The organism is Telluria aromaticivorans (assembly GCF_013003915.1).
Classification (GTDB): domain Bacteria; phylum Pseudomonadota; class Gammaproteobacteria; order Burkholderiales; family Burkholderiaceae_D; genus Telluria; species Telluria aromaticivorans.
Genome location: NZ_JABAIV010000012.1, coordinates 1 through 57671, shown reverse-complemented (window position 1 = coordinate 57671; position 57671 = coordinate 1). Strand labels below are relative to the sequence as shown.

Here is a 57671-nt window from a genome sequence, read left to right as displayed (position 1 = left end):
GGCTGAAGGCAGTGCTGGAGGCTTGACGTCGGGTCAAGCCATCATCGCTTCCAGCTCCGCCGCCACCTGCTGCGCCAGCTGGTGGATGTGGAAGCCGTCGACGAAGCCGTGGTGGGCCTGCACCGAGAACGGCAGCTCCAGGCGCCCGCCGCCGGCATCCCGGAACTTACCCCATGCGAACGAGGGGATATCCGGATGCGCCAGCGATATGCTCGGATGCTGGATCGAGGTGAACGCGAGCCAGGGGATGCAGGTGACAAAGACCTGCTCCTTTGCCTCGCGCGCCGACATGGTGCGGTAGGTGGCGTTCAGTTCCGTCATGGCGCCCGCTTCCTCGCGCGCCGCGATGCCGCGCGTGACGAATTCGCGCAGGTCGTCGGTCCAGGCGAACTGGGCGAAATTCAGGTCATTGTGGTGGTTCACCACCGTGAACGAGGGCCGCAGGCGGTCGATGCGGAATACTTCGCCGTCGAGCAGGCGCCAGCGGAAATTCTCGATCTTCAGCACCGAGCGCAGCACCGCGCACAGCAGCACGTGGAAAGGGGCCAGGCCCTGCTGCTTGCACCAGGGCCGGAAGTCCGGCAGCTCGAGCGGGAAGCACAGGTTGACCGCCGCGCTGTCCATGCCGTCGAACAGGTTGAAGCGGTCGCGCCGCCGCTCGAAACTCTCCAACTTAGGACGCCTTGTTCAGGCGGCTATGGCGCACGCTGTACAGGAAATAGGTGGCCACCGCCACCGCCATCCAGATGAAGAACATCCGGAAGGTGGTCGCCGACAAATCCTTCATGATGTACAGGCAGGCGAGCACCGACAGGCCCGGGATCACATAGGGACCGAAAGGCACGCGGAAGCTGCCCGGCTCGCCGGCGCCCTGCTTGGCGCGGATCACCGGGACCGCGATCGAGACCACGATGAAGGCGGTCAGCGTGCCCATGCTCACCATGTCCCACAAGAAGGTCGCATCGACCAGGCCGGCCACCAGGCCTACCGCCACGCAGACGATCACGGTGTTGGCGGTCGGGGCCAGGGTGCGCTTGTTCACCTTCTGGAAGGTCTTCGGGATCAGGCCGTCGCGGCTGATCGCATACAGGATGCGGGTCTGGCCGTAGATCGTCACCAGGGTCACCGAGGACACCGATACCACCGCGCCGGCCGATAGCACCAGCGCCGGCCAGGCCTGGCCGGTCACGTTCTGCAGGATCACCGACAGGCCGGCTTCCTGGCCCGCGAACATCGCGGCAGGCTGCGCACCGACTGCGGCGACGGCCACCAGCAGGTAGAACACGGTCACGATCAGGAGAGCCGCCAGGATCCCGATCGGCACGTTGCGGCGCGGGTTGTTCACCTCTTCGCCGGCGGTGGCGATGGTGTCCAGGCCGATGAAGGAGAAGAACACGGTGGCCGCGGCCGCGGTCACGCCGGCGGTGCCGACGAAGCCGGTGCCCGGGTCCGGGTTGAAGAAGGGCGTGAAGTTGGCGGCATTGAAACCGGTCAGGGCGATCACCGAGAAGAAGATCAGGATTGCCAGCTTGATCAGCACCATGACGGCATTGGTGGTGGCCGATTCCTTGGTGCCGCGCACCAGCAGGATGCAGCACATGATCACCAGCAGCACCGGCGGCAGGTTGAAATTCCCTGGGGTGAAATGGACGTTATGGTGTTCGGACACGAACATCGGGGACCGCAAATGGGCCGGGATCTCCCACCCGAAGGCGTTGACCAGGAAGTTGTTCAGGTAATCGGACCAGCCGATCGCGACAGCACTGCCGGCCAGGCCGTATTCGAGCAGCAGGCAGGCCGCCACGATGAAGGCGGCAAACTCGCCGACGGTCGCATAGGCGAACGAGTAAGACGAACCGGCGGCAGGCACGCGCCCGGCCAGCTCGGCATAGCACAGCGCGGTCAGGCCGGCGGTCAGGGCCGCCAGCAAAAAGGAGAGAATCACCGCCGGGCCGGCCTTGGGCACCGCTTCGGCCATCGTGAAGAAAATGCCGGTGCCGATGGTGGCGCCGACGCCGATCATCGTCAGCGGGAACAGGCCGAGCGACCGCTGCAGGCCGCCGTCGCTCGTGCCGTCGCTGTCGTCATGATGACGTCCAGCGGGTTTCGTGCGGATCAGCTTTTGGCCCAGGGTCAGATTCACGGCAAGTCCTTTGGTGCGGTTGGCAAGGTCGACGGCGCAAGAGCAAGCGCCAATCAAAGCCTGCGATTATAGGGGTTGTTTTGTTATCACCGAAAAATAGTTTAATCAAAGATGCATATTTTCTGCATCTTTGATAAAATGGCTGTGTCCGCACGAATTACCCACCGCCCGGACCCTTTTTTTAGCTTTAAACATGCATAAATAATGCATCAATAAGGAAAACATCATGATCTCGACCGCTTCCCGCCCCTATATCGACGCCTCCGTTCCGGTGCTGCGCGAGCATGGCCTGGCCATCACCACCGAGTTCTACCGCAGCATGTTCGCGGCGCACCCGGAGCTGACCCGGCTGTTCAACATGGGCAACCAGGCGAATGGCGCGCAGCAGCAGTCGCTGGCCTCGGCCGTGTTCGCGTATGCCGCCAACATCGGCAACGCAGGGGCGCTCGGTCCGGTCGTGAGCCGCATCGTGCACAAGCACGCCTCGGTGGGCATCCGCGCCGAGCACTACCCGATCGTCGGCCACCACCTGCTCGGCGCGATCAAGTCGATCCTGGGCGATGCCGCCACCGAGCCGCTGCTCAAGGCATGGGAAGAAGCCTATACCTCGCTGGCGACCCTGTTGGTCGATGCGGAAGCGAAGATGTATGCCGACGCCGGCGTGCAGCCGGGCGAGACGCGCCCGATGCGCGTGCTGGACGTCGTACGCGAAAGCGATAACGTCGCTTCGATCCGCTTTGCGCCGGTCGATGGGGCCTTGCCGCCGTTCCGGGCCGGTCAGTACGTCAGCGTGGCCGTCGACTTCAACGATGGCCGCCGCCAGCTGCGCCAGTACAGTTTGTCGGATGCCCCTGGCAAGGACAGCCTGCGGATTTCGGTCAAGCGCGAGGATGGCGACAGTGCCCTGCCCGCCGGCGAGGTATCGACCTGGCTGCACGATAATGTGAACGTCGACGACCTGCTGCACGTGACCCACCCGTTCGGCGACTTCCTGCCCGATACCGAATCGGACGAGCCGGTGGTGCTGCTCTCGGCCGGCGTCGGCATCACGCCGATGATCGCGGCCCTGAACCGCATCGCCATGGTCAACCCGGAACGCCGCGTGATCTTCGCCCACGCCGCGCGCAATGCGGCGAATCACCCGCACCAGCGTGACGTCGCCGCAGCACGGGCGCGCATGCCGCACCTGGTGGTGGTGAGCTTCCATGAAGAAGGCGACGGCGCCCTGCCCGGGAAGATGGACCTCGCCCGCCTTCCATCGTGGCCACGCACCGAGACCAATGTCTATATGTGCGGCCCCCTGCCCTTCATGCAGGCGCAGTGGCATGCGCTCCTGGCAGCCGGCGCCCCGGCAGCGCGTTTGCACCGCGAAGTGTTCGGGCCGGATCTGCTGGATAACCTGCTGTAACTCAGACGCGACCCGTAGGGTGGGCAGGTCCCCTGCCCACCCTGCAAAATCCCCACTTGCATCGCTCCGCCGCGACGCATGCAGGATGTGAACGCGCGGCCGGCGAAGCCGGCCACCCTACATCAGCGCTGCCCCAGCCTGGTCGTTCCAAACAGATGTTTGTGCTCGCGCGGCTGCGAACGCCAATACTGCGGGGGCGCGAACACCTGCTCCCCCAGCTCCGCCGCCGCATGCCACGCCCAGCGCGGGTCGTACAGCATCGCGCGCGCCAGCCCGATCACGTCGGCCTGCCCCTGCTGAAGGATGTCCTCGGCCTGCTGCGCCTCGGTAATCAGCCCCACGCCAATCGTCGGCACCCCCGTCTCGCGCTTGATGCGCTCCGCAAAAGCCACCTGGTAGCCCGGCCCAAGCGGAATTTCCTGGCGCGGCGACAGCCCGCCGCTGGACACGTGCATGAAGTCGCAGCCGCGCGCCTGCAGCTCGCCTGCAAAGCGCAGGCTCTGTTCGATCTCCCAGCCTCCTTCGACCCAATCGGTGGCCGAGATGCGCATGCCCACCGCCATGTCCTTCGGCACGGCGGCGCGCACGGCCTCGAATACCTCGAGCGGGAAGCGCATGCGGTTTTCCAGCGAGCCACCATAGGCATCCTGGCGCTGGTTCGCCAGCGGCGACAGGAACTGGTGCAGCAGGTAGCCGTGGGCGCCGTGCAGCTCGATGGCGTCGAGGTCCAGCGCATGGGCGCGGTGCGCCGCAGCCACGAAGCCTTCCTTCACACGCGCCAGCCCTGCTTCATCCAGCGCCAGCGGCACGGTTTCGCCGTCGGCATGCGGCAGGTTCGAAGGCGCGACGGTCTGCCAGCCGCGCTCCTGGTGCGGCGGGATATTCGCGCCGCCTTCCCACGGCACCTCGCTGGACGCCTTGCGCCCGGCATGGGCGAGCTGGATGGCGATTTTGATGGGCGAGTGGCTGCGCATGGCGCGGATCACCGGCGCCAGCGCTTCGGCATGGGCGTCGGACCACAGGCCCAGGTCGTCGGGTGAAATGCGTCCTTCCGGCGTGACGGCGGTGGCTTCGATGATCAGGAGGCCGGCGCCGGAAAGTGCCAGGCCGCCGAGGTGGATCATGTGCCAGTCGGTGGCGAGGCCGCCAACTGCCGAGTACTGGCACATCGGGGCGATGGCGATGCGGTTGGACAGTTGCAGGGGTCCCAGGGTGACTGGGGAGAAGAGCATGCTCATGGAGCCTCCGCGCGGGGCAAAGGCTTTAGTCTAGAGCAGAGGGGGATTTGATGTTGCGACGTTGGTGAGGAAATTGGAGGGAATAATGCCAGTGGCATTGTTCCCGCCTTCGCCGGGATCACGTGCTTATTGTGTTGGCCATAAGACCGTCGTCCCGGCGCAGGCCGGGACCCAAGTTTGTTGATCAGCCGATCCGCGTCACCATCAGCCCCGCGCGCAATCCAACCCGCACATCCGGATTCGGAAACACCACCAGCTCCTCGTCATGCTCCACGGTATACACCGTGTCGCCATCGGTCGCGATGACCTCGCCCTTTTTCATGGGCGTGAAGTTCCAGGTATCGCGCCCCACCGACATGGAGAAGGCATCCGACAGCTTGATCACCTGCCGCGCCGTGGCAAACACATGCGGCGCGACCTTGGCTGCCGCACCGGCTTGCCCGCGCAGCAGCTGGTCCAGCGCTTGGGAGGCATCGGCAAACTGCGACAAATCGTTCTGCCCCAGCGTCCCGACCCGCCCCAGCTCCACGGTGGTGCCCGCGGCGCCATGGTGCTCGCTCGAATAATAGCTGTAGGTACCCACCGACTTCGGATTCATGATGACGGCGCCAATCGCCGCCTGTCCCAGCCAGTCGATCAAGGCCTTGCGCCGTTCCTCCGCGATCAGCTCCGGCACGATCGCGAACATCGGGTAGTGCGAGGGACGGATGGCCGTGTGCAGGTCCAGGTGCCAGCGCGCCGGCCCCGCCCCTGCAAAGAAGTCCACCGTCGCCGCGATGATCGTGTCGGCACGCGCCGCCTCGAAGGTGCCGGCCAGCGCACCACGTTCGCTACGGAACATGCGGTTCAGGTCCGCATCGATGAACCGCTTGCCCACCGCGATCGCGTCGATGCTGCCGACGCAGAGCATCAGGTCCACCGCCAGCGCGCGCGGTGTGTGCGACAGGGCTTCGATGAGCCAGGCGACCATTTCGATCGGCCCGGTCTCGTCGCCATGCACGCCCACCGACACCAGCACGGCCGGGCGGGCGGCATCCGCTACCGCCGCCTTGACCGTGAGGATGCCGGCCGCCGGCAGGCCGACCGCAAAGCCAGCCTCCGTGAAGCGCTGCGCCACCGTGCTGAAGTCACCTCCGGCAAGGAGCCGCACCGCTTCCGGCAGCGCACCCGATTCGGCTGCGCTCCTTGGGTCGGCGTTCATCTTTCAGGCTGCCAGGCGATCCGGGCTCGAGCCTTCCGACAGCGCCCAGACGTCCAGCATGGCTTGCTCGAGCTCGACCGGCTGGGCAAAGCCCGTCAGGCCGCGCGCCTTGGTGACCTCGGCGACAGCCGCCAGCGCATCGCCGCCATGGCCGGCACGCTCGATCACCTGCAGCAGCAGGCGCTGCTGGGTGCGGCGCAATGCCTGCATCGCGTAGTTGCGCAGCTGTTCCTGGGCCTTGCCCTGGGCCGGCAGCTTCAGGCCGCGTTCCAGGGTGTCGATGCCGGCCTGCTGGCGCAGCGCCATGCCGACCTGCAGGAACTGGGCCAGGCTCATGCCGCTTGGACGCTGCACCGATACCGCCGCGAACAGGAAGGTCGCCAGCGACTCGATGGTCTCGACGGCTTTCCAGGCTGCGGTGAACGATGCCGGCATGCCGCTGTGGCCATCGGCTTCCGAACGGGCCGGGGTCAGGCTGCGCAGCTGGTCGGCCTGGCCGAACAGCGAGGACAGTTCCGCCATGCCGTCGGTACCGGCTGGCAGCGACAGCACGCCTTCGATCACGGCGCGCAGCAGCGCACGGGTACGGGCATCGACCGCCATCGACACGTCACGCGGCACGGTCAATGCATCGGCGTCGAGCGCGTCGAATACCGGCGCCAGGTGCAGCGCCGACCAGGCCCTGGCCCAGGCCTTGACCACTTCGGTTTCATCGACGCGGTGCTCGGCTGCCAGGTCGCGCAGCATCAGCGGGCCGCAGCGGTTGACCGCTTCGTTGGCCAGTACGGTGGCCAGGATGGTATTGGCCAGCGGGTGGTTCAGCGGATTGCGGGTGGCCACCAGCTGGGCAGGGAAGTAAGGGCGCAGCAGCGAGTCGGCCCACGATTCGCTGGTGAGGTCGAGTGCCGACAGGGTCCGCTTGAAGCGGTTCTTGACGTTGGCGACAACGACCGCCAGTTCCGGTGCCGACAGGCCCAGGCCCAGTGCCTTGCGGCGCTGCAATTCGGCGTCGCTCGGCAGCTGTTCCAGTTCGCGCGACACGGCGCCTTCCGATTCCAGGTTGGTGATCAGGGCGGCATAGCCGTCCACGGTCGAACCGGTTGCCTGCGCCTGCGCTTCGCGGGTCAGCAGGTGGGTCTGCTGCGTGTTGTCGCGCAGGACCAGGCGTTCGACGTCGCCGGTCATCTCGTTCAGGATGCGGTTACGGTCGCCTTCCGGCAGCTCGCCGGCATTGACTTCGGTGTCGAGCCAGATCTTGATGTTGACTTCATGGTCGGAGCAATCCACGCCGGCCGAGTTGTCGATCGCATCGGTGAAGATACGGCCGCCATTCAGGGCGAACTCGATACGGCCGGCCTGGGTCGCGCCCAGGTTGCCGCCTTCGGACACGACCTTGCAGCGCAGTTCGCTGCCATTGACGCGGATACGGTCATTGGCGCGGTCTTTCACCTGCGCATGGCTTTCGCTTGATGCCTTGATGTAGGTACCGATGCCGCCGTTGTAGAACAGGTCGACCGGGGCCAGCAGGATGCGGTGCATCAGTTCTTCAGGTGCCAGCGAGGTTTCCTGGATGTCCAGCGCAGCGCGCACTTCCGGGGTCAGCTCGATCGAGCGCGCCGAGCGTGGGTACACGCCGCCGCCCTGCGAGATCAGGCTCTTGTCATAGTCTTCCCACGACGAACGCGGCAGCGCGAACATGCGCTGGCGCTCGTTGAAGGAGACTTCGACGTCCGGGGTAGGGTCCAGGAAGATATGGCGGTGGTCGAAGGCAGCCAGCACCTTCAGCTGGCGCGACAGCAGCACGCCGTTGCCGAACACGTCGCCCGACATGTCGCCCACGCCGACCATGGTGATCGGGGTGGTCATCATGTCGTGGCCCAGTTCATAGAAGTGGCGCTTGACGGCTTCGAACGCGCCCTTGGCGGTGATGCCCATCTTCTTGTGGTCGTAGCCGTTCGAGCCGCCCGACGCAAAAGCGTCGCCCAGCCAGAAGCCGCGCTTGACGGCGATGCTGTTGGCGATGTCCGAGAAGGTCGCGGTGCCCTTGTCGGCGGCTACCACCAGGTACGGGTCGTCCTGGTCGTAGCGCACGGTGTTTTCCGGCGGGACGATGGCGCCACGCACGCGGTTGTCGGTCACTTCCAGCAGGCTGGCGATGAACAGGCGGTAGACCGATTCGCCCTCAAGCGCGACGGCTTCACGTGGGGCATTGGTCGGCATCTGCTTGCACACGAAGCCGCCCTTCGAGCCGGCCGGCACGATGACGGCGTTCTTCACCATCTGCGCCTTCACCAGGCCCAGCACTTCGGTGCGGTAGTCTTCCATGCGGTCCGACCAGCGCAGGCCGCCGCGGGCGACCGGGCCGCCGCGCAGGTGCACGCCTTCGAAGCGGCGCGAAAACACGTAGATTTCGCGGTAAGGGCGCGGCTCCGGGGCCAGCACCAGGTTGCTGGTGTCGACCTTGAAGATCAGCTTTTCGCCCTCGTTCTGGAAGTAGTTGGTGCGCACGGTGGCCAGCGCCAGGTCGACCAGTGCGGCCATGATTTCTTCGGTGTCGGCGTGGTTCACGCTCGACAGGCCGGCCTTGAGCGCGGCCAGCTTGGCGGTGCCGGCGGCATGCTCGGACTCGCCCAGTTTCGGATCGAAACGCAGCAGGAAGGCGGTGACGAATTCCTTCACCAGGGCCGGCTGGGTGCGCAGGGTCTCGGCCATGTAGCGCACCGAGAACTTCGAGCCGAGCTGGCGCCAGTAGCTGATGTAGGCGCGTACCAGCTGCACTTCGCGCATGGCCAGGCCGCCTTCGATGGTCAGGCCGTTCATGCGGCCGTCTTCGGCTTCGCCATTGAACAGCGCGGTGAACAGTTCTTCGGCCACCGGAATGATGCCCTGCTTGACCAGCTTGGCGCCGCTCTCGTCGTCCACCGCCAGGGCGGTGACGTGGTGGCGCGCGCCGTCGGCGGTCTTGATGGTCCAGGTCTGCTCGCGGTCGACTGCGATGCCGGCGTTCTGCAGTGCCGGCAGGATGCGCGACAGCGAAGGCACGACTTCGCCCGAGTACAGGCGGATCGAGGCGCCTGCGGCGGCATTGCCGGCGCCGCTGCCAGGTTCGACGCGCACGGCGACGCGTTGCTGCTGGCCGTTCTGGAGCAGGGCCTGCAGGTCGCTGAACGCGGTTTCCGGTGCCGTGGCGGTGACGAAGCTCACCGGCAGGTTGGCGCCGAGCTTGCGCAGGCTGCTGCGCTGGGTGTGCTCGTCGACGCCGTTGGTCAGCACGGCGAACCGGTCATGCCAGCCGTCCAGCACCGACAGCAGCGGCTGCTGGATGTCGGTTTCCAGGTCGAGCGGGTTGCGTGCGGCGTGCGCGATCAGGTAGACGCGGGCCAGCGGACCATCGGCCACCAGGGTCTGCGAACGCACCTCGCTGGCGCCCGAGCTTTCCTTGAGGGCTGCGGCCAGGCCGGCGGCGACCTGGGCGCTGTAGCGCTCGCGCGGCAGGTAGACCAGTACGTTCAGGTGGCGCGCATAGACGTCGCGGCGTGCGAAGACTTTCGGGCGCGGTTGCTTGTACAGCGACACGACCGAGCTGCACACCTGGGCCAGCCATTCCGGATCGGCTTCCAGCGCTTCGGTGCGCGGCAGCGATTCGAGGATCTCGACGAATTTCTCGGCGCGGAAGCCTTCCTGGCGCACACCGGCGATCGACAGCACCTTGGCGACGCGGCCGCGCGCGAACGGCAGGCGCGCCAGCGGGGTCGAGGTGGCGGCGCGGGTAAACAGGCCCACAAAACAGTGCTCGCCCAGGATGCGCCCTTGCGCGTCGGTGTTGCGCACGCCGATGAAGTCCAGCGGCTGGTCGCGGTGCAGGGTGCCCTCGACGTCGGCTTTCACGATTGACAGGGTGTCGGCACGGCGCGACAGGGTTTCGAAGTCGCCCGGGATGTTGGCCAGGCAGGTGCCGTAGACCGGGTGTGCAGTATCTTGCAGCACGCCGACGCGGCTCGGGACGTCGCGTTCGAGTTCGCGCACGCCTTCCTTGACCATGTAATAGGCGTAGCCGAAGGGTTCGAAGCCTTCGTTCTTGGCCCATTCGAGGAAGGCCGCGACTTCCTGGCCTTCGGCGCTGCCTGCCTGGGCAGCGGCGGCTGCGACGGCGGTCATGCGGTCGGCCATCTTGACGGCGTCGCGGTGCACCACGGCGGCATCGTTGGCCACCATGCGGATGCGCGCGGTCAGCGCGTCGAGTTCGGCGAATTCGAGTTCGTCGTTGAGCAGCACCAGCACGATCGATTCGAGCGGGGCGCCGGCTTCGCCGACCGAGGTGGCGGCGCCTGCGGCATCGCGGCGCACGGCCAGCACGGCGTTCATCACGCCGGTGGCGATCTGGCGCTCCTTGCGCAGGGCCATGACGAAGGAGTCGACCAGGTAAGGCATGTCGGCGTTCAGGATCAGCAATGCGGTAGCCATGCCGCCACGTCCGTCGGAATACTGCATCTGCGCGATCTGGCAACCAGGGCCGGTGCGCTGGGCCAGCTGCGAGAAACCTTCCCACAGCACCGGCGCCAGGCTCTCCGGCGAGGTGCCAGCCAGGTCTTCGTCGTCGAGCGATCCGAGCCACGCGCTGATCAGCGCGCCCACCTGCTTGGCGTCGCCGGCGGCGGCGTGGTTTGCATTCACCAGAGCGAGCGTCTGGTTACGCAGATCTTGTGACATGTCTTTCATTTGCTTCTCCAAAGTTTGTGTGCCCGGCGCGCTTGTCAGCTTGTGGCTTAGCGCTGCCCTGGCTCTATATTGGACGGGGGTGTCCCGTCCGAATTCCGTGTGCGCCGCAGCATTCCCGGGTGCGCCAATCCGTTATTAGAACATGCCATGCGGGCTGGGTCACGCCCGTTCCGCTTGGCCCCACGCAGGCTCAAGACAGGTCGTAAAGACCCGGCAGGCCAAGGATGCGTTCGAGTTCCTCAAGGGCAGCCAGGCATTCGTTCGCCAGCTGCGGGTCGGCCAGGTCTTTCGGCTCGATGCGGTCGCGGTAATACTGTTCGACCCAGGGCACCAGCTTCGCATACAGGGCTTCGGTCATGACCACACCCTGGTGCATGGCGCGCGCTTCGTCGTCGCTCAAGGCCACGCGCAGGCGCAGGCAGGCAGGGCCGCCGCCATTGCGCATGCTCTGGCGCAGGTCGAACTCGAGCAGCTCGTCGATCGGCCCGCCGCCGGCCACCAGGCCGTCCAGGTAACGTGCCACCGCCTCGTTCTCGCGGCATTCGTGCGGCACCAGCAGCGCCATGCCGCCATCCGGCTTGCTCAGGAGCTGGCTGTTGAACAGGTAGCTGGCCACCGCGTCGGCCACCGGCACCTGCCCGGTTGCCACCCGTACCGGCAGCAGCTCGGTGTCCACCACGGCCAGCGCGCGGCGCAATGCCTCGAGGGTGCCGGCTTCATCGAGGAAGGCCTGGTCGTGATAGAACAGCACGTTGCCGTTGCCGACTGCAATCACGTCGTTATGGAACACGCCCTGGTCGATCACCTCCGGGTTCTGCGACGCGAACACGGTGCGCGCCGGATCCAGTCCGTGCAGGCGTGCGACTGCCTGCGAAGCTTCGAGGGTCTGGCGCGCCGGGTATTTCTTCGGGCTCGGCGCGGACGGGTCGAACTCCACCCGGCCGTAGACAAAGAACTCGACGCCGGCCGCGCCGTGCGAGCCGGCAAAACGGGTGTGGTTGGCCGCGCCCTCGTCGCCGAAGGCCGGCACCGGCGGCAGTGCGTCATGCACCATGAAGTGGTCGCTGTCGCCAAAGATCGCGCGCAGCGTGCGCGTCGCCTGCACGTGCTCTTCCGAGCGGTGCAGCTTGTTGTTCAGGTTCGCCGCCGTGAAATGCACGCGGCCATCCTGCGTATCGCTCGAGGGGCTGACGGTGGCCGCGTTGGCGGTCCACATCGGCGCGGCCGAGTAAGCACAGGCCAGGATCACCGGCGCTTCACGGTAAGCACGTGCCAGCACGTCGGCGTCGGTGCCCGAGAAGCCGATACGGCGCAGCAGGCGGAAGTTCGGACGCGCCTGCGGCGGCATCACTGCCTGGGCAAAGCCGCGTGCGGCCAGTGCGCGCATCTTGGCCAGGCCCTGCAGGGCAGCCTGGCGCGGGTTCGAGCTGCTGCGCACATTGCTGAACGAGGCGACGTTGCCGAACGAGAGGCCGGCGTAGTTGTGGGACGGCCCAACCAGGCCATCGAAGTTATATTCGCGAGCGGTACGCATAATCAGAAGCTCAGTCCCGGCGACAGCTTGGCCGGCAGTTCAAGTTCGGACGTCTCGATCGAGGCGACCGGATAGGCGCAGTAATCGGCCGCGTAATAGGCGCTCGGGCGGTGGTTGCCCGACTTGCCGACGCCGCCGAACGGCGCCGAGCTGGCAGCGCCCGTGGTCGGGCGGTTCCAGTTGACGATACCGGCGCGGGCGCGCACGGCGAAGCGCTTCCACAGTTCTTCCGACGGCGACAACAGCGCTGCGGCCAGGCCGAATTCGGTGGCATTTGCAGCGCGCAACGCGGCGTCGAAGTCCTTCACGCGGATCACCTGCAGCAGCGGGCCGAACCACTCTTCGTCCGGGATGTCCTGGGCGTCGGTGGTGTCGACGATGCCGGCAGTGACGAAACCGGTGTTCGGATCGGGCTGCTTCATCTGCAGCAGCACCTTGCCGCCCTTGGCAGCCATGCCGGCCTGCGCTTCGACCAGGCGCGCAGCGACCGTGCTTGATACCACCGGACCCATGAAGGGCTGTGGCTCGGCGTTCGAGGCGCCAACCTGCAGGGTCGAGGCGATTTTTACCAAACGGTCAAGAAATGCCTGTCCTGCGGGCGTGTCCTGGATGACCAGGCGGCGCGCACAGGTGCAGCGCTGGCCGGCCGAAATGAAGGCCGACATCACGGTATGGTGCACGGCGGCGTCGAATTCCTTGCTATCGACCGGAATATCCCAGACCACCAGCGGGTTGTTGCCGCCCATTTCCAGTGCCAGCATCTTGCCCGGCTGGCCGCCGAATTGCTTGTGCAGGGCGGCGCCGGTCTGGCTGCTGCCGGTGAACAGGATGCCGTCGATGTCAAGGGCCTGGCCGAGCGCCACGCCGGTATCGCGGCCGCCGTTGACCAGGTTCAGCACGCCCTTCGGCAGGCCGGCCTGCTCCCACAGCTGCACGGTTTTTACAGCGGTACGCGGCGCATATTCGCTCGGCTTGAAGACAACGGTGTTCCCGGCGATCAGGGCCGGCACGATGTGGCCATTCGGCAGGTGGCCGGGGAAGTTGTACGGGCCGTAGACCGCGAACACGCCGTGCGGGCGGTGGCGCAGCACGGCATTGCCGTCGGCGACCTTGCCGGCCACTTCGCCGGTACGCGCGCCGTAGGACTGCACCGAGATGTCGATCTTGTTGGCCATGGTGGCCACTTCGGTACGCGCTTCCCACAATGGTTTACCGACTTCTTCGGCGATGATGCCGGCCAGTTCTTCGGCATGTTCCTTCAGCAGGTCGCGGAAACGCGTGGCCACAAGGATGCGCTCTTCCAGGGGCGCCAGCGCCCAGGATTCGAACTGCGCACGGGCGGCGGTCACTGCCTGCTGCACGTCTTCCGTGGTGGACTGCTTGCTGGTCCAGGTCTGGCGGCCGGTCGACGGGTCGATGGTGGCGAGTTCCGTGCCGCTGCCGGCGAGCCATTCGCCATTGATGTAGTTCGACAGATTAGCCATGCGCGTTCTTCCTTGCGTTGAGGGTCAGCGTCCGCACTTCGTCGCCGGCCTGCACGTGCAGCTGCGAGAGTTCCTGGGCGGTCAATGCGACGCGGTTGGCGCCGGGGACGGCGCGGGTGAGGATCATGCGGAAATCGGCCAGCTTGGTGTTCGAGACCAGCACGTGCTCGGTCTCGCCGTCCGGCACGCCTTCTGCGGCGGTGGCCAGCACGCTGTCGCGCACCGCGCGCAGCTCGGACACGCGTCCCTGCAGCACCGGGCCGGCGTCAAAAATGTCGACATAACCTTCGTAATGCATGCCTTCGTTTTCCAGCAGCTTGCGCGCCGGCAGGGTCGAGGTGTGCACCTGGCCGATGACTTCGCGCGCCGATTCCGGCAGGTAGTCGACGTAGAGCGGCTGGCGCGGCATCAGTTCGGCGATGAAGGATTTCTTGCCGATCGCGGTGAGGCCGTCCACATGGTTGAAGTCCATCTTGAAGAAATGCCGGCCCAGGCCTTCGTAAAAGGGCGAGACGCCCTGTTCGTCCTGGTAGCCGCGCATCTCGGCGATGATCTTCTCGGTGAACATGTGCTTGAACTGGGCGATGAACAGGAAGCGGCTTTTCGACAGCCACTTGCCGTTGAAGCCGGCGCGGTATTGCGGCAGCAGGAACAGCGAGCACAGTTCGGTCGAGCCGGTCAGGTCGTTCGACAGGTACAGGGTTTCCATGCGCGTGAACACGTTCAGTTCGCGGCTGCAGTGCACCAGGGTGCCGATACGGTAGTTGTAGAACGGCTCGGTGAGGCCCACCGCGCCCTTGATCGCGCAAACGCCGGCGATGCGGGCAGGCTCGCCAGCATGCGCCGTGTGCTCGAGCACGAACATGTAGTCGCGCTCTTCGGGCGGGATGGTTTCGTTGAACGATTCCACCGCGGTGGCGATGCGGTCGCCCAGCATCTTGAGGTCGGGCTTGAGGGTGGTCATGCCGCTTCCGGCCTGGCGCGCCATTTCCATCAGGGCGTCCAGGTCGGAAGTTTGAATTGCACGGATTACGAGCATGGAGTCCTCTTTCAGATACGCACGCAGGTGACGCTGTCGCCCGCGGATACACCCAGCGCCTGCTGGGCCTCGCGCGACAGGCAAATGGCCTGGGCGGTGTCGACCGGCGGGCAGGCGGTGATGACGGCGCGGAAGTTCTGTTCGGTGCTGGCCACCGCATAGGTCACCAGCGATTCGAGCGGCGCGTCAATCCGGGCATTCTCGACCTGGCGCTGGTGCGAGCCGCAGAACGAGCGCAGCGAATTGCGGTGCGCCTGCAGGATCGGGCCGCCGTCGAAGATATCGATGTATTCGTCGGCTTCGAAGCCTTCCTGGGCCAGCAGGTCGAAGGCGAGTTCGCCGCTCGGGTGGATCTGGCCCAGCGCGGCCTGGGCGTCACCCGGCAGCAGCGGCACGTAGACCGGATAGTGCGGCATCAGCTCGACGATCAGGGTGCGGTTGCGGGCGCCGTCGATGACGCGTTCGGCCTCGAGGAAGTCCATCTTGAAGAACTTGCGGCCCAGCGCGTTCCAGAAGGCCGACTGGCCATCGGAGTCGGTGACGCCGGCCAGCGGCACGAAGAAACGGTCGCCAAAGCGGTGCGGCGCCAGCACGGCATACAGCAGGCGCGCGCGCGACAGCAGCGCAGCTTCGCTGCCTGCGCTGTCGCGGTTGCGGATATAAAAGCCCGACAAATGCGAATAGGCCGTCAGTTCCGAGCACAGGGTCAGCGCGTGCACGCTGTGGCTGATGTTCAGGTCGCGCGAGACCTGCTGGATCACGTCGTTGCGGAACGCAAAATAGGTACCGTTCGAGCCGGCCGACGCATGGATCGACGAGGTGCCGATCACTTCATGCGTGCGCAGGTCTTCCAGCACGAACTGGTAGGACTCCTCGCTCGGGATATCGACCTGGGCGGCGAAGGAAGCGATCGAACGCTCGACCGACGCGACGATCGCTTCGCGCGTGCGCGGCAGCGTGTGCACGCCGGGAATCGAGACCGCCCCCAATACCTCGAGGGCGCCGATATCACCGCGTTCTACCGGACGGACTACATACATGCGAACTCCTGAAAGAGATCAATCGATCTGGTCAAACGGCGCGGCCGGCCGCGCTGCTGACAGCGGGCCGGCCGGGACACGGCGTGGATCAGGCGGCGACGAAGGCGTCGACGGCTTGGCGCATCAGGCGATCCGCTTCCGCGATCTGCTCGTCCGACACCACCAGCGCCGGCGCCAGGCGCACCACGTCGGGGCCGGCGATGAGCAGCATCAGGCCGAGTTTCTCGGCCAGCTTGGTGTAGTCCTTGGAACGGCCCTTGTAGGCTTCGGCCATCGGCAGGCCGATGAGCAGGCCCATGCCGCGCGGCTTGCCGAATACCTGCGGGTAGTCGGCCGAGAGCTTATTCAGGTTGGCGAAGATCTTGTCGCTGGCTTCAACCACGCGCGCCAGGAAGCCTGGGTTGCTGATGGTCTCGACGACCTTCAGGCCGACGGTCGCCGCCAGCGGATTGCCGCCATAAGTGGTGCCGTGCGAACCGACGCCGAAGTGCTGCGCAATCTCTTCGGTGGTCAGCATGGCGCCGATCGGATAGCCGTTGCCGAGTGCCTTGGCCGAGGTCAGGATGTCCGGGGTGACTTCCATCTGCTGATAGGCGTAGAAGCTGCCGGTACGGCCCACACCCGACTGCACTTCGTCGAACACCAGCAGCGCGCCAGTCGCGTCGCAGAACTCGCGCAGCGCCTTGAGGTATGCCTTGTCGCCCGGGATGACGCCGCCCTCGCCCTGGATCGGCTCGACGATCACGGCGGCGACATCATCAAGGATCGCGGCGCGCGCCGCTTCGATGTCGTTGTATGGGATGTGGCTCAGTTCCTGCGGCAGCGGCTCGAATCCTTCGGTGTACTTCGGCTGGCCGCCCACCGACACGGTGAACAGCGTACGGCCGTGGAAGGACGACAGGCAGGACACGATGCGCGACTTGTGCGGGCCGAATTTCGTGTGTGCGTACTTGCGCGCGAGCTTGAGGGCCGCTTCGTTGGCTTCGGCGCCCGAATTGCAGAAGAAGGCGCGGTCGGCGAAGGTGGCTTCGGTCAGGGCCGAACCAAGACGCAGCACCGGCTCGTTGGTGTAGCCATTACCCAGGTGCCAGAGGGTGTTGACCTGCTTGGTCACTGCTTCGACCAGGGCCGGGTTGCAGTGGCCGAGGCTCGAGACGGCGATGCCCGAGGTGAAGTCGAGGTAACGCTTGCCTTCCTGGTCCCACACTTCCAGGCCCGCCGCGCGCACCGGCACCATGGCAGCCGGGGCATAGGTCGGGACGAGGACTTCGTCGAAGGTCTGCCGAGTGACAGGCCGCGTGGTGACACCCGAATCAAGCTTTGCGTTCATGGCTTCTTCCTCATCTTTCACGAAGGTTGCGCGCGGCTTGAAGCGCCGCGCAGGTTGAAGCCATTATAGAAACCCACCCCCACAAGTTCTTGCAGAACTGCGACAGGGATTTTCGTTTTTAGTCGGAGAAAGATTGTGGGAATGGCAAGGGGTCTTTGGTACGTCCCGTCGGCATACCCGTAAAGGACCTCTTGAGGCACCGCCAGCACGTCGTACCGGCGAAGGCCGGTACAGTGCCACTGGCACTGTACCGCCTAAGTTCGGCGCGTTTCGGTATCGCTTGCGTTCGCACTGTTCATAGGAATTGGATCCCGGCCTTCGCCGGGATGACGATGCTGAGGGAGCGGGTGAAAGGATGCGATTACGGTTTGCGAGCCCACGCCGGTGGCGCCACTATGTGCCGAGTGCGACTTCTGCATTAACAGGCATCCTACTGCCCCAGCTTCCTCTGCCGTTCCTCCCGCGGCGTATTCCCGAACAGCGCCCCAAACGCCGTCGAAAAGTGCGAGCCCGACGAGAACCCGCACATCAGCCCCACCTGCACGATCGAATTATTCGTTTCGATGAGCAGCTTGCGGGCCCGCTGCAGGCGCAGCTCGAGGTAGTAGCGCGAAGGCAGGCTGCCGAGGTATTGCTTGAACAGGCGCTCGAGCTGGCGCCGCGAGACGCCCGACAGCTGGGCGATTTCGTCGGTCGACAGCGGCTCTTCGATATTCGCTTCCATCAGCGCCACCGCCTCGGTGAGCTTGGGCTGCAGGGTGCCGAAGCGGGCCTGCAGCGCCACCCGCTGGCGCTCGTCCTTGCCGCGCACCCGGTCCACGCACAGGATTTCCTTGACCTGGGCCTGCACCGCGCCGCCGAACAGCATCTCGACCAGGGTCAGGGCGAAATCGATGCTGGCGGCGCCGCCGCAGCAGGTCAGGCGGTTGCCGTCGACTTCGAACAGGTTCGGTGTGAACAGGGCCTGCTCGGCCAGCGCATTGGTGTCGGGGTACAAGGCCCAGGGCAGCGCGGTGCGGATGCCATGCAGGGCGCCGGCGTCGGCCAGCCACAGCACGCCGGCGCCGACCCCGCCCCAGAACGGCGCGGCGCGGCAGCGCTCGACCAGGGCGCGGCAGTTGGCGGGCCGCAGCGCGGCTTCCGCTTCGTCGGCCACCAGCAGCACCAGGTGCCAGTAGCGCTGGGCGTCGGCCATGAATTTGTCGGGGCTGCGCACGTCCACGTGCAGCAGTTCGGGCCCCAGCAGCTTGGCTGCAAGGCGCAGCGGCTGGACCAGGCCGGACCAGGTCAGCATGTCCGGCTCGCCCGCGTTCACCAGCAGCACGCGCAGCGGGCGTTCCTGTGCCAGCAGGGACAGGTCAGCAGGCTGCATCGGTTCGGTTCGGCGGTGTCATACGGGGAAAGGGGCATGGCGCCCGGTGGTACGCATGGCCCGCTATCATACAGAACAATGCGCAAGGCAATCAGGGCGCCCGTCCCGGCCGGTATTCGGATAAAGCTTTGCAGGCGGCTATAATCCTGCCCCATGGGGGAACGATATTTAAAGAGTGTCCGGCTGCTGGCCGAGTGCATGCAAGGCTTCGAGCGTTTTTCCGGCGAATCGGTGCGCCAGCACGGGCTGACGCACGCGCAGTTCGATATCATCGCCACGCTGGGTAACACCCCTGGCATGAGCTATAAGGAACTGGGCGAGCGCACCCTGATCACCAAGGGCACGCTGACCGGGGTGATCGAGCGGCTGGAGCAGAAAGGCCTCGTCGTGCGCGAACGCAGCAACGACGACAAGCGTTCGTTCTTCGTGCGCCTCACGCCGGGCGGCGAGGCGGTATTCTGCGACGTGTTCCCCAAGGTCGTCGCGCATGGCAAACAGCTGTTCGCCGGCTATGGCACGACCGATTTCGATGCCCTCGACGCCGCACTGCGCAAGCTGCGCGACCGGATCGCCGCCGGCGGCGTCTCCCACCCTTCTGACAAATAAAGGAATCGCCTTGAAAACCTCCCTGATCGACGGCAAGAAGCCTGCCCATTTCGACAAGCACATCATCGGCAACATCCTGCTGGACGTCGCCCCCCTCGACGAAGTGCAGCAGGAAAGCATGCTGATCGGCGTGCGCAACGACTCCGGCGAGATCTATCGCCTGATCGGTGCGACCAAACTCAACAGCTTCATGAACGCCGTCGAGGAATTGATCGACCTGGGCCTGACCGACGAGCTGCAGGACACCGAAGAACAGAAGGAAGGCTGCGACGCCATCTTCAGCGAGCTGTGATCGAAAAGCGGCAGCGCCAGGCGACGGCGTAATGCTGCAAGGCAATATTTGTCAGCCCGGCAGTGCAATGGGGGTATAATTTTTCGATGGACCGACTCTCTGCCCTCAAGAGCATCGCCGCCCAGGCCAGCCGCGGCGACCTCAGTTTCCCCACGAACGTCGATGCGACGCTCAAGCTCCAGCGCGCCCTGAACGAGCCCGACTGCCATACCGACATGGCGGCGCGGCTGGTGCAGGCCGAGCCCTTGCTGGCGGCGCGCACCGTCGCGATTGCCAATTCGGTGGCCTATAACCGCGCCGGGCACGACGTCACCAACGTCCGTGCCGCGGTGGCGCGGGTAGGCTTTCGCACGCTCGGGGCGCTCGCCGCCGCCGTCATCGTGCGCCAGCTGGCGAGCGAAATCACCGATCCCGGCCTGCGCGCCAAGGCCGACCAGCTGTGGATCCATTCGGCCCACGTGGCCGCGCTGGCCCAGGTGATCGCGCGCCGCGTCTCCTTCGTCGATCCGGAAACCGCGATGTTCGCCGGTGTCGTGCACGAAGTGGGCGGCTTCTACCTGCTCTCGCGCGCCGAGGAATTCCCCGGCCTGCTCGACGGCGGCCCGGAAGACTGGCTCGAACATGGCGAAGTGGCGATCGGCCGCGGCGTGCTGCTCAAGCTGGGCGTGCCGGTACCCGTGATGGGTGCGATCGAGGCGCTCTGGAACGGCATGCGCGCACTGCCCCCGGAAACCCTGGGCGACACCCTGCTGCTGGCCAAGGACCTGGCGCCCTTCCCTTCCCCGCTGCACCAGCGTCCCGGCGCTACCACGCCGGAAAGTGCGGCTACCATCGACTTCACCATCGGCGAAGGCACGCTGGCCCAGGTGCTGGCCGAATCGGCTGAAGAAGTGAAGAGCCTGGCCGCTGCGCTGCTTTAGCAGACAAAAAAATGCCCACTCGATGAGCGGGCAAAGTCCAAAACTAGGGATGTCCTGAAAGAGACAGTTCCACTATAGTTCCCGCCCGGGGCCGCTTCCGTGCGCTGATTCACACAGCGCTGGCTTTGTGGCGAAAACAGCACCGGCAAAAAAAAACCCGCTCACTGAGCGGGTGAAGTCCAAAACTAGGGATGTCCTGAAAGAGACAGTTCCACTATAGGGGGCCGAGGTAGGGCACTCGGTGCGCTGATTCACACAAGCTGGAAATTTCATATTCGTTGCTACCGCAGCGACGTAGAAAAAATACACTTTCTATGGATCAGCCGGCCAATATCCGACAATCGTCCTTACCCACCTCCCCCAGTTGCTCCATGGAGGGGCCGCGCCGCCGCTTCCTGGTCCGGGCGATGGCCGGCGCCGGTCTCCTGTCCCTGCTCCCGGCCCCCGCCCTGGCTGCGCCCGGCATTACCATTGCCAACGTTACCGGGCTGTACCCGGTGCAGGTATCCCGGGTGGCAGCGCCCCTGTCCACCGCAGAAGTCGCGGCGGCGATCCGCAACTGGCCGGGAAAGATCGCGGTCGGCGGTGGACGCTACAGCATGGGCGGCCAGGCCGCGATCACCGGTGGCCTGCACCTCGACATGCGCGGCATGAAAGGGCTGGTCCGGCTCGACGCCGACGCGCGGGTGGCGCGGGTGCAGGCCGGGATGCGCTGGCGCGACCTGCAGGACCTGCTCGACCCGCTCGGGCTGGCAGTGCACACGATGCAGAGCTTTTCCAATTTCACGGTGGGCGGCGCAGTGTCGGTGAGCGCCCACGGCCGCTATGTCGGCCACGGTCCGGTGGTCAATTCGGTCCGGGCCCTGCAGCTGGTGCTGGCCGACGGTTCCATCGTGGAAGCGACGCGCACCCGTAACCGCGAGCTGTTCCGCGCCGCGGCGGGCGGCTATGGCGCGGTAGGCGTCATCACCGAGGTCGAACTCGACCTGGCCCTGAACACCCGCATCGAGCGCGTCGTCGAAGCGGTGGCGCTGGAAGACTACCCGCGCTACTTCCGGCGCGAAGTGCACGGCAGCGGCTGCATCTTCCATAACGCCGACCTGCTGCCGCCCCTGTTCAACGCCCCGGTCGCCGTGTCGTGGCGCACGACCGCCAGGCCCGTGACCGAACCGGCCAGGCTGGTGGCGCGCGGGCAGTCGTATGGGCTGAACCAGAACGTGCTGTTCGCCATGACCGAGCTGCCGCGCGGCGAGCTGTTGCGCACCCACCTGGTCCACCCCCTGCTGCTGGCGCAGCCTGCCGTGAAGTGGCGCAACCACGAGGCCAGCCTCGACGTGGCGGAGCTGGAGCCGCACACCCGCGCGATGTCGACCTATGTGCTGCAGGAGTACTTCATCCCGGTGCGGCATTTCACCGGCTTTGCCCGCGCGATGGCCCTGGTCATCCGCAAGCACGAGGCCCAGGTCGTCAACGTCTCGGTGCGCCACTCGCCGGCGGACCCGGTATCCCTGCTGCCCTGGGCCAAAGAAGAAGTGTTTTCCTTCGTCGTCTACTACAAGCAACGCACCGGCCAGGGCGCCCAGCGCCACGCCGGCGTGTGGACCCGCGCCATGATCGAAACGGCGCTCGGCTTCGGCGGGCGCTATTACCTGCCCTACCAGCTCCATGCGACGCGGGACCAATTCAACCGGGCCTATCCGGAGGCGGCGCAGCTGCGCGCGCTCAAGCGGCAAGTCGATCCGGCGGGCCGGTTTTCCAACGAGTTATGGGCGCGCTATTTGTGAGCCGGCCCCGCCGGCAAAAAAAAACCCGCTCCGGTTGAGGGAGCGGGTGAAGTCCAAAACTAGGGATGTCCTGAAAGAGACAGTTCCACTATAGGGTTGGGTTGGGCCCGGCTCTGTGCGTCAACACACACAAATGCCGAAGTTGTCACATTCCTTGCGCCAAATGTAAAAAATGCCGCCCGTTACTTGGGCGGCATTTTTTTTCGACAGACGGGATTACACGACTGCGCCGTCGGTTTCGTCTTTTTCTTTCACTGGCTTGATCAGGTCTTCGCGCTTCACGCCCAGCCACATGGCCAGCGCGGCGGCGACGAACACCGACGAATAGATACCGAAGCAGATGCCGATGGTCAGCGCGATGGCGAAGTAGTGCAGCGCGTGGCCGCCGAAGAACAGCATCGACAGCACCATCAGCTGGGTCGAACCGTGGGTGATGATGGTGCGCGAGATGGTGCTGGTGATCGCGTGGTCGATCACTTCCGGCACGCTCATCTTGCGCTGCTTGCGGAACATCTCGCGGATCCGGTCGAAGATGACGACCGATTCGTTGACCGAATAGCCCAGCACCGCCAGGATCGCCGCCAGCACCGTGAGCGAGAACTCCCACTGGAAGAAGGCGAAGAAGCCGAGGATGATGATCACGTCGTGCAGGTTGGCGATGATGGCCGAGACGGCGAACTTCCACTCGAAGCGGATCGCCAGGTAGGCGACCACGCCGACGATCACCATCAACAGCGCGTTCAGGCCGTTCTGGGCCAGCTCTTCGCCGACTGCCGGACCGACGTATTCGACGCGCTGCAGGCTCACCTGCTCCTGGCCGCTTGCTGTAACGCAGCTGGTGCGGCTGACCTGCTCGCCCTTCTCGGTCGTGACCTGGGTGACCTTCGGCGTGCCCTGCTCGGACGCGCAGATGGCCTGGAACACGGTGGCCGAGGTCCCCGCCTGCGGGGCGCCCTGCACGATCGGCAGGCGCAACAGGACGGCCTGCGCGGTGCCGAAGCTGGCCACTTCAGGCGCTTCGTAGCCGATGCCGCGCAGCGTGCCGCGGATCTTTTCCTGGTCGGCGGCATGCGGGTAGCGCAGCTCCATCACGGTGCCGCCGGTGAACTCGACCGAATAATGCAGGCCCTTGGTCACCAGGAAGAACACCGCTGCCAGGAAGGTCACGGCCGAAATCACGTTGAGGATCAACGCGTGGCGCATGAACGGGATGTCCCGTTTGATCTTGAAAAATTCCATCGTTATTCCTGAGTAGCGTTTTGCTTGTTAGGCGTGAAACCGTCTTTCCAGACCGTACCGATCGAGATGTGGGTCAGTTTCTTCTTGCGGCCATACCAGAGGTTGATGAGGCCACGGGCCACGAACACGGCCGAGAACATCGAGGTCAGGATGCCCAGGCAGTGCACCACCGCGAAGCCGCGAATCGCGCCCGAACCGAACACCAGCAGCGCCAGGCCGACGATCAGCGTGGTGACGTTGGAGTCGAAAATCGTGTCCCAGGCATGCTTGAAGCCGGCGGTGATCGCTGCCTGCGGCGCGGCGCCGCCGCGCAGCTCCTCGCGGATACGTTCGTTGATCAGCACGTTGGCGTCAATTGCCATACCCAGCGCCAGCGCGATTGCCGCGATACCCGGCAGGGTCAGGGTGATCTGCATCATCGACAGCAAGGCCAGCAGGAACAGCACGTTGGCCGCCAGCGCCAGTGCGCTGAAGAAGCCCACCAGGTGGTAGTACAGGATCATGAAGATGGCGATCGCCACGAAGCCCCAGACGGTCGAATACAGGCCGCGCTCGATGTTCTCGGCGCCCAGCTGCGGGCCGATCACGCGTTCTTCGATGAATTCCATCGGCGCCGACAGTGCGCCCGAGCGCAGCAGCAGCGCCAGTTCGTTCGCGTCTTCCGAGGTGCCCATGTTGGTGATCTGGAAGGTTGAACCGAATTCGCTCTGGATGACCGGGGCCGACAGCACGCTGTACTTGCCCTTTTCCTTCAGCAGGATCGCCATGCGCTTGCCGATGTTGTCGCGGCTGGTCTGGCGCATGCGGCGGCCGCCGTCGCCGTTCAGGTCGAGCGAGACGGCCGGCTGCTGATTCGAGTCGAAGCTGGCGACGGCGCTCGAGATCGATTCGCCCGACAGCACGATGTCTTTCGACACCACGACCGGCGCGCCGCGGCCCTCGAGGAACAGCTCCGAGTTCAGCGGAATGGCGGCGGTCTGTTCGGTGCCCGGGGTGACGCTGTTGTCGACCATGCGCAGTTCGAGGGTGGCGGTGCGGCCGATGATGTCCTTGGCGCGCGCCACGTCCTGCACGCCCGGCAGCTGGACGATGATGCGGTCCGCGCCCTGCTGCTGGATCAGTGGTTCGGTGGTGCCCAGTTCATTGATACGCTTGGACAGGGTCGCGATGTTCTGCTTCACGCCGTCTTCGACGGTGCGCTTGAGCGCGTCCGGCTTCAGGGTCACGATCAGCTTCAGGTCGGTGCCGTCGGCGGTCTCGGTGAAGGCCAGGTCGGGCATGCCCGTGGCCAGTGCATTGCGGGCGGCTGTGCGGGTGGCGGCGTCGCGGAAGCGCACTTCCACGGTATTGCCGGCGCGGTCGATGCCGGCGTGGCGGATGTTCTTGTCGCGCAGCTGGCTGCGCACGCTGGCCTGGATGCCCTTGACCTTGGTCTCGAGCACGGCCTTGCCATCGACCTGCAGCAGGAAGTGGACGCCGCCGCGCAGGTCCAGGCCCAGGTTCATCGGCTGTGCACCGATGGTCTGCATCCAGGCTGGGGTGTTCTTGACGAGGTTGACGGTGACGATGTAGTCGGGGTCTTCCTGGTCGCGGTTCAGGTCGCGCTCGAGCGCAAGCTTGGCCTTGAACTGGGCGTCGGTGCTGGCGAAACGGGCACGCACCGAGGTGCTGTTGCCGGTGCCTTCAAGGCTGACCGCGGTGGCGGGAACGCCGGCGCGCTTGAGTGCATCCGCAACCAGGCCAGTCGTGGCGCTGGTGACATTGACCGTCGATTTGCCGGTAGTGACCTGCAACGCCGGCGATTCGCCGAAATAGTTCGGCGCCGTGTACAGCGCGCCCAGCAGGAGCGCGACGGCAATCAGTAGATATTTCCAGACGGGATAGCGATTCATAGTGTTCCAGCGTTCGGTGTTGAGCACGGAACGGCCCCGGAGGGCCGCAAATGGTGCTTACAGGGCCTTCAGGGTGCCTTTTGGCAGCAGGGTCGTCACTGCATTCTTCTGGACCACGATTTCGGTGCCGGTGGCGACTTCGATCGTCACATAGGTGTCGGCTACCTTGGTCACACGGCCGAGGATGCCGCCTGCGGTCGCCACTTCGTCGCCCTTGGCCAGTGCATCCATCATCGACTTCGCTTCACGCTGGCGCTTCTGCTGCGGGCGGATCATCAGGAAGTACATGACCACGAACATCAGGATCAGCGGCAGGAAAGTGGTCAGGCTACCCATGATGCCTGGATCAGCTGCGGCCGTGGTTTGCGCGTACGCGTTGGAAATGAACACAAGAACTCCGATGGTGAGATTAAAAAAATAAGCGGTGTATTCTAGCACCGGCGATGCGGCGCGGACCAATCTGGAGTTAGGTAGGTTCGCAATTCTTAATTGCAAGATGTTGCCGGAAATTTAGGAGACGACGAGGCTCGAAGGGTGGGCAGATTCTGCCCACGCGTTCAAATTGCGGCAATGACGCCCGCGCGCTTGCTCGAACGTTAACTATCACCGCGCGGGCGTTCGTAATTCCGGGCATTGCCCGAAATTACCCCGCCCACCCTACGTTAAACCCCACGCCCCCGATCCGCTGCAAACCGGATCCGGAACTCATTGAACCCATCCACATCGATCGCATCCCGCATCTCCTGCATCAGCTTCAGGTAATAGTGCAGGTTGTGGATCGTATTCAGCCGCGCCCCCAAAATCTCGTTCGAGCGGTGCAGGTGGTGCAAATAGGCGCGCGTGAAGTTCTTGCAGCAGTAGCAGTCGCAGGATTCGTCCAGCGGCGCCGTGTCTTCCTTGTAGCGTGCGTTCTTGATCTTGACGTCGCCGAAGCGGGTGAACAGCCAGCCGTTGCGGGCATTCCGGGTCGGCATGACGCAGTCGAACATGTCGACGCCGTTGGCCACGCCGTCGACCAGGTCTTCCGGCGTGCCCACGCCCATCAGGTAGTGCGGCTTGTTTTCAGGCAGGCGCGGGCCGACGTGGGCCAGGATGCGCTTCATGTCTTCCTTCGGCTCGCCCACCGACAGGCCACCGATCGCCAGGCCCGGGAAGTCGATGTCTTCCAGGCCGGCCAGCGATTCGTCGCGCAGGTTCTCGTACATGCCGCCCTGGACAATGCCGAACAGCGCGTTCGGGTTTTCGCCGCCCTTGAATTCGTTCATCGAGCGCTGGGCCCAGCGCAGCGACATGCGCATCGACTTGGCCGCTTCTTCGCTGGTGGCCGGACGGCCGTCGATCTCGTAGGGGGTGCATTCGTCGAACTGCATCACGATGTCCGAGTTCAGCGAGCGCTGGATCTGCATCGAGATTTCCGGCGACAGGAACAGGCGCGAGCCGTCGATCGGCGAGGCGAACTTCACGCCCTCTTCCGTGATCTTGCGCATCGCACCCAGCGAAAACACCTGGAAGCCGCCCGAGTCGGTCAGGATCGGGCCATCCCAGCCCATGAACTTGTGCAGGCCGCCGAACTTGTCCAGCACCTTGGTGCCCGGGCGCAGCCACAGGTGGAAGGTATTGCCGAGGATGATCTGCGAGCCCACGTCCTTCAGCTCGGTCGGGTCCATCGCCTTGACCGAGCCGTAGGTCCCGACCGGCATGAAGATCGGGGTTTCGATGGTGCCATGGTTAAGCTTCAGGCGGCCGCGGCGCGCATGCGACAGGCCGCTGGTGTCTTTTTTAAGCAGGGTAAATTCGAGCATCGGTATCTATTTAGCGTGATTCTGTGGTCAGCAGCATGGCATCGCCATAGCTGAAGAAGCGGTATTCGTTGGCGATCGCGTGCTGGTAGGCCTTGCGGATCGCCTCGTAGCCGGCAAAGGCCGACACCAGCATCAGCAGCGTCGACTTCGGCAGGTGGAAGTTGGTCACTAAACGCGTGACGGTCTTGAACATGTAGCCCGGCGTGATGAACAGCGCGGTGTCGGCGCTGCCGGCCACCAGCTCGCCCGATTGCGAGCCCGATTCGAGCGCGCGCAGGGAAGTGGTGCCCACCGCCACCACGTCGCGGCCAGCAGCTTTTGCTGCGCGTACCGCGTCCACTGTCTCTTGCGGAATCGTGTACCACTCGGTATGCATCTGGTGCGCGGACAGGTCTTCCACGCGCACCGGCTGGAAGGTGCCGGCGCCCACGTGCAGCGTCACATACGCGAACCCAATGCCTTTCGCAGCCAGGCGATCCAGCAGCGGCTCATCAAAATGCAGGCCGGCGGTCGGCGCGGCCACCGCGCCCGGCTCTTTCGAGTACACGGTCTGGTAGCGCTGCTCGTCGAATTCGTCGGCGGTGTGCTCGATATACGGCGGCAGCGGCAGGCGGCCGTGGGCCTCGATCAGGTCGAACACGTCACCCTCGAAATGCAGGGTGAAGAATTCGCCGGCGCGCTCGCCGGTGGTCACGTCGAAGGCGTCGGCCAGGCGGATGCGGTTGCCCGGCTTGGGCGACTTCGAGGCGCGCACCTGCGCCAGCACCGTGCGATTGTCGAGCACGCGCTCGACCAGCACTTCGACCTGGCCGCCGGTTTCCTTGACGCCGAAGAAGCGCGCCTTCAGCACGCGGGTATTGTTCATCACCAGCAGGTCGCCCGGCTGGAGCTGGTCGAGGATGTCGGCAAAATGGCGGTCCGTAATCTGGTCGCCATCGAGCTGCAGCAGGCGCGAGGCGCTGCGGTCAGGGAGCGGCAATTGCGCGATCCGCTCTGGCGGCAGGTCGAAATCGAAATCGGAAAGCGAGTACATTGTTGTCAATTCTGGGAAAATGGGTGCTGACAGCCTTACAATATAAGTAACAGCGGAGGCTGCAGTGCGCGTGGCGAACCCTCTATTTTACGCCAGCAACCGCTAAAATGCCGCGATATGCCCGCCCCAAAGACCCCTTCCGCTCCAAAAACACTCGAATCGAAGCTCGCCCGGCTGGGCCTGCGCACCGATATGGACCTGGTGCTGCACCTGCCGATGCGCTACGAGGACGAGACCCAGGTGGTCACGATCCGCGAGGCGTGCATGCGCGGCCTGCAGACCTGGCAGGTGGAAGGCGTCGTCGTCAAGAACGAAATCACCTACAAGCCGCGCCGCCAGCTGCTGGTGCAACTCGCCGACGAAACCGGCGAACTGCAGCTGCGCTTCATGAATTTCTACGGCAGCCAGCTCAAGCAGATGGCCGAAGGCGTGCGCATCCGCGCGCGCGGCGAACTCAAACACGGCTTTTTTGGGGCCGAGATGGTCCACCCGGCCTACAAGGTGATTAACGAAGGCGCGCCGCTGCCCACCTCGCTGACGCCGGTCTATCCGTCCGGCGAAGGGCTGTCGCAAACCATCCTGCGGCGCGCGGTCAACGACGCCATGAAGCGGGTCGACTGGCGCGACACCCTGCCCAACGCCTTTCTCTCGCGCCTGCAGCTGTGGGACTTCGAGCCCTCGGTGCGCCTGCTGCACTATCCGCCGGCGGACGTGGACGAATACGCGCTGACCGAACGCTCGCATCCGGCCTGGACCCGCATGAAGTTCGACGAGCTGCTGGCGCAGCAGCTGTCCATGAAACGCGCGCAGCGCGCCCGCCGCGAAAAGGGCGCCCCGACATTGCGGGCGGTCGGACGCTTGTCCGAGTCCTTCCTGGCTGCCCTGCCCTTCCAGCTGACCGGCGCCCAGCAGCGGGTAGTAAAAGAGATCCGGGCCGACCTGATTGAGAACTTCCCGATGCAGCGCCTGCTGCAGGGCGACGTCGGCAGCGGCAAGACCGTGGTCTCGGCGCTGGCCGCCGCCCAGGCGATCGACAGCGGCTACCAGGCCGCGCTGATGGCACCTACCGAGATTTTGGCGGAGCAGCACTTCCGCAAGATCGCCGCCTGGATGGAGCCGCTCGGCGTGAAGGTAGCCTGGCTCACCGGCAGCCTCAAGAAAAAAGACAAGGACGCGGCCAAGGAAATCATCGAGTCGGGCCAGGCCAACCTGGTGATCGGCACCCATGCGCTGATCCAGGACACGGTAAATTTCGCGAAGCTCGGCCTGGTGATCGTCGACGAGCAGCACCGCTTCGGCGTCGGCCAGCGCCTCACGCTGCGCAACAAGGGCAGCGACGGCCTGGTGCCGCACCAGCTCATGATGTCGGCCACGCCGATCCCGCGCACCCTGGCCATGACCTATTACGCCGACCTCGAAGTCTCGGTGATCGACGAACTGCCGCCGGGCCGCAGTCCGATCGTCACGCGCGCCATCGACCAGAACCGGCGCGACGAAGTGATCGAACGGGTGCATGCGGCCGCGCAGGAAGGCCGCCAGGTCTACTGGGTCTGCCCGCTGATCGAGGAATCCGAAGTACTGCAGCTGCAGACCGCCACCGAAACCTACGAGACCCTGGCCGAAGCCCTGCCCGACCTGCAGGTGGGGCTGGTGCACGGCCGCATGAAGCCGCTTGAGAAACAGGCGGTCATGGACGCGTTCACGGCAGGCGAAGTCCACGTGCTGGTGGCCACCACCGTCATCGAAGTCGGTGTGGACGTGCCGAACGCCTCGCTGATGGTGATCGAGCATGCCGAGCGCTTCGGCCTGTCGCAGCTGCACCAGTTGCGCGGCCGGGTCGGACGTGGCTCGGCGGCGAGCGTGTGCCTGCTTCTGTACCAGAGCCCGCTGGGCCAGGTGGCCAAGCAGCGCCTGCTGACGATGCGCGAAACCACCGACGGCTTCGAGATCGCACGGCGCGACCTGGAGATCCGCGGTCCCGGCGAATTTTTAGGTGCGCGCCAGTCGGGCGAAGCCATGCTGCGATTCGCCGACCTGGAAGCCGACCAGTGGATCGTGGACCAGGCGCGCGACGTGGCGCAGTACCTGCTGGACAGCGAGCGGCCCGAATACATGGCGATCGTGGATGCGCATTTGTCGCGTTGGCTGGGCGGGCGCGAGGAATTCCTGAAGGTGTGACCCGCGCGTACTGTGCCAAGCGCAGCTAGTCGGCGCTCGAAGGGAGAACGAATTCCTTTATGCGGCTGACAAGGTGAGTGTCACGCGTTACCACAAACATGTTCGGTGTACCGGCCCCTAATACATGAAGCGGTCGTGTACAGATAATCTGGTCCCAGAAACCTTGGATAGCGCCGACTTCATCAAGCGCCGAGAAATCATACTGATTCACATGGCAGCGTGTCGGCGCCGACTCCGGAACGGTATCAAACACATACCATTCATCGAAGCCCGGTGTCGGCAAATCTTCCGCTTGAGCGATTTCACTGCTGATCGCAACGGCACCAGCAAGCGTCCAGCCAGCTAACAGTTGATCGGTAGAGGGACGATATGGGCCGCTATCGCACGCTACGATAGCAACCCGTTTTTCAAGCACGAGTTCAGGGGCAAAGTGCAACAGATCGGCCAACGAGGGATCCCAAGCGGCGGACCATTGAATTACCGAGTATCCGAAGCGTTCCGTCATGCGCGGCGCGTCATTATTGTCGAGAGGTGCCATCAGGCACCGATCGCGCTCGTAAACGTCAGCCGGTTCCCAAACGGGTCCTTGACCGACATGTCGCGTGAACCCCAGGGCGTGTCGTCGACGCCGGGGCGTGCATAACCGTATTGCTTCGCGATCAGTTCGCGCTGGTAGGCGTCGACATCGCTGGTTTGGATGCGCATCGCCGCGCCGGGGCAGCAGTCGCCATGGTGTTCGGTCAAGTGCAGCACGCAGCCGTCGCGCGACACCTGCAGGTAGAGCGGCAGCGCGGGCTCGAAGCGGTGCTCCCAGTCGACCTGGAAGCCGAGGAAATCGACATAGAACTCGCGCGCCTTGGCTTCATCGAAAATGCGCAAGATCGGTGTGACCGGACCAAGGCTCATCTCATTCTCCCCGGGTCAATTCGACGCCATCGACGGTCATCGTCCACTGCTTGCCTTCGCGGTGCGGCGGCTTGCTGACGATGAAGGTGGAGCGCACGATGCCCCAGCCGACGTCGAAATGGTCGCCGTTGAAGCCCTGCAGTTCCAAACTGAGATCGAGCTTCTTGCCCGGCTGGTCGCGCTTGTACTTGACCTTGCCGTCCTTGGCCAGCGCCAGCTGCATGTCCTTGCCCTGCCAGTTGCCGACATAGGACTGCTTGTCTGCGGGGACAGGCGCGGCACAGGCAGCGCCGGACAGCAGGCCGGCAGCGAGGATGAGGGAAGAGACAATGCGCATGGGGGCTCCACTGGATGAGTAACGTGAGCCCAGTATTCGCACACCCGGCTGCAATGTCAACATGCAGACGCCGGGCCCAGCGGCCGGCGACTCTTAAGTGACAGGCATTAGGGCATTGCCCGAAATTACCCCGCCCACCCTACGATTGATGAGCGGCTCTTGGGTGACCGGCATGGTGGCCATGCGCCTAGATTACCCGCCGCGGTCGGCGCTGTAGGCCAGCCCGACCTGGCGCCGGATCTCGTCCATCACGCCCATCAGCGCCAGCGTTTCTTCGAGCCGCATGGCCGGGCTTTCGGTGAGGCCGTTCAGGAAACAGCGCTGCGCTTCCATCACTTCGTGCACATAGCCGTTGCCGATATACGGCGTGTCGACCGTGCGCGTGCTGCCGTCTTCCAGGGTAACGGTCACGCTGCGCGCGCGGTGGAACATCGTGTTCATGCGCACGTAGCCGCGCGTGCCCGACACCGTCAGCTCGCAGGGTGTACGGGCCTGGAACGAGCAGCTGCAGACCGAAATGCCGCCGCCTTCGTGCCTGAGCGTAAAGCCGGTCTGCACGTCCACGCCTGTTGCGCCCATCACGGCCTGCGCCTTGACCACGGCCACGGGCCCGAGCAGCGCGGCCGCGATCGACAGCGGATAGATGCCGAGGTCGAGCAGCGCGCCGCCGCCGAGTTGCGGATTGAAGACGCGGTGCTCCGGGCCGAAGCTGGCGGTGAAACCGAAGTCGGCGACGACCTGGCTGACTTCACCGATTTCGCCCGATGCGATGATGCGCTGCACCTCCTCGAAGGCCGGCAGGTAGCGCGTCCACATCGCCTCCATCAGGAACAGGCGACGCGTGCGCGCCAGCGTGACCACCTGTTCGGCTTCGCGCAAGTTCATCGTGAACGGCTTCTCGACCAGCACGCCCTTCCCGGCGCGCAGCACCATCAAGGCGTTTTCCGCATGCTGCGGGTGCGGCGTGGCGACATACACCAGGTCGACGCCATCGGCATTGGCCAGCTCCTGGTAGGAGCCGAACGCCGAGGCGCCGCCGAATTCATGGGAGAAGGCTTGCGCCTTGTCGAGGCTGCGCGAGGCGACAGCCGCCAGCACGGCGCCCGGTACGTCCTTCAGCGCAGTGGCGAAGGCACGGGCGATCTTGCCGGTGCCGAGGATACCCCAGCGTACTGCGTTGACCATTGGATGTTCCTTGTTAACTTGTCCGCTTCGGGCGGAAGACGGTGGTGTCGAGATAAAAGTCCTGGTCCTGCCCGGGCCACCAGCCCGGCACGCCGAGCACCGGCAGCGGCGTGAAGCCCGAGGTGCTCAGGCCTTCGCCGGCCAGTTGGGCAGCCACGTGGGCATCGAGCCAGGCGCGCTGGTCGTCATGGCCGAGCGCGAAATAATCATCGCCGACGAAGATGACACGCGTATGCGCAGTGATCGCCTTGCGCGGCGCCACCAGCTTTTCCATCAACGCGTGGCCGAACAGCCAGACCTGCGCATCGGGCCCGAACAGGGCGCGCTTTTCGAACAGGGCGGCGAGCCAGCAGTGGGCACGCAGCTCGTCCACCAGCGCGCGTCCGGCGCTGCCTGCGCGGACGACCATCAGCGCGGCGTTCTCGTCGAAGATGGTGGCCGCGTCGCGCGCCGGGCCACGCGATTTACCGACGCCGGCCTGGGCGATCTGGGCCGCCTGCAGGGCATTGAGCTGGCGCTTGATGAGCGGGAAGGTCTGCCATACCAGCCCGTTGAAGAAATCGTGCAGGTTGTCCCGCGTGGGGACCTGGCCGGTGGCGCCGATGAATTCCTCGTAGGCGGTCCCTTCCGGCAGCGCGCCCTGGGGCACGAAGCGCAGCGGCAGCCCGCTATCGTTGCGCAGGCCGAGCGCCGCCGCATTGCAGTTGAAGGCCTCGATGAACGCGTTATCCGTCAGCGCCAGCCGCGCAAACGCCGGCCGCACCGAGTCGTACCACGGGTGCGACCAGTCGATCTGCGACAGCATTTGCGGCTTACACCATCTTCCAGTTGATGGTTTCGCCGGCATTGAGCGGCACCAGCTGGTGCTCGCCGAACGGCAGGGTCTCGGGCAGGGTCCAGGATTCGCGTCTTAGCGTGAGCTTGCCTTCGTTGACCGGCAGGCCGTAGAAGCCTGGGCCGTTCAGGCTGGCGAAGGCTTCGAGCTTGTCGAGCGCACCGGCCTGGGCGAAGGCTTCGGTGTACATCTCCATCGCGTGCAGCGCGGTGTAGCAGCCGGCGCAGCCGCAGGCTGCGTACTTGGTGTGCACTGCGTGCGGCGCCGAATCGGTGCCCAGGAAGAAGCGCTCATCGCCGCTGGTGGCGGCGGTGACCAGCGCCAGGCGGTGTTCTTCGCGCTTGAGCACCGGCAGGCAGTAGTAGTGCGGGCGGATGCCGCCCTTGAAGATCTCGTTGCGGTTGTAGAGCAGGTGGTGGGCGGTGATGGTCGCCGCGATCGGGCCTTCGGCCTCGGCCACGTACTGGGCCGCTTCCTTGGTGGTGATGTGCTCGAACACGACTTTCAGCACCGGCATGTCGCGGCGCAGCGGGCGCATCACGCGCTCGATGAACACGGCTTCGCGGTCGAACAGGTCGATGTCGTGGTCGGTCACTTCGCCATGCACCAGCAGCGGCATGCCGACTTCCTGCATGACTTCCAGCACCTTGTAGCAGTTGCGCAGGTCGGTCACGCCGCCATCGGAATTGGTGGTGGCGCCGGCCGGGTAGAGCTTGACCGCGTGGATGAAGCCACTGTCCTGCGCGCGGCGGATCTCGTCCGGATCGGTGTTGTTGGTGAGATAAAGCGTCATCAACGGCTCGAAGCTCATGCCCTGCGGAAGGGCGGCCAGGATGCGCTCGCGGTAGGCGCTGGCGGCGGCGGTAGTGGTGACCGGGGGTTTGAGGTTCGGCATCACAATCGCGCGTGCGAACTGGCGCGCAGTGTGCGGCAAGACGTCGGCCAGCGCTGCGCCGTCGCGCAGGTGCAGGTGCCAGTCGTCCGGGCGGGCGATGGTGATGGTGTCGGGGGTGTCGATGGGGGACATGGCAGCTCTCGATTTTCGGATGCCGACATTTTACCCGCAGCGCCGCCCGGACAGCGCGCCGGCCACCCGATCTCGCAGGCAGCTTGTCTAATGAATAATACGGGCCAGGAATTCGCGCGCCCGTTCGGAGCGGGTAGCGGTGAAGAACTCGTCCTTGGGGCTGTCCTCGACTATGCTGCCATGGTCCATGAAGACGATGCGGTCGGCCACCTTGCGCGCAAAGCCCATCTCGTGCGTGACGACCATCATCGTCATGCCCTCCTGCGCCAGCCCGACCATCACGTCCAGCACTTCGCCGATCATCTCGGGATCGAGCGCAGAGGTAGGCTCGTCGAACAGCATGGCCACCGGATCCATCGCCAGCGCACGCGCGATCGCCACGCGCTGCTGCTGGCCGCCCGAGAGCTGGCTCGGGAATTTATCCTTGTGCGCCAGCAGGCCGACCCGGTCCAGGTATTTCAGGCCGCGTTCGAGCGCTTCGTCCTTGCTGCGGCCGAGCACCTTGACCTGGGCAAGTGTCAGGTTTTCGCGTACCGACAGGTGCGGGAACAATTCGAAGTTCTGGAACACCATGCCGATGCGCGCGCGCAGCTGCGGCAGTTTCGTCCTTGGGTCGCCGACCGAGATGCCGTCCACCCGCACGCTCCCCTCCTGAAAGGGTTCGAGCCCGTTGACGGTCTTGATCAGGGTGGACTTGCCCGAGCCGGACGGCCCGCATACGACCACGACATCGCCACGCGCGACCCGCGTGCTACATTCGCGCAGCACCTGGAAGCTGCCGTACCACTTGCTGACGTTCTCGATTTCGATCATCCGGTGCCCATGTTTGCGCCTTTTTGCAAGGCCGGTCTTGCAAGCCCGCGCCCGCTGTTGCTTGCGCCCTTGCTTGTTATGTAAGCATGCTTGACAGCATTTCCAGTGCCAAGGATACTTCGGAACTTGCCATATTCTACAGAACGATCTGGCTGTTTTCCTCCCTGAAGCCAGCGTATTGCCCCAATAAATCCACCAGCGACAGCGCCATCTCGTTGCCGCCGGTTTTGCACAGGTCCACAGGAAGCAGTTATGAATAATCGAAATCGCCTGACCGTCTATATCCTGATCGGCCTCGCACTTGGAATCGTCGTCGGTTACTTCGCCAACGCCAATCTCGCCAATCCAGCCGGCTTCGCCGATGCGATGTCGCTGGTAACGACGCTGTTCCTCCGCCTGATCAAGATGATCATCGCGCCGCTGGTCTTCGCGACCCTGGTGGTCGGTATCGCCAAGATGGGCGATGCCAAGGAAGTCGGCCGCATTGGCGTCAAGGCGCTGGGCTGGTTCGTGATCGCATCGGTCATCTCGCTGTCGCTGGGCCTGATCCTGGTGAACCTGTTCCGTCCGGGCGACGCAATGGCGCTGTCGGGCGCCCTGCCGCCGGTCGGCACCTCGTCGGGCATCGTCACCAGCAGCCTGACGCTGAAGGAATTCATCACCCACCTGGTGCCGTCGTCGATCGTGGACGGCATGGCCAAGAACGAGATCCTGCAGATCGTCGTGTTCTCGCTCTTCTTCGGCACCGCCGCCGCAGCGGTGGGTGCACGCGCCACGCCGCTGATCGACGCGGTCGACGGCGTCGCCCACATCATGCTGAAGGTCACCGGCTACGTCATGAACTTCGCGCCGATCGCGGTGTTTGCAGCGGTTGCCGGCATCATCGCCAAGAGCGGCCTGGGCGTGCTGTCGACCTACGGCATCTTCATGGCCGAGTTCTACCTCGGTATCGTGCTGCTGTGGGTGGTGCTGATCCTGATCGGCATGGCCTTCCTCGGCCCGCGCGTGCTGCGCCTGGTCGCCGAGCTGCGCGAACCGACCCTGCTGGCTTTCTCGACCGCCTCGTCGGAAGCCGCCTTCCCGAAAACCCTGGAAGGCCTGGAGCGCTTCGGCGTCAAGAACCGCCTGGCCGCCTTCGTGCTGCCGATCGGTTATTCGTTCAACCTCGACGGCTCGATGATGTACTGCACCTTCGCGGCGGTGTTCATCGCCCAGGCCTACGGCATCGAGCTTGACCTCGCGACCCAGATGACCATGATGCTGGTGCTGATGCTGACCTCGAAAGGCATGGCCGGCGTGCCGCGCGCCTCGCTGGTCGTCATCGCCGCCACCCTGGCCCAGTTCAACATCCCGGAAGCCGGCCTGCTGCTCCTGCTGGGCATCGACCACTTCCTGGACATGGCCCGTTCGGCCACCAACGTGATCGGCAACGGCATTGCGACCGCGGTCGTCGCCAAGTGGGAAGGCGAGCTGGGAGAACCGGTCAAGGACGTTACCGTTGCGCCGCTGCGCTAAGCGCGGCAGCGTGCAAGATCAAAGCAAGACGAAGGCCTTCCAGTGATGGAAGGCCTTTTTTACAAAGACCTATAAAACTAAACAGGAGCGAGACATGAAACAGCTTTATGCAGCAGGTTTGCTACTTGCCATGGGCGGAGCCCAGGCCGCGACCCAGACGGTCGACTGCGGCCGCCTGCTCGATGTGAAGAGCGGCGCCTGGCGCGAGCGCGTCAGCATCGTGGTCGAGAACGGCGTCATCAAGTCGGTCGGTCCGATGGCCCAGGCGGCTGGGAATATCGACCTGTCGCGCCAGTCCTGCCTGCCGGGCCTGATCGACATGCACGTGCACCTGACCAGCGAGACGATGCCGGCAATCGATTCCTATCGCGACCGCCTCACCGCCGACCCGGCCGACCTGGCCTACCGCTCGGTGAAGTACGCCGAGCGCACGCTGATGGCCGGCTTCACCACGGTGCGCGACCTCGGCGCGCAGGATGGCCTGAACGTTGCGCTCAAGCGCGCGATCGCGGCCGGCTCGATTCCGGGCCCGCGCATGTTCACCGCCGGGAAGTCGATCGCCACCACCGGCGGCCATGCCGACCCGACCAACAACCTGTCGCACTTCCTGGGCGAGAAGATCGGCACCCCAGGACCGGAACACGGTGTGATCGACAGCCCGGAACAGGGCCGCCAGGCCGTGCGCGCGCGCTACAAGGAAGGCGCGGACCTTATCAAGATCACCGCCACCGGCGGGGTGCTGAGCCAGGCCGCCAATGGCCAGAACTCGCAGTACACCGAAGATGAACTGAAGGCCATCGTCAGCACCGCCAAGGACTACGGCTTCCGTGTTGCAGCCCACGCCCACGGCGCCGAAGGCATGAAGCGCGCGCTGCGCGCCGGCGTCGATTCGATCGAGCACGGCACCTTGATGGACGACGAAACCATCGCCCTGTTCAAGAAGACCGGCCACTGGTACGTGCCGACCATCTCGGCCGGCCGCTACGTCGCCGACAAGGCGAAGATCGCGGATTACTACTCGGCGCTGGTGCGCCCGAAGGCCGCGGCCATCGGCCCGCAGCTGCAGGCCACCTTCGCCCGTGCGCACAAGGCCGGCGTGAAGATCGCCTTCGGCACCGACGCCGGCGTGTTCCCGCACGGCGAGAACGCCAAGGAGTTCGGCTACATGGTGGAAGCCGGGATGTCGCCGCTGGAATCGATCCGCGCGGCGACGCTGCACGCTGCCGAGCTGCTCGACCAGCCGAAGCGCCTGGGCGCGATCGAAGCCGGCTTCGCGGCCGACATCATTGCCGTCGACGGCGACCCGCTGCGCGACGTGAAGCTGCTCGAGCAGGTCAAGTTCGTGATGAAGGACGGCGTCGTCTACAAGAAGCTGTAAGGCGCAAGATCAATAGTAAGGAGAGACCATGCAATTCCAGAAGACCAAGCACGCGGCAGCTTCGCTGTTCGCATTTCTGTTCGTGCTGTCGGGCGCAGTGCAGGCGCAACAAGCCAAGCTGCCGAACGTGACCATCCTCGCCACCGGCGGCACCATCGCCGGCACGGGGGCGACCAGCACCACGACGGTCGGCTACACCGCCGCCACCGTGGGCGTGCAGGCGCTGATCCAGGCCGTGCCGGAGATCACCAGGGTCGCCAACGTCAGCGGCGAGCAGGTGTTCCAGATCGCCAGCGAGAACATGAGCAACGAGCACTGGCTGACCCTGGCGAAGCGCATCAACGTGCTGCTCGGCCAGGCGAACGTCGACGGCATCGTCATCACGCACGGCACCGACACGCTGGAAGAAACTGCATATTTCCTGAACCTGGTCGTCAAGAGCAAGAAGCCGGTGGTGCTGGTGGGCTCGATGCGCCCATCGACCGCGCTGTCGGCCGATGGCCCGATCAACCTGTACAACGCGGTGCAACTGGCCGGCTCGCAAGAGGCTGTCGGACGCGGCGTACTGGTGGCGATGAACGACCAGATCAACGGGGCGCGCGATGTCACAAAGTCGAACACGACGACAACCGACACATTCAAGGCGTCGGAACTGGGCATGCTCGGTTATATCCAGGGCGGCAAGCCCTATTTCTATCGCACCGCAACCCGCCGCCACACGGTCGAGACCGAGTTCGACGTGATGAACCTGTCCGTCTTGCCGCAGGTCGAAGTCGCCTATGCGCATGCGAACGTCGGGCCAGTGGCGATTGACGCGCTGGTGGCGTCAGGCGCCAGGGGCTTGGTCCATGCGGGCGTCGGTAACGGCTCCCTGCCGGCCAAGGTACGTCCTGCGCTGTCCGCTGCGCGCAAGAAGGGCGTGATCATCGTGCGTTCGGCCCGGGTTGGCCAGGGCATCGTGGCGCGCAATGGCGAGGCGAATGATGACGAGCTCGATTTCGTGGCGGGGGATAACCTGTCGCCGCAGAAGGCGCGGATTTTGTTGATGCTGGCGTTGACGAAGACGAGCAGCACCAAGGAGATTCAGCGGATGTTTTCTACGTATTGAACGTATTTCTCGTCTGAGCTGCTGATGGTTGAACGCGTGGGCAGAATCTGCCCACCCTACGATTCGCCGCTGCACGTAGGGTGGGCAATTCGTAGTTCAGGCCACTGGCCTGAACTACCTTGCCCACGCGTTCAACCGGCTCAAGCATCACTGCAGTCTATTTAGCAAGCTCCAACGGCGGCGACGCCAATTCCTCATCCGGCCGCGCCAGCTGCCGCTCCCACATCTGCGCATACAGCCCGCGCGCCGCAAGCAGCGTGCCATGCGTGCCTCGCTCGACGATCTTCCCGTGATCCAGCACGATGATCTGCTGCGCGTCCGCAATGGTCGACAACCGGTGCGCGATGACCAGGGTTGTGCGGTCTTTTGCAATCTCCTTGAGCTGCGCCTGGATCGCCTGCTCGGCCTTTGAATCGAGCGCCGATGTCGCCTCGTCGAAAATCAGGATCGCCGGGTTCTTGAGCAGCGTGCGCGCAATCGCCACGCGCTGCTTCTCGCCGCCCGACAGCTTCAGGCCGCGCTCCCCCACCATGGTCTTGTACCCGTCCGGCAGGCTTTCGATGAAGTCGTGGATCGATGCCGCGCGCGCCGCCGCCACGATATCCTCGTGCGAGGCGCCCGGCTTGCCGTAGGCGATGTTGTATTCGATGCTGTCGTTGAACAGCACGGTATCTTGCGGCACGATGCCGATCGCGGCGCGCAGCGAGGCCTGCGTGATGGCGCGCAGGTCTTGCCCGTCGATGCGGATCGAGCCGCCATTCACGTCATAGAAGCGGAACAGCAGGCGTGACAGGGTCGACTTGCCCGAGCCGCTGTGGCCCACCACGGCGGTCGTGGTGCCGGCGGGGATGGTAAAGTCGACGTCGAACAGGATCTGGCGCTTGGCTTCGTAGCTGAATTCCACGTGCGAGAACTCGACCCGGGCCCCCTTGACGGCATCGGTCGCCAAAGGCTGCGCACCCGGGCTGTCGGCCACTTCGCGGTTCTGGTCGAGCAACGAGAACAGGCGCTCCATGTCGGCCAGGCTCTGCTTGATCTCGCGGTAGATCACGCCGAGGAAGTTCAGCGGGATGTACAGCTGGATCATGAATGAGTTGACCAGCACCAGGTCGCCCAAGGTCATCGTCCCTGCGATCACGCCTTCGGTCGCACGCCACAGGATCAAGGTCACGGCGGTGGCGATGATGAGCGACTGGCCGGTGTTCAGCACCGACAGCGAGGTCTGCGAGCGTACCGCCGCGTTCTCGTAGCTCTGCAGGCCCTGGTCGTAGCGTTTGGCTTCGTAGTCTTCGTTGCCGAAGTATTTCACCGTCTCGTAATTGATCAGCGAATCGATGGCCTTGGTGTTGGCTTTCGAATCGAGGTCGTTCATCGTGCGGCGGAAATGGGTGCGCCATTCGGTCACGATGACCGTAAACGCGATATAGCTGACCAGCGCCACGGCCGTGATGATGGTGAACCAGATGTCGTAGTTCAGCACCAGGTAGCCCAGCACGAGGGTGATCTCCACCAGGGTCGGCAGCACGTTGAACAGCGAGTAGGAAATGAGCGAATTCACGCCGCGGGTGCCGCGCTCGATATCGCGCGTCATGCCGCCGGTCTGGCGGTTCAGGTGGAAGCGCAGCGACAGCGCGTGCAGGTGGCGGAACACTTGCAGTGCAATCGTCCGCACGGCACGCTGCGTTACACGCGCAAATAAAAATTCGCGCAGCTCGGTGAACAGCGTGGTCGACAGCCGCAGCAGGCCGTAGGCGACGAGCGCGCCGAGCGGCAGTACCAGCAGCGCCTTCGGATTGGCAGGGTCGATCGCGAGCTGGTCGATCAGCTGCTTGAGCACCAGCGGCACGCCGACGTTGGCCAGCTTGGCGCCGATCAGCGCGCCGAGCGCGGCCATCACGCGCCACTTGTACACCCACAGGTAGGGGAAGAGCGTGCGCAGCGTGGCCCAGTCGTTGCGGGGCACGCCTTTCGTTTCAAGCGGAAGGGGGACAGAACTGGCGGGGGTGCGTCGCATGGCAGGGCTTCTGGATTTATGGTTCAATTCGTGACGATTGTAGCTTTTACCGGAAAAACAAGATGACCACGCCACAAAATCCCCCTGCCGCCCCACTCACGCGTCTGCCTGAAGGCAAGATGCCGGAACTGCGCGTGATGCCTGCGCCGTCCGACGCCAACGTGTACGGCGACGTTTTCGGCGGCTGGATCATGGCCCAGGTCGACGTCGCCGGCTCGCTGCCGGCCACGCGCCGCGCCAATGGCCGCGTGGCCACCATCGCCGTAAATTCCTTCCTGTTCAAGCAACCGGTGTTCGTGGGGGACCTGCTGTCGTTCTATGCCAATATCGTCAAGGTCGGCAATACCTCGATTACCGTCTGCGTCGAGGTCTACGCCGAGCGCAACCGCCTGCAGGCGGACGTCGTGAAAGTCACCGAAGCGCAGCTGACCTATGTCGCCACCGGCCCGGACCGCAAGCCGCGCCAGCTGCCGCCGCTCGATTCGCTGATCTCTCGCGACTGAGCCCCATGCCGACGCGCCGGCACTTCCTGCTCGACAGTGCACGCCTGTCGGCTGCGCTGTCGAGCGTGTCGTTGGCGGCCTGCGCCTCGGCCAAGAAAGGCCCCTACCCGTTCAGCTTGGGCGTCGCCTCGGGCTCGCCGCTGCCTGATTCGGTGATCCTGTGGACCCGCATCCTGAGCGACCCGCTGGGCGCCGAGCCCATGGCGCCGGTAGCGATGCCGGTGCGCTGGGAAGTGGCAAACGACGAGGCTTTCCGAAGCCTCGTCGCGAGCGGCACGGCAACCGCGGCGCCGGAACTGGCCCACAGCGTCCACGTCGACGTGAAAGGCCTGGCCCCGGACCGCCCCTATTGGTACCGCTTCATGCTGGGCGGCGCCGTCAGTCCGGTCGGGCGCACGCGCACTGCACCCGCCAGGGACAGCATGCCGGGCATGCTCAAGCTGGCCGTCGCCTCCTGCCAGCACTGGGAGTTCGGCAGTTATGCCGCGCACCGCCACATCGCGGCAGCCGCGCCGGACCTGGTCGTCTTCCTGGGCGACTATATCTATGAATGGGGGCCCTACCAGCTGCGCCACCCCACGCGCGCTGTGCGAAGCAGCGAGTCGTTCACGCTGAGTGAGTACCGCAAGCGCTATGCGCAGTACAAGAGCGACCCGGACCTGCAGGCGGCGCACCACACCGCGCCCTGGATCGTGACCTGGGACGACCACGAGGTCGGCAACGATTACGCTGCCCTGCGCGATGAGCGACTGGCCGCGGATTTCGCCGCGCGCCGCGCTGCCGCCTACCAGGCTTTTTATGAACACATGCCGCTGCGGCTCCCGCAAGTGCGCCGCGACGGCTTCGGCGCCGTGCCGCTGTTCCAGCGCTACGACTGGGGACGGCTGGCGCGCTTCCACGTGCTCGACGACCGCCAGTACCGCTCGCCGCAGGTGTGCGCCAAGTCGGCCACGCGCGGCGGCTCGAACGCGGTGTTCGCGCGCGGCTGCGAAGCGCTGCGCGACCCGCGCCGCACGATGCTGGGCTTTGATCAGGAAGCCTGGCTGGAGTCGGGGCTGGCGACCTCGCGCGCGAAGTGGAACATCCTGGCGCAGCAGACGCTCATGGCGCAGTCGAGCAGCGTGCCGGTGTTGACGCCGCAGGATGGCCGCTTCTGGACCGATGGCTGGGATGGCTATCCGGCCGCGCGCCGGCGCCTGCTCGAGACCATCGTCAAGCATGGCGCCCATAATCCGCTGGTGCTCGGCGGGGACGTCCACACTTTTTATACGACCTCGCTGCGGCCGGACTTTTCCCGGCCGGTGTCGAAGCAGAACCCGGTGGTGGCGACCGAATTCGTCGGCACCTCGGTGACCTCGAGTTCACGCCCGCAGGAACGCACCCTGGCGCAGATGGAGAACAACCCGCACATGCTGTACGGGCGCAGCGACAAGCGCGGTTACCTGCTGCTCGAGATCACGCCGAAACAGGCGGTGGCGCGCTGCATGGGACTGGACGACGTGCACGATGCGAAGTCGGCGATCGCGCAGCTGGCGGCGTTCCGGGTGGATGATGGGATGGCGGGGGCGATGCGCTTGGGTTAGGGGCTGCGGTGCGGAATTGGCGTGATCAATGCCAGTGGCATTGTTCACGCCTTCGCCGGGATGACGTGCAGAATGCTCGGTCAGGAATATGCTACCTCTGCGTTAGCTTCAGAACCGTCGTCCCGGCGAAGGCCGGGACCCAAGTTAACAAGAACAGTGCCGGCTTACGCCGACGTCTTCTCATCCCGCAACTCACGCCTGAGAATCTTGCCCACGTTCGTCTTCGGCAGCGTCTCGCGGAACTCCACATACTTCGGACGCTTGTAGCCGGTGAACTGCTCCTTGCAGTAGGCGATCACGTCGTCGCTGCTCAGCGAGGCATCCTTGCGCACGATGTACAGCTTCACCGCTTCGCCGGAATTCTTGTCCGGCACGCCTACGCAGGCTACTTCCAGCACGCCCGGATGGGCAGCCACCACGCCTTCGATCTCGTTCGGGTAGACGTTGAAGCCCGACACCAGGATCATGTCCTTCTTGCGGTCGACGATGCGGGTATAGCCCTTGTCGTCCATGATGCCGATGTCGCCGGTCTTGAAGAAGCCGCTAGCTGTCATGACCTTGGCGGTTTCGTCGTCGCGCTGCCAGTAGCCGGCCATCACCTGCGGGCCGCGCACGCCGATCTCGCCGGCGGTGCCGAACGGGACTTCGTTGCCGGCTTCGTCCAGGATGCGGATTTCAGTCGATGGCAGCGGCAGGCCGATGGTGCCGGTGAAGTCGGTGATGTCGCAGCGGTTCGCGGTGACCACCGGCGAAGTCTCGGACAGCCCGTAGCCTTCGACGATCGGGATGCCGGTCAGCGCCAGCCATTTATCGGCCACGGCCTTTTGCACCGCCATGCCGCCGCCCGGGCACACCAGGAGGCCCGAGAAATCGAGCTTTGCGAATTCCGGGTTGTTCACCAGGCCGTTGTACAGCGTGTTCACGGCCGGGAAGATGTTGATGCGGTAGTTGCCGAGCTCCTTGATGAAGCCCGGGATGTCGCGCGGGTTCGGGATCAGGAGGTTCATGCCGCCCACGCGCAGCCCCAGCAGCGCGCACACGGTCAGCGCATAGATGTGGTACAGCGGCAGCGCGCACACGAACTGCGCCTGTTCGCCCGGCTTGATCTTGCTGAGGGTCGGGGCGAACCAGGCTTCGTTCTGCAGCACGTTGGCGATCACGTGCTTGTGCAGCAGCACGGCGCCCTTCGAGACGCCGGTGGTGCCGCCGGTGTACTGCAGGAAGGCGATGTCGTCGTGGCCGATGGCCACCGGCTTCATTGCCAGGCTTGAAGCGTCGGAGAGCATGCGCTTGAAGCCGATTGCGCCCGGCAGCGAATACGCCGGCACCATCTTCTTGACCTTGCGGACCACCAGGTTGACCAGCGTGCCCTTCAGGCCGCCCAGCAGGTCGCCCATGGTGCCGACCACCACATGCTTGACCTGGGTGTTGGCGATCACCTGCTCCAAGGTGTGCGCGAAGTTCTCGAGCACCACGATGGCTTCGGCGCCCGAATCGACCAGCTGGTGTTGCAGCTCGCGCGGCGTGTAGAGCGGGTTGACGTTGACGATCACATAGCCGGCGCGCAGCACGGCGGCCATCGCCACCGGGTATTGCAGCACGTTCGGCAGCATGATGGCCACGCGTGCGCCGGGTTTCAGGCCGCGCGCCTGCAGCCAGGCGGCCATGCGTGCGGACAGGCGGTCCAGTTCGGCGAAGGTAAGGGACTTGCCCATGCACGCGTAGGCCTTGCGGTCGGCGTACTTGCGGAACGCCTCCTCGAGCAGGTGCGTCAGGGAGCGGTACTGCGTCGGGTCGATCTCCGCGGGTACGCCTTCCTCATACGACTTGAGCCAAAACTTGTCCATCCGTGCCTCACCTTCTTGTGTAGTAGCCTGCAAACCAGGTCATTAAAATGCGAAGCCGCCCGGGGTACGGGCGGCTTCTGCCAACCAAATCCGCGTGCTGCTTATGCCGTCTGCGCAGGCTGCTTTTCGTCGCGCAGCGCACGCCGCAGGATCTTGCCGACGTTCGTCTTCGGCAGCTCGTCGCGGAACTCGATGTATTTCGGTTTCTTGTAGCCGGTGAACTGCTGCTTGCAGTAGTCCATCAGCTGCTCGGCGGTGAGGTTCGGGTCTTTCTTGACCACGAAGACCTTCACCGCTTCGCCGGAATGCTCGTCCGGCACGCCGATCACGGCGCATTCGAGCACGCCCGGATGCCCGGCGATCACGCCTTCCAGTTCGTTCGGGTAGACGTTGAAGCCCGAGACCAGGATCATGTCCTTCTTGCGGTCGACGATTTTCACATAGCCCTGCTCGTCCATGATGCCGACGTCGCCCGACTTGAAGAAGCCGTCCGGCGTCATGACCTTGGCCGTTTCGTCCGGGCGGTTCCAGTAGCCCGCCATCACCTGCGGGCCGCGGATCGCGATCTCGCCGATCTGGCCGAGCGCCATCGGCTTGCCTTCGTCATCCAGGATCGCGATGTCGGTGGACGGGACCGGCAGGCCGATCGTGCCGGTGAATTCCTTGACGTCGGCGCGGTTGCAGGTAGCCACCGGCGAGGTCTCCGACAGGCCGTAGCCTTCGATGATGCTGGTGCCGGTGATCTGCTTCCACTTGTCGTTGACGGCCTTCTGCACCGCCATGCCGCCGCCGTTGCAGATCTTCAGGCCCGAGAAGTCCAGGCTGGCGAAGTCCGGGTGGTTGACCAGCGCGTTGTACAGCGTGTTCACCGCCGGCAGCATGTTGATCTTGTACTTGCCGAGCTCCTTGATGAAGGCCGGGATGTCGCGCGGATTCACGATCAGGACGTTCAGCGAGCCGGTGCGCATGCCCCACATCGCGCAGGCCGTCAGCGCGAAGATGTGGTACAGCGGCAGGGCGCAGACGATCACGGTCTGCTCGCCGTTGCCCACATCGCCCATCGCCGGCTTGGCCCAGGCTTCGGTCTGCAGCACGTTGGCGATCACGTTGCGGTGCGTGAGCGCGGCGCCCTTCGACACGCCGGTAGTGCCGCCGGTGTACTGCAGGAAGGCGACCTCCGACGCATCCGGCGCGGCCGGGGTGAACGGCATCTTGGCGCCCTGCGCCAGGGCGTCCTTGAAGCGCACCATGTTCGGCAGCGAGAACTCCGGCACCATCTTCTTGACGTTGCGGACCACGAAATTGACCAGCATGCCCTTGGCGCCGCCCAGCATCTCGCCCATGCTTGCCACCACCACGTGCTTCAGCGGGGTCTTGCTCATCACCTGCTGCACGGTGTGCGCGAAGTTCTCGAGCACGATGATCGCTTCGCTGCCCGAGTCGGTGATCTGGTGCTCGAGCTCGCGCGGCGTGTACAGCGGGTTCACGTTCACCACCGTAAAGCCGGCGCGCAGCACGGCCGCGATCGCGATCGGGTACTGCAGCACGTTCGGCATCATGATGGCGACGCGCGCGCCAGGCTGCATGCCGCGGCTTTGCAGCCAGCCGGCCAGCTTCTTCGAGTAGGCATCCAGTTCGCCGTAGGTCAGGAACTTGTCCATGCAAACGTAGGCGTTGCGGTCGGCGTACTTGCTGAACGATTCATCCAGCATGTGCACCAGCGACTTGTACTGGTCCGGATTGATCTCAGCAGGTACGTTCGGGGGGTACGACTTCAGCCAATTTTTGTCCATCAGGATGCCTCTGTCTCGAAATAGTTATCGTTGTGGTCGAGCGGCCGCGGTGCGCAGCAGGGATCTTGATGTCCTTTGCATACGCGCGCGCGAAGCTTGCGCCTTTGCTATCGCTTCAATGTGATGCTATCGGGCAGCGACAATGCGCGCAAGCTCTTTTATGGCTTTTGGAACGCGTCCTCTATCTTGGCGCCCCCCATGCTGCGCTGCACGACCAGCGGACTGGTGGCCGCCGGCGCCGCCAGGTTCTTCAGCACGCGGTGGCGATCGGCTTTGTCGAGCTTTGCAAGCTGGTTGACCGACTTGTAGAACGCGGGCCAGGTGCGCTCCTTGCGCAGCAGCGCGCGGAAGGCCGGCACGAAGTCGTTATAGGTGGCGATCGAGGCCAGGTGGGCGTTCGACAGCGGCTCGGCGAAGAAGCGGTCGTAGCCGGCATAGCCGCCCCAGTTCGCCTTGAGCACCTGGTAATCGTCCTTCAGCGCCACGAACAGGCGCCCCTTCGAGGCGCGCTTCTCGTCGCGGCTCATCTTGCTGGCATAGGTCTTTTCCAGCTCGCCACGGTAGCGCACCAGCAGCGCCATGAAATCCTTCTTGCGCAGCGTGTAACGCTCGAAGGCTTCGGTCATCATCGGGTTGCCGAAGCGTTCCAGCCAGCCTTCGACGCCAGCCGCCTCCACCGCGCTGGCGAAGGATTCGTTGAACTTCGAGTCACCCTGCACGTACACCACCTGGTGCGCCAGTTCGTGGAAGATCAGGCGCGCCAGTTCGGCGTCGGGGTAGTTGATGAAGGTCGAGATCAGCGGGTCGCTGAACCAGCCCAGGGTCGAATAGGCGCTGACGCCGCCCACTTCCACGTCATTTCCCTGGGCGCGCAGCTCCTTCGCATAGGCCTGCGCATCCTGCTTGCTGTAGTAGCCGCGGTAGTTCACGCAGCCGGCCACCGGGAAGCACCACTGCATGGGTTTCAGCGACAGCTCGGGCGTGGCGACCACGTTCCACAGCACGTAGGGGCGTTCCAGCTTGGTGAAATGGGTATAGCTGCCGTTATCGGGCAGTTTCAGTTCCTGGATGGCGAAGCGGCGGATCTGGCGCGCCGTCTCGAGCCGGTGGCGCAGGGGAGTGGCGGTGCGGGGATCGGCCAGCCAGTCATCGATCGGGCGGGAATCGGCCAGCAGTTCGAGCTGGCCCTGGGCGGCCTGGGAGTAGTAGTTGAGGGATGAGCAGCTTGACAACATCAGGGCCGCGGCTGCGGCCCCCATGAATGGCCGGAAGGCCTGGGAAAATCTAGAGGTTTTCATCTCGCGTTGAAGGTGAGGCTTTTTCAACCTGCACCAGGGTGTCGTAGAAGGTTGGCGCCCTGCCCATGTCGGTCAATCGCTGGCTGGTCACTTCGTTTGCGTTCTTGCCGTCGCTGGCGAGTTTCTTCCACCAGATCGACAAGCCCACTACCAGCCCTTCGCGCGCCTTGTCGGTGACGCGTGCACGGGCAACGAATGAGCCGCGGTCGTTGAAGATACGCGCCATCTCGCCGTGAGCGATGCCGCGGCGGGCGGCGTCATTCGGGTGGATGTCGAGGTGCGGCTCGCCCTCGGTTGCGCGCAAACTCTGCACGTTCACAAACGTCGAGTTCAGGAAGTTGCGGGCCGGTGGCGAGATCATCGCCAGCGGGTACTTCCGTGCCAGCTCCGGATTGGAGGCGGCCGATTCATACGGCGGAATATAGGTCGGGAGTGGATCGAGTCCGTCGCGCGCCATGCTGCTTGAATAAAATTCGCACTTGCCCGACGGGGTCGGGAAGCCGCCTTCGGCAAACGGCGCGTCCGGCATGGCCAGCTTCTGCCAGCCCTTTTTTTTCAGGGACTCCCAGTCGAAGTGCACGGCGCGCTCATGCTTCTTGTCGAAGGCCTGCGCGGCCAGTTCGTCATCGGTCTCGCGGAAGCATGGGTCATCAAAACCCATGCGCGCGGCCAGCAGGCGGAAGAATTCGGTGTTCGGTTTCGCTTCGCCGATCGGCTCGATGGCGGCGTTATTCGCCATCATGTACAGGTGGCCGTAGGCCAGGTGGGCATCGACGTGTTCGAGCTGGGTAGTGGCCGGCAGCAGGATGTCGGCATAGTCGGCGCTGTCGGTATGGAAGTGCTCGAGCACGACGGTGAACAGGTCTTCGCGCTCGAAACCTTGCGCTACCCGTGCGGAATCGGGTGCGATCGCCAGCGGGTTGGCGTTGTAGACGATGACGGCTTCGATCTTCGGGCCGAAACCCGGGGAAGCTTCCTGCAGCAGGTCGTCGCCGATGGTGGTCATGTTGATGGTGCGTGGGGCGCGGCCGGCCAGCAGGTCCGGGCGCTGCAGGGCCGGACGGTTGGTCGGGAAGGAGCCCGAGGTCGACAATTGCACGCCGCCGGCCGGATGGCGCCATGCGCCGACCAGGGCCGGTAGGCAGGCGATGTTCCGCACCGCCATGCCGCCGCCGCGCACGCGCTGCAGGCCGTAGTTCATGCGGATCGCGGTGCCCTCGCCGCTGCGTGCGGACTGGCCGTACAGGCGCGCCAGCCCAACCACTTCGTCGACCGTGATGCCACAGGTTTCGGCGGTGCGTTCCGGCGTCCACTCCAGGGCACGCGCCTTGAGCTCGTCGTAGCCGAGCGTGTAATTGGCGATGTAGTCGTGGTCGACCAGGTCTTCCTGGATCAGCACGTGCATCATGCCCAGCGCCAGCGCGGCGTCCGTACCTGGCAACAGGGCAATGTGCTGGTGGCACTTCTCTGCGGTGAGCGAGCGGTAGGGATCGATCGCGATGAGCTTCGCGCCGCGGCGCTTGGCTTCCTGCACGCGCATCCAGAGGTGCAGGTTCGAGGCAATCGGGTTGCCGCCCCAGATCAGGATCAGCTTCGCATCCTGGAACTGTTCGATGTCGGTGCCGATCGAGCTGCCGATGGTGTACTTGTAGCCGGTCGCACCAGCTGTCGCGCAGATGGTACGGTCAAGCAGCGAAGCGCCGAGTTTGTTGAAGAACCGCAAAGACATGGAGTCGCCCTGGACGAGTCCCATTGTGCCTGCATAGCTGTACGGCAGAATCGCTTGCGGGTCGCGGGAAGCGATCTCGCCCAAGCGAACAGCGATCTCGTCGATTGCCTCAACCCACGTGATGCGTTCGAACCTGCCCTCGCCCTTGCGGCCGATGCGGCGCATCGGGTACAGCACGCGATCGGGGTGATAGGTGCGCTCCACATAGCGCGCCACCTTGGTGCACAGGACGCCCTGCGTCGTCGGATGCTCCGGATCGCCCTTCACTTCAGTCGCCACGCCCTTATCGACGGTGACGAGGATCGCACAGGTATCGGGGCAATCGTGGGGGCAGGCAGCGCGGACTTGGGTGACGGACATGGACGGGAAAATGCTTCGTGAAACCAATACTTTATACGATTCCCGCCCTCCCCGTGCCCCCTCTTTCACCCTCTGTTTGAGGCAGGCTACAATAGTTCAAAGTGTGCAATGCCAGCATGACAAAAAACGGAGACACAAATGAAACTTATGGAACCTATCCTTGCCTTTCAACCGGAACTGCAGGAGATCCGGCGCGACCTGCATGCGCATCCGGAGCTCTGTTACGAAGAAGTACGCACCGCCGACGTGGTGGCGGCGCGCCTGACGGAATGGGGCATCCCGGTCGTGCGCGGGCTGGGCGTGACCGGTGTTGTCGGAATCATCAAGCACGGTGCATCAAAGCGTGCGATCGGCCTGCGCGCCGACATGGATGCGCTGCCGATGCAGGAGACGAATGCCTTCGCGCATACCTCGCGCCATGCCGGCAAGATGCACGCCTGCGGCCACGATGGCCACACCGCCATGCTGCTCGGCGCCGCCCACCACCTGGCGCAGCACCGCAATTTCGACGGCACCGTCTACCTGATCTTCCAGCCCGCGGAAGAAGGCGGTGGCGGCGCGCGCCGCATGATGGAGGACGGCCTGTTCGAGCAGTTCCCGATGGAGGCGGTGTACGGCATGCATAACTGGCCGGGCATCCCGGAGGGGAATTTCGGCGTGGTTGCGGGGCCGATGATGGCATCCAGTAACGAGTTCCGCGTGGTCGTGCGCGGCAAGGGCTGCCATGCGGCGCAACCGCATCGCGGCATCGATCCGGTGATGGTGGCGGTGCAGATCGCCCAGGCCTGGCAGACCATCGTCTCGCGCGAAAAGAATCCGCTCGAGTCGGCGGTGCTGTCGATCACGCAAATCCACGCGGGCAGCGCCACCAATGTCATTCCCGACGAAGCCGAGCTGATCGGCACCGTGCGCACCTTCTCGACCGGCGTGCTGGACTTGATCCAGCGCCGCATGGAAGAGATCGCCTCAGGTGTTGCGGCGGCCTTCAATGCCTCGGTCGACTTCAACTTCAAGCGCAATTACCCGCCGCTGATCAACCATGCGGAGCAGACGGCGTTTGCGGTGGAGGCGATGCGCGCGGTGGTGGGGGCGGAGCGGGTCGATACGCAGGTCGAGCCGACCATGGGGGCGGAAGATTTCGCATTCATGCTGCAGGAGAAGCCGGGCTGCTATGTGTTCATCGGTAACGGTGAGGGATCGCACCGCGCCGGCGGGCATGGGCTCGGGCCGTGCCAGTTGCATAACACGAGCTATGACTTCAATGACAATTTGCTGCCGATTGGGGCGAGTTATTGGGTGAAGCTGGTGGAGATGAGTTTGCCGGGGGCGTGATTGTCCTGCGACGCAACCGTTGCCGCTTTTTTGCCGGTGGCGTGATTTTTCTACGACTCAACCGTTGCCGCTTTTCGTAGGGTGGGCGGGGTTATTTCGGGCAATGCCCGGAATGACGAACCCCCGCGCGTTCAAATCACGGTAATGCTGGCCGTTCGGCTGCTCATCCGCTGGTTGAACGCGCGGGCAAGGAACTTGCCCACCCTACGGGAGCGTGTCCTTCCCGCTTCCCAGCCGGATTCCCGGGTTCAGCTTTTCAAGCGCCAATAGCGCGGCTGCGTGATCGGCCGTAGGTAGCTGCGTTTCGATCGACTCATACCTCCGCGTCACCAGCTCCGCCACAGGCAGCGTCAACCCAGCCGCCCCCGCCGCCACCAGCACATTGCGCAAATCCTTTAACTGGCTCTTCACCTGCCCGCCCGGCATGAAATTCCGGTCCAGCATGCGCTGCCCATGCACCTCGAGGATGCGGCTGCCCGCAAAGCCGCCGCGGATCGCCTCGCGCACGGCTACCGGGTCCGCCCCGGCCGCCTGGGCCAGCAGCAGCGCCTCCGCCACCACGTTCAAGGTGGCGCCGACGATCAGTTGATTGCACAGCTTGGCCACCTGCCCACTGCCCACCGGACCGACCCGTTGTGGCGTCCCCATGACGGCCAGGATGTTTGCCATTTGGTCAAAATCCGCCTCCTCTCCCCCCACCATGATCGCCAGCGTCCCCGCTTCCGCCCCACTGACACCGCCCGACACGGGCGCATCGAGAAAGCGGCAGCCCTGTGCCGACAAGGCCGCGTGAAATGCCAGCGCCTCATCGTGCCGAGTCGAGCTCATGTCGATCCACAGCGTGCCCGGCGCCAGCGCGGGCAAGGCGGCTGCGATCACCTCGCCCATCACCTGCCCCGCCTCCAGCATGGAAATGACCACCTGCGCGCCCTGCACCGCCTCGAACAACTCAGCCACCGGCTGGGCACCGGCCTCGCGCACGGCCTCGGCCTTGGCAAAGGTCCGGTTCCACGCGCGCACAGTAAAGCCCGCCTGCGCCAGGCGGCTTGCCATCGGCCTTCCCATCAGGCCAATGCCGAGGAAGGCGATGGTCGTCATCAGAACAGGCCGAGGAATTTCTTGACGGTGTTCTTGCGGCCCGGGACAACGAGGTCGGTCACACCCTTCTCGTTGAATGCATCGAGCAGTTCCGGGAAGCCCTTGCGCTTCACGAGGTTCAGCTCGGCCTCGTACAGCGGCACGACGCAATGGAAATAAATGTCCTTGCCATCCTGCGACAGCGAGGCAAAGGCTTCCGGCGCCGAGGCCGGCGGCAGCAGGATCGCACCGGTGAACTCGACGCCCTTGGCATAAGGCTTGGCCGGGCTGCCGTTCGGCACCGTGTGGCCGAGGCCAAGCCAGGTGGCATGCTGGTGCGGGTAATGGGCCAGGTGGCGCAGCAGGGCGACCGGCCAGTACCAGCGCTCGTCCTGCACCGATTGCGCATCGAGCTTCCAGTCCGCGGGCAGGGCCATCATCAGCTCGGCATACGGCGGCGCGCCTTCGGGCACGGTCATCGGGCGGCTGCTCATGCCCGAGGTCACCAGCCGCAGGAAGGGCGTCTGCGCATTGGCCGGCACCACGTGGATATCGACCTGGACCGGGTCGGCGACAGTGTCGTGGAAAACAGTGTCGATGCGGCCGAGGTGTTGGGCGATGTGGTCCGCCACCGGGTCATGCGGCAGCGTGACGGGCGCCATCTGCTGCTGGGTCGGGTGGGCAAGCGGGTAGAGCGGCGTGGAGATCGGTTCAGTCATGCGGATTGGGCAAATAAAGGATGCGTTTTGCGGAAGGTCTATCATACCGCGCCACGAACCGGGTGGCGGCCAGCACCGTATTGTTCACGCTAGTACAATAACGCATTCCACAATATTTCTACCTCGTTAAGAAAGCGGTTTATGCGCACTTTGAAGAAATTGGCCACCGTTGCAGCCAGCTTGGCCGCCGTAGTCTTCGCCCAGGCTGGCCACGCTGCCGAGGGATTTGTTGATTCCGCCTCCTTCGAGGTGGGCACCAATCCGCAGCAGCGCATGTTCCGCGCCGCCGCGCAAAAGGACTGGCAGCAGCGCTGGTTCGCCGGCAGCGGCCGCCACCTGTCGGGCTACTGGGAAGGCAGCCTCGCGCTGTGGCAGCTGGATGCTTACCGCAACGTGCCCGGCCAGGAAAAGAACATTGCCGTCATCGGCTTCACGCCGGTGCTGCGCTACCAGGCCGACAGCAAGCTTGGCCTGTATGCCGAAGCCGGTATCGGCGTGAACCTGTTCTCCAGCCTGTACAAGAACCGCGACAAGGAACTGTCCACCGCCTTCCAGTTCGGCGACCACGTCGGCGTGGGCTATACCACCCCCAAATGGGATCTCGGCCTGCGGTTCCAGCACTACTCGAACGCCAGCATCAAGCGCCCGAATGGCGGCGCGAACTGGGTAACCGTCAAGGCGGCCTACCGCTTCTGAGCGGGCCACCCGACGCGGTGCTGAACACGGCCCTGCTGCGATTTATGTAAGAATCGGGCCAGGAGGGCCGTCCGGCCTGCAAGCATCACGAGGCCAGATTGACTGACCCCAGCACGATCAAACGCTACCTGCCATGGCTGGTGGCGACTGCCCTGTTCATGGAGCAGCTCGACGCCACCATCGTCAATACCGCCATTCCCAGCATCGCGGCCAGCCTGCAGGTCACGCCGCTGAGCCTGAAGTCGGTCGTTACCAGCTATATCCTCGGCCTGGCCGTCGGCATCCCGCTCAGCGGCTGGATGGCCGACCGCTTCGGCACCCGCCGCGTCTTCTTCATTGCGATCTCGATCTTTACCGTCGCCTCGGTGCTGTGCGGGCTGGCGCCCACCGCCCCCATGATGACGGCCGCGCGCCTGCTGCAGGGGCTGGGTGGCGCGATGATGATGCCGGTCGGACGGCTGGCGATCGTGCGCACCTTTCCCAAGAACGAACTGCTCGGCGCCATGAATTTCGTGATCATCCCGGCGCTGATCGGGCCGCTGCTCGGGCCGACCATCGGCGGACTGATCGTCCACTGGACCTCCTGGCGCGTGATCTTTTTCGTCAACGTGCCGGTGGGGCTGGTGGCGCTCTACCTGGTCTGGAAGCACATGCCGGATTACCAGGGCCATGAGAAACGCCCGCTCGACCTGATCGGCCTGGTGCTGTTCAGCAGCGGCACGGCCATCCTGTCCTGGCTGCTGGAAGTATTCGGCGAGCACACGCTCGATGCCGTGACGGGCGGACTGCTGCTGGCCCTGTCGCTGGCGCTGCTGGCCAGTTACGCCTGGCATGCGCTTCGCATCAAGCACCCGCTGCTGCGGCTGACCCTGTTCAAGGTGCGCACCTTCCGCATCTCGGTGGCGGGCGGATTCTTCACCCGTCTCGGCGTCGGCGGCCTGCCCTTCCTGCTGCCGCTGCTCTACCAGCTGGGGCTCGGGCTGCCGGCCTGGCAGTCGGGCCTGTTGATGATGCCGGCAGCCGCGGCCGCGATGGGCATGAAGATGTTTGCGCCCAGGTTGCTGGCGCGCTTCGGCTACCGCCAGGTGTTGACCGTGAATACGGTGCTGATCGGCGTGACGATCGCCATGTTCACGCTGGTGGGGCCGGGCACGCCCTTTTACGTGATCGTCGCCATCAGCCTGGCGCAGGGCTTCTTCAATTCTCTGCAGTTCTCCAGCATGAACACGCTGGCCTATGCCGACATTGAACCGAACGACACCAGCATGGCAAGCACGATGTCGAGCTCCTTCCAGCAGCTGTCGATGAGTTTCGGCCTGGCGACCGGATCGATCGTGACGGCCTGGTTCCTCGGGCCGGTGGCGCAGGACAACCGCGTGCTGGTGTCCCAGGCCCTGCACCACGGTTTCGGCATCCTGGCGGTGATGACCCTGGTGTCGTCAGCGATCTTCTGGCGGCTGCGCCGCAACGACGGCGACAGCATCAGCCGCGGCCAGGTGAAGGCCAAGGAAGCCGAGCCGGTGGCCCAGCCGCTCGGCAGCTAGGCTGCTCCAGGTGCTGCCCGTTCAGTGCCGTCCATGCCGGCCGTGGCCGCCGCGATGATGTCCCCAGCCGCCGCGATGGTGTCCCCCACCGCCATGACGCCAGCCATGGTGATGGTGGTTGCGGTAGTTCCCATGACCCCTGTAATAGCCGAATCCCAGGTCCAGGGCGATGGGCGGGCCGACATAGGTTGGATAGCCATAGCCTGGATAGCCGGCGTCGTAGGCATAGGGCGGCCCATATACGGCACAGCCTCCGAGCCCGGCGGCCAGAAGCAGCGCCGCGGCGACACGCCGCAGCGACGAGGTGATGTGGATGTTCATGTCAGCCCCCGGATCAGGCGAAGCTTATTGAGTGTAGTCCGGGCAGGCGTTTATTCAATATCAGGCAGTTAAGTCGGGCAGATAAGCTTACCCCGCCGAGCGCCGCGGCCCCTCCCCTTCTTGTTCATCGCGAGGGATCGGGCGAGCCGGGCGCGGCCGCAGTTCAGTTGATGATTTGCGGGATCACCTTCACCTCACCGCGTTTGATGGTTCGCGGCGACGTGATGGGAGAGAAGTAGATCTGCTTTTGGCTGGTGGCGATATAGACGCGATGGCGGTGCAGGAAATCCGCCCCCAGCACCAGGATCTCGCCCGAATGCGGCAGGTCCATCAGGCGCAGGTCCATGTCCTTGACTTCCAGGGCGCCGATCGAGGTCGAGGGCACCGAGACTTTCCACACCGGGTTATCGGCTTCGTGTCCGGGCAGCGGATCCTCGCGCACGGCGCCAGGCGAGTTCGCCGTCAATCCCAGCCGTTCAGCCGTGGCCTTGGGCAGGTAGGAATACGGGGTCGCTGTCGACAGCAGGGCGCGCAGGTCGGTGCCTCCGATACGGACATTGAACACGAGCCGGGGCTCGCGCTTCCATGGATCGTGCCAGGCCAGGACCGGCACGGCTTGTGGATCCCAATAAGCCAGATGCGCCCGGATGCAGCCGCTCGGCTTGAAAGGTTTCATGTAGCCGGCGTCCAGGGCAATCTCGAGATCCGTTTGCAGGAGGGTGCCGGCGCCCATCCTCACTGCGAAGGTATCGTCCATGAAGTCCTCGACCATGTAGGTGCTGTCTTTTGCGCTGGCCACGCCAAAAGAAAACTCCTTGATGAGGGCATGCGTGACCTCGCGCACGATATCGACGCCCTTTGGATTGCGCTCGTCGTCGGCAGACATCTTGCTCGTCGAACCGCGCACCGCGACGCCCAGACGATCCAGTGTCTTCCTGTTGAATACGACGGATTCCGCCGCACCGGTGCTCAGCATGACAGGAACGGCGGTGCCGTTGATCGTCGCCTTCCCGACCGGTCGCATGTCGTCGGTAATAGTGATCGGCAACTTCGGCTGTTCGTTCATATTGCAGCCGGCCGGCAGGGAATAAGCGAAAGCCGCCTGGGAGAACATGAGGCTGGCGCAAACGGCATACCGTAACAAGGTAGAAGGTCGAGCAGTATTCATGGGATCGAAAGGTGGTTGCATGAAGAGCCAGTATATGTACTGGGATGTCCTCTGGAGCAAGCTCCTGCAAATTACCCTTTGGCCATAGACCTGCAATTGAGAGCGAAAGCCGGCCATGGTGCCGATTCTGCTTCCACGATGAAGAGGACTCAAAACGCAAAAAACCCCACCGCGGGATCCGCATTGCGGATCCTTGCCCTGGTGGGGTTTTGATCAAGACGAAAAAAAGCCCGCTAGTTCACTAGCGGGCTTTTTCTTTATAACTAGCCTGACGATAACCTACTTTCACACTGGTTGCAGCACTATCATCGGCGCAAAGTCGTTTCACG

The 57671-nt window shown here is 64.6% G+C and carries 47 protein-coding genes (1 of these 47 running past the window's edge); 15 read left to right on the top strand and 32 right to left on the bottom strand.

The features are described from left to right. Positions 1 to 26, top strand: partial view of an SRPBCC family protein gene (locus HGB41_RS22090; protein ID WP_171088466.1) — the 3' portion only. The gene continues 592 nt to the left of window position 1, outside the view; 26 of the gene's 618 nt are visible here — the last part of the coding sequence; its start codon lies off the left edge, out of view; it ends in the stop codon at positions 24 to 26. Positions 27 to 33: 7 nt separating this feature from the next. Here HGB41_RS22090 and HGB41_RS22085 read toward each other — a convergent pair whose 3' ends face one another. Further along, the gene (locus HGB41_RS22085) at positions 34 to 672 is read right to left on the bottom strand and encodes a CatA-like O-acetyltransferase (protein WP_229423174.1); all 639 of its coding nucleotides are present in this window, start codon (positions 670 to 672) and stop codon (positions 34 to 36) included. A gap of 1 nt (position 673) precedes the next feature. After that, a complete protein-coding gene (locus HGB41_RS22080) occupies positions 674 to 2143 on the bottom strand; it encodes an APC family permease (RefSeq protein ID WP_171088465.1) in 1470 nt (489 codons plus the stop codon). Between the two features lie 226 nt (positions 2144 to 2369). Between HGB41_RS22080 and HGB41_RS22075 the strand changes: the two genes are divergently transcribed. Continuing rightward, positions 2370 to 3551 (top strand): globin domain-containing protein, encoded by a 1182-nt coding sequence (locus tag HGB41_RS22075; protein WP_171088464.1) that lies wholly within the window; start codon positions 2370 to 2372, stop codon positions 3549 to 3551. 122 nt (positions 3552 to 3673) lie between these two features. Here the strand turns inward: HGB41_RS22075 and HGB41_RS22070 are convergent, their stop codons facing one another. The 9 genes from HGB41_RS22070 to HGB41_RS22030 all read right to left on the bottom strand — a co-directional run bounded on the left by HGB41_RS22070 (position 3674) and on the right by HGB41_RS22030 (position 18508). After that, a complete protein-coding gene (locus HGB41_RS22070; RefSeq protein WP_171088463.1) occupies positions 3674 to 4789 on the bottom strand; it encodes an NADH:flavin oxidoreductase/NADH oxidase in 1116 nt (371 codons plus the stop codon). Between the two features lie 184 nt (positions 4790 to 4973). Further along, on the bottom strand, positions 4974 to 5990 hold the full coding sequence (locus tag HGB41_RS22065) for a succinylglutamate desuccinylase (RefSeq protein ID WP_171088462.1): 1017 nt from the start codon (positions 5988 to 5990) through the stop codon (positions 4974 to 4976). Positions 5991 to 5993: 3 nt separating this feature from the next. Then, positions 5994 to 10709 carry an NAD-glutamate dehydrogenase domain-containing protein gene (locus HGB41_RS22060; RefSeq protein WP_171088461.1) on the bottom strand — a complete coding sequence of 1572 codons (4716 nt, stop codon included), beginning with the start codon at positions 10707 to 10709 and terminating at the stop codon, positions 5994 to 5996. 190 nt (positions 10710 to 10899) lie between these two features. After that, the gene (gene astB, locus HGB41_RS22055) at positions 10900 to 12243 is read right to left on the bottom strand and encodes an N-succinylarginine dihydrolase (RefSeq protein WP_171088460.1); all 1344 of its coding nucleotides are present in this window, start codon (positions 12241 to 12243) and stop codon (positions 10900 to 10902) included. A 2-nt stretch (positions 12244 to 12245) separates the two neighbouring features. Further along, complete coding sequence (astD, locus tag HGB41_RS22050; RefSeq protein ID WP_171088459.1) at positions 12246 to 13727, bottom strand: succinylglutamate-semialdehyde dehydrogenase; 1482 nt, start codon at positions 13725 to 13727, stop codon at positions 12246 to 12248. After that, positions 13720 to 14766: an arginine N-succinyltransferase gene (gene astA, locus HGB41_RS22045; RefSeq protein WP_171088458.1), complete on the bottom strand. Its 1047-nt coding sequence runs from the start codon at positions 14764 to 14766 to the stop codon at positions 13720 to 13722. Before astA ends, astD begins: the two co-directional genes overlap by 8 nt. Positions 14767 to 14777: 11 nt before the next feature. Beyond that, positions 14778 to 15806 (bottom strand): arginine N-succinyltransferase, encoded by a 1029-nt coding sequence (locus HGB41_RS22040; protein WP_171088457.1) that lies wholly within the window; start codon positions 15804 to 15806, stop codon positions 14778 to 14780. Positions 15807 to 15894: 88 nt separating this feature from the next. Beyond that, the gene (locus tag HGB41_RS22035) at positions 15895 to 17136 is read right to left on the bottom strand and encodes an acetylornithine/succinyldiaminopimelate transaminase (RefSeq protein WP_171088456.1); all 1242 of its coding nucleotides are present in this window, start codon (positions 17134 to 17136) and stop codon (positions 15895 to 15897) included. A gap of 430 nt (positions 17137 to 17566) precedes the next feature. Next, positions 17567 to 18508, bottom strand: coding sequence for a GlxA family transcriptional regulator (locus HGB41_RS22030; protein WP_171088455.1), 942 nt, complete (start codon positions 18506 to 18508; stop codon positions 17567 to 17569). A gap of 198 nt (positions 18509 to 18706) precedes the next feature. Between HGB41_RS22030 and HGB41_RS22025 the strand changes: the two genes are divergently transcribed. The 4 genes from HGB41_RS22025 to HGB41_RS22010 all read left to right on the top strand — a co-directional run bounded on the left by HGB41_RS22025 (position 18707) and on the right by HGB41_RS22010 (position 22110). Further along, positions 18707 to 19114 carry a MarR family winged helix-turn-helix transcriptional regulator gene (locus HGB41_RS22025; RefSeq protein ID WP_229423173.1) on the top strand — a complete coding sequence of 136 codons (408 nt, stop codon included), beginning with the start codon at positions 18707 to 18709 and terminating at the stop codon, positions 19112 to 19114. Positions 19115 to 19124: 10 nt separating this feature from the next. Further along, positions 19125 to 19406 carry a hypothetical protein gene (locus tag HGB41_RS22020; protein ID WP_171088453.1) on the top strand — a complete coding sequence of 94 codons (282 nt, stop codon included), beginning with the start codon at positions 19125 to 19127 and terminating at the stop codon, positions 19404 to 19406. A gap of 86 nt (positions 19407 to 19492) precedes the next feature. After that, positions 19493 to 20326, top strand: coding sequence for an HDOD domain-containing protein (locus HGB41_RS22015; RefSeq protein WP_171088452.1), 834 nt, complete (start codon positions 19493 to 19495; stop codon positions 20324 to 20326). Between the two features lie 371 nt (positions 20327 to 20697). Then, the gene (locus HGB41_RS22010) at positions 20698 to 22110 is read left to right on the top strand and encodes an FAD-binding oxidoreductase (RefSeq protein ID WP_229423172.1); all 1413 of its coding nucleotides are present in this window, start codon (positions 20698 to 20700) and stop codon (positions 22108 to 22110) included. A gap of 216 nt (positions 22111 to 22326) precedes the next feature. Here HGB41_RS22010 and secF read toward each other — a convergent pair whose 3' ends face one another. From secF to queA, 5 genes are all read right to left on the bottom strand, one after another. Beyond that, positions 22327 to 23349 carry a protein translocase subunit SecF gene (secF, locus tag HGB41_RS22005; RefSeq protein WP_171088451.1) on the bottom strand — a complete coding sequence of 341 codons (1023 nt, stop codon included), beginning with the start codon at positions 23347 to 23349 and terminating at the stop codon, positions 22327 to 22329. Between the two features lie 2 nt (positions 23350 to 23351). Further along, positions 23352 to 25241, bottom strand: a complete 1890-nt coding sequence (gene secD / locus HGB41_RS22000; protein WP_171088450.1) for a protein translocase subunit SecD — start codon at positions 25239 to 25241, stop codon at positions 23352 to 23354. A gap of 57 nt (positions 25242 to 25298) precedes the next feature. Beyond that, complete coding sequence (gene yajC, locus HGB41_RS21995) at positions 25299 to 25577, bottom strand: preprotein translocase subunit YajC (protein ID WP_229423171.1); 279 nt, start codon at positions 25575 to 25577, stop codon at positions 25299 to 25301. A 326-nt stretch (positions 25578 to 25903) separates the two neighbouring features. Further along, positions 25904 to 27043, bottom strand: coding sequence for a tRNA guanosine(34) transglycosylase Tgt (gene tgt, locus HGB41_RS21990; protein ID WP_171088448.1), 1140 nt, complete (start codon positions 27041 to 27043; stop codon positions 25904 to 25906). Positions 27044 to 27053: 10 nt separating this feature from the next. Then, on the bottom strand, positions 27054 to 28076 hold the full coding sequence (gene queA, locus HGB41_RS21985) for a tRNA preQ1(34) S-adenosylmethionine ribosyltransferase-isomerase QueA (RefSeq protein WP_171088447.1): 1023 nt from the start codon (positions 28074 to 28076) through the stop codon (positions 27054 to 27056). A 117-nt stretch (positions 28077 to 28193) separates the two neighbouring features. Between queA and recG the strand changes: the two genes are divergently transcribed. Next, on the top strand, positions 28194 to 30254 hold the full coding sequence (recG, locus tag HGB41_RS21980; protein WP_171088446.1) for an ATP-dependent DNA helicase RecG: 2061 nt from the start codon (positions 28194 to 28196) through the stop codon (positions 30252 to 30254). Between the two features lie 25 nt (positions 30255 to 30279). On the opposite strand, the gene HGB41_RS21975 is transcribed toward recG, so the two are convergent. From HGB41_RS21975 to HGB41_RS21945, 7 genes are all read right to left on the bottom strand, one after another. Beyond that, complete coding sequence (locus tag HGB41_RS21975; protein WP_229423170.1) at positions 30280 to 30792, bottom strand: hypothetical protein; 513 nt, start codon at positions 30790 to 30792, stop codon at positions 30280 to 30282. Continuing rightward, positions 30792 to 31160, bottom strand: a complete 369-nt coding sequence (locus HGB41_RS21970) for a glyoxalase superfamily protein (RefSeq protein WP_171088445.1) — start codon at positions 31158 to 31160, stop codon at positions 30792 to 30794. The genes HGB41_RS21975 and HGB41_RS21970 overlap by 1 nt, the downstream gene beginning before the upstream one ends. Position 31161: 1 nt before the next feature. After that, positions 31162 to 31497 carry a hypothetical protein gene (locus HGB41_RS21965; RefSeq protein WP_171088444.1) on the bottom strand — a complete coding sequence of 112 codons (336 nt, stop codon included), beginning with the start codon at positions 31495 to 31497 and terminating at the stop codon, positions 31162 to 31164. Between the two features lie 192 nt (positions 31498 to 31689). Continuing rightward, on the bottom strand, positions 31690 to 32682 hold the full coding sequence (locus tag HGB41_RS21960; RefSeq protein ID WP_171088443.1) for a Gfo/Idh/MocA family protein: 993 nt from the start codon (positions 32680 to 32682) through the stop codon (positions 31690 to 31692). 13 nt (positions 32683 to 32695) lie between these two features. Then, complete coding sequence (locus HGB41_RS21955) at positions 32696 to 33487, bottom strand: DUF3025 domain-containing protein (RefSeq protein WP_171088442.1); 792 nt, start codon at positions 33485 to 33487, stop codon at positions 32696 to 32698. A 7-nt stretch (positions 33488 to 33494) separates the two neighbouring features. After that, positions 33495 to 34544, bottom strand: a complete 1050-nt coding sequence (gene pyrC, locus HGB41_RS21950; RefSeq protein WP_171088441.1) for a dihydroorotase — start codon at positions 34542 to 34544, stop codon at positions 33495 to 33497. An 87-nt stretch (positions 34545 to 34631) separates the two neighbouring features. Then, positions 34632 to 35357 (bottom strand): amino acid ABC transporter ATP-binding protein, encoded by a 726-nt coding sequence (locus HGB41_RS21945; RefSeq protein WP_171088440.1) that lies wholly within the window; start codon positions 35355 to 35357, stop codon positions 34632 to 34634. Positions 35358 to 35609: 252 nt separating this feature from the next. Between HGB41_RS21945 and HGB41_RS21940 the strand changes: the two genes are divergently transcribed. From HGB41_RS21940 to HGB41_RS21930, 3 genes are all read left to right on the top strand, one after another. After that, a complete protein-coding gene (locus HGB41_RS21940; RefSeq protein ID WP_171088439.1) occupies positions 35610 to 36872 on the top strand; it encodes a dicarboxylate/amino acid:cation symporter in 1263 nt (420 codons plus the stop codon). 94 nt (positions 36873 to 36966) lie between these two features. Then, the gene (locus HGB41_RS21935; protein ID WP_171088438.1) at positions 36967 to 38250 is read left to right on the top strand and encodes a metal-dependent hydrolase family protein; all 1284 of its coding nucleotides are present in this window, start codon (positions 36967 to 36969) and stop codon (positions 38248 to 38250) included. A gap of 28 nt (positions 38251 to 38278) precedes the next feature. Beyond that, positions 38279 to 39358, top strand: coding sequence for a type II asparaginase (locus tag HGB41_RS21930; protein ID WP_171088437.1), 1080 nt, complete (start codon positions 38279 to 38281; stop codon positions 39356 to 39358). A gap of 157 nt (positions 39359 to 39515) precedes the next feature. Here HGB41_RS21930 and HGB41_RS21925 read toward each other — a convergent pair whose 3' ends face one another. Next, entirely contained in the window at positions 39516 to 41372 is a 1857-nt protein-coding gene (locus HGB41_RS21925) for an ABCB family ABC transporter ATP-binding protein/permease (protein WP_171088436.1), read from the bottom strand. Positions 41373 to 41434: 62 nt separating this feature from the next. On the opposite strand from HGB41_RS21925, the gene HGB41_RS21920 reads away from it, so the two are divergent. Both HGB41_RS21920 and HGB41_RS21915 read left to right on the top strand, forming a co-directional pair. Beyond that, positions 41435 to 41875 carry an acyl-CoA thioesterase gene (locus tag HGB41_RS21920; RefSeq protein ID WP_371868572.1) on the top strand — a complete coding sequence of 147 codons (441 nt, stop codon included), beginning with the start codon at positions 41435 to 41437 and terminating at the stop codon, positions 41873 to 41875. 5 nt (positions 41876 to 41880) lie between these two features. Then, complete coding sequence (locus tag HGB41_RS21915; protein WP_171088435.1) at positions 41881 to 43458, top strand: alkaline phosphatase D family protein; 1578 nt, start codon at positions 41881 to 41883, stop codon at positions 43456 to 43458. A 164-nt stretch (positions 43459 to 43622) separates the two neighbouring features. On the opposite strand, the gene HGB41_RS21910 is transcribed toward HGB41_RS21915, so the two are convergent. The 4 genes from HGB41_RS21910 to HGB41_RS21895 all read right to left on the bottom strand — a co-directional run bounded on the left by HGB41_RS21910 (position 43623) and on the right by HGB41_RS21895 (position 50485). Then, entirely contained in the window at positions 43623 to 45305 is a 1683-nt protein-coding gene (locus HGB41_RS21910) for a long-chain-fatty-acid--CoA ligase (RefSeq protein ID WP_171088434.1), read from the bottom strand. Positions 45306 to 45406: 101 nt separating this feature from the next. After that, positions 45407 to 47098: a long-chain-fatty-acid--CoA ligase gene (locus tag HGB41_RS21905; protein WP_171088433.1), complete on the bottom strand. Its 1692-nt coding sequence runs from the start codon at positions 47096 to 47098 to the stop codon at positions 45407 to 45409. 158 nt (positions 47099 to 47256) lie between these two features. Continuing rightward, the gene (locus HGB41_RS21900; RefSeq protein WP_171088476.1) at positions 47257 to 48357 is read right to left on the bottom strand and encodes an aminopeptidase; all 1101 of its coding nucleotides are present in this window, start codon (positions 48355 to 48357) and stop codon (positions 47257 to 47259) included. Between the two features lie 25 nt (positions 48358 to 48382). Next, positions 48383 to 50485, bottom strand: a complete 2103-nt coding sequence (locus HGB41_RS21895; protein WP_171088432.1) for a molybdopterin-containing oxidoreductase family protein — start codon at positions 50483 to 50485, stop codon at positions 48383 to 48385. Between the two features lie 138 nt (positions 50486 to 50623). Here HGB41_RS21895 and HGB41_RS21890 point away from each other — a divergent pair, with 138 nt between their 5' ends. Beyond that, positions 50624 to 51817: a M20 aminoacylase family protein gene (locus HGB41_RS21890; RefSeq protein WP_171088431.1), complete on the top strand. Its 1194-nt coding sequence runs from the start codon at positions 50624 to 50626 to the stop codon at positions 51815 to 51817. Positions 51818 to 52021: 204 nt separating this feature from the next. On the opposite strand, the gene HGB41_RS21885 is transcribed toward HGB41_RS21890, so the two are convergent. After that, positions 52022 to 52915: an NAD(P)-dependent oxidoreductase gene (locus HGB41_RS21885; RefSeq protein WP_171088430.1), complete on the bottom strand. Its 894-nt coding sequence runs from the start codon at positions 52913 to 52915 to the stop codon at positions 52022 to 52024. Beyond that, positions 52915 to 53613, bottom strand: coding sequence for a suppressor of fused domain protein (locus HGB41_RS21880; protein WP_171088429.1), 699 nt, complete (start codon positions 53611 to 53613; stop codon positions 52915 to 52917). Before HGB41_RS21880 ends, HGB41_RS21885 begins: the two co-directional genes overlap by 1 nt. Before the next feature lie 141 nt (positions 53614 to 53754). Here HGB41_RS21880 and HGB41_RS21875 point away from each other — a divergent pair, with 141 nt between their 5' ends. Next, positions 53755 to 54309 carry an acyloxyacyl hydrolase gene (locus HGB41_RS21875; protein ID WP_171088428.1) on the top strand — a complete coding sequence of 185 codons (555 nt, stop codon included), beginning with the start codon at positions 53755 to 53757 and terminating at the stop codon, positions 54307 to 54309. 98 nt (positions 54310 to 54407) lie between these two features. Further along, complete coding sequence (locus HGB41_RS21870; RefSeq protein WP_229423169.1) at positions 54408 to 55853, top strand: DHA2 family efflux MFS transporter permease subunit; 1446 nt, start codon at positions 54408 to 54410, stop codon at positions 55851 to 55853. A 21-nt stretch (positions 55854 to 55874) separates the two neighbouring features. Here HGB41_RS21870 and HGB41_RS21865 read toward each other — a convergent pair whose 3' ends face one another. Both HGB41_RS21865 and HGB41_RS21860 read right to left on the bottom strand, forming a co-directional pair. Continuing rightward, positions 55875 to 56174, bottom strand: a complete 300-nt coding sequence (locus HGB41_RS21865; protein ID WP_171088427.1) for a hypothetical protein — start codon at positions 56172 to 56174, stop codon at positions 55875 to 55877. A gap of 163 nt (positions 56175 to 56337) precedes the next feature. After that, a complete protein-coding gene (locus tag HGB41_RS21860) occupies positions 56338 to 57288 on the bottom strand; it encodes an aspartyl protease family protein (protein ID WP_212761061.1) in 951 nt (316 codons plus the stop codon). Between the last annotated feature and the right edge of the window lie 383 nt (positions 57289 to 57671).

Bases quoted from the DNA above. Each gene is read 5' to 3' on its own strand.
- HGB41_RS22075 (WP_171088464.1), top strand. From the start codon at position 2,370: ATGATCTCGACCGCTTCCCGCCCCTATATCGACGCCTCCGTTCCGGTG.
- HGB41_RS22070 (WP_171088463.1), bottom strand. From the start codon at position 4,789: ATGAGCATGCTCTTCTCCCCAGTCACCCTGGGACCCCTGCAACTGTCC.
- HGB41_RS22065 (WP_171088462.1), bottom strand. From the start codon at position 5,990: ATGAACGCCGACCCAAGGAGCGCAGCCGAATCGGGTGCGCTGCCGGAA.
- HGB41_RS22060 (WP_171088461.1), bottom strand. From the start codon at position 10,709: ATGAAAGACATGTCACAAGATCTGCGTAACCAGACGCTCGCTCTGGTG.
- astB (WP_171088460.1), bottom strand. From the start codon at position 12,243: ATGCGTACCGCTCGCGAATATAACTTCGATGGCCTGGTTGGGCCGTCC.
- astD (WP_171088459.1), bottom strand. From the start codon at position 13,727: ATGGCTAATCTGTCGAACTACATCAATGGCGAATGGCTCGCCGGCAGC.
- astA (WP_171088458.1), bottom strand. From the start codon at position 14,766: ATGCTCGTAATCCGTGCAATTCAAACTTCCGACCTGGACGCCCTGATG.
- HGB41_RS22040 (WP_171088457.1), bottom strand. From the start codon at position 15,806: ATGTATGTAGTCCGTCCGGTAGAACGCGGTGATATCGGCGCCCTCGAG.
- HGB41_RS22035 (WP_171088456.1), bottom strand. From the start codon at position 17,136: ATGAACGCAAAGCTTGATTCGGGTGTCACCACGCGGCCTGTCACTCGG.
- HGB41_RS22030 (WP_171088455.1), bottom strand. From the start codon at position 18,508: ATGCAGCCTGCTGACCTGTCCCTGCTGGCACAGGAACGCCCGCTGCGC.
- HGB41_RS22025 (WP_229423173.1), top strand. From the start codon at position 18,707: ATGCAAGGCTTCGAGCGTTTTTCCGGCGAATCGGTGCGCCAGCACGGG.
- HGB41_RS22015 (WP_171088452.1), top strand. From the start codon at position 19,493: ATGGACCGACTCTCTGCCCTCAAGAGCATCGCCGCCCAGGCCAGCCGC.
- HGB41_RS22010 (WP_229423172.1), top strand. From the start codon at position 20,698: ATGGAGGGGCCGCGCCGCCGCTTCCTGGTCCGGGCGATGGCCGGCGCC.
- secF (WP_171088451.1), bottom strand. From the start codon at position 23,349: ATGGAATTTTTCAAGATCAAACGGGACATCCCGTTCATGCGCCACGCG.
- secD (WP_171088450.1), bottom strand. From the start codon at position 25,241: ATGAATCGCTATCCCGTCTGGAAATATCTACTGATTGCCGTCGCGCTC.
- yajC (WP_229423171.1), bottom strand. From the start codon at position 25,577: ATGGGTAGCCTGACCACTTTCCTGCCGCTGATCCTGATGTTCGTGGTC.
- tgt (WP_171088448.1), bottom strand. From the start codon at position 27,043: ATGCTCGAATTTACCCTGCTTAAAAAAGACACCAGCGGCCTGTCGCAT.
- queA (WP_171088447.1), bottom strand. From the start codon at position 28,076: ATGTACTCGCTTTCCGATTTCGATTTCGACCTGCCGCCAGAGCGGATC.
- recG (WP_171088446.1), top strand. From the start codon at position 28,194: ATGCCCGCCCCAAAGACCCCTTCCGCTCCAAAAACACTCGAATCGAAG.
- HGB41_RS21975 (WP_229423170.1), bottom strand. From the start codon at position 30,792: ATGGCACCTCTCGACAATAATGACGCGCCGCGCATGACGGAACGCTTC.
- HGB41_RS21970 (WP_171088445.1), bottom strand. From the start codon at position 31,160: ATGAGCCTTGGTCCGGTCACACCGATCTTGCGCATTTTCGATGAAGCC.
- HGB41_RS21965 (WP_171088444.1), bottom strand. From the start codon at position 31,497: ATGCGCATTGTCTCTTCCCTCATCCTCGCTGCCGGCCTGCTGTCCGGC.
- HGB41_RS21960 (WP_171088443.1), bottom strand. From the start codon at position 32,682: ATGGTCAACGCAGTACGCTGGGGTATCCTCGGCACCGGCAAGATCGCC.
- HGB41_RS21955 (WP_171088442.1), bottom strand. From the start codon at position 33,487: ATGCTGTCGCAGATCGACTGGTCGCACCCGTGGTACGACTCGGTGCGG.
- pyrC (WP_171088441.1), bottom strand. From the start codon at position 34,544: ATGTCCCCCATCGACACCCCCGACACCATCACCATCGCCCGCCCGGAC.
- HGB41_RS21945 (WP_171088440.1), bottom strand. From the start codon at position 35,357: ATGATCGAAATCGAGAACGTCAGCAAGTGGTACGGCAGCTTCCAGGTG.
- HGB41_RS21940 (WP_171088439.1), top strand. From the start codon at position 35,610: ATGAATAATCGAAATCGCCTGACCGTCTATATCCTGATCGGCCTCGCA.
- HGB41_RS21935 (WP_171088438.1), top strand. From the start codon at position 36,967: ATGAAACAGCTTTATGCAGCAGGTTTGCTACTTGCCATGGGCGGAGCC.
- HGB41_RS21930 (WP_171088437.1), top strand. From the start codon at position 38,279: ATGCAATTCCAGAAGACCAAGCACGCGGCAGCTTCGCTGTTCGCATTT.
- HGB41_RS21925 (WP_171088436.1), bottom strand. From the start codon at position 41,372: ATGCGACGCACCCCCGCCAGTTCTGTCCCCCTTCCGCTTGAAACGAAA.
- HGB41_RS21920 (WP_371868572.1), top strand. From the start codon at position 41,435: ATGACCACGCCACAAAATCCCCCTGCCGCCCCACTCACGCGTCTGCCT.
- HGB41_RS21915 (WP_171088435.1), top strand. From the start codon at position 41,881: ATGCCGACGCGCCGGCACTTCCTGCTCGACAGTGCACGCCTGTCGGCT.
- HGB41_RS21910 (WP_171088434.1), bottom strand. From the start codon at position 45,305: ATGGACAAGTTTTGGCTCAAGTCGTATGAGGAAGGCGTACCCGCGGAG.
- HGB41_RS21905 (WP_171088433.1), bottom strand. From the start codon at position 47,098: ATGGACAAAAATTGGCTGAAGTCGTACCCCCCGAACGTACCTGCTGAG.
- HGB41_RS21900 (WP_171088476.1), bottom strand. From the start codon at position 48,357: ATGGGGGCCGCAGCCGCGGCCCTGATGTTGTCAAGCTGCTCATCCCTC.
- HGB41_RS21895 (WP_171088432.1), bottom strand. From the start codon at position 50,485: ATGTCCGTCACCCAAGTCCGCGCTGCCTGCCCCCACGATTGCCCCGAT.
- HGB41_RS21890 (WP_171088431.1), top strand. From the start codon at position 50,624: ATGAAACTTATGGAACCTATCCTTGCCTTTCAACCGGAACTGCAGGAG.
- HGB41_RS21885 (WP_171088430.1), bottom strand. From the start codon at position 52,915: ATGACGACCATCGCCTTCCTCGGCATTGGCCTGATGGGAAGGCCGATG.
- HGB41_RS21880 (WP_171088429.1), bottom strand. From the start codon at position 53,613: ATGACTGAACCGATCTCCACGCCGCTCTACCCGCTTGCCCACCCGACC.
- HGB41_RS21875 (WP_171088428.1), top strand. From the start codon at position 53,755: ATGCGCACTTTGAAGAAATTGGCCACCGTTGCAGCCAGCTTGGCCGCC.
- HGB41_RS21865 (WP_171088427.1), bottom strand. From the start codon at position 56,174: ATGAACATCCACATCACCTCGTCGCTGCGGCGTGTCGCCGCGGCGCTG.
- HGB41_RS21860 (WP_212761061.1), bottom strand. From the start codon at position 57,288: ATGTTCTCCCAGGCGGCTTTCGCTTATTCCCTGCCGGCCGGCTGCAAT.